56 protein-coding genes and 5 tRNA genes (1 of these 61 cut by a window edge) are annotated in these 56,599 nt (G+C 40.8%); 35 read left to right on the forward strand and 26 right to left on the reverse strand.

Features of this window, described 5'->3' with window-relative positions; genetic code table 11:
• The 3 genes from PF327_RS07575 to rsmA form a co-directional block, all read right to left on the reverse strand.
• Positions 1-539 carry the 5' portion of a KpsF/GutQ family sugar-phosphate isomerase gene (locus tag PF327_RS07575; RefSeq protein WP_289401993.1) on the reverse strand. Its footprint begins 430 nt before the window's first position, so 539 of the gene's 969 nt are visible here — the first part of the coding sequence; its start codon is at positions 537-539; its stop codon lies off the left edge, out of view.
• Between the two features lie 128 nt (positions 540-667).
• A complete protein-coding gene (locus PF327_RS07580; protein ID WP_289401994.1) occupies positions 668-2,818 on the reverse strand; it encodes a ribonuclease J in 2,151 nt (716 codons plus the stop codon).
• Positions 2,754-3,611 (reverse strand): 16S rRNA (adenine(1518)-N(6)/adenine(1519)-N(6))-dimethyltransferase RsmA, encoded by an 858-nt coding sequence (rsmA, locus tag PF327_RS07585; RefSeq protein ID WP_289401995.1) that lies wholly within the window; start codon positions 3,609-3,611, stop codon positions 2,754-2,756. The genes PF327_RS07580 and rsmA overlap by 65 nt, the downstream gene beginning before the upstream one ends.
• A 94-nt stretch (positions 3,612-3,705) precedes the next feature.
• On the opposite strand from rsmA, the gene hisF reads away from it, so the two are divergent.
• From hisF to rlmN, 3 genes are read left to right on the forward strand one after another with little or no spacing between them, the layout of a single operon-like run.
• Positions 3,706-4,470 (forward strand): imidazole glycerol phosphate synthase subunit HisF, encoded by a 765-nt coding sequence (hisF, locus tag PF327_RS07590; RefSeq protein WP_008245008.1) that lies wholly within the window; start codon positions 3,706-3,708, stop codon positions 4,468-4,470.
• A 1-nt stretch (position 4,471) separates the two neighbouring features.
• Positions 4,472-4,996, forward strand: coding sequence for a phosphorylase family protein (locus PF327_RS07595; protein ID WP_289401997.1), 525 nt, complete (start codon positions 4,472-4,474; stop codon positions 4,994-4,996).
• Positions 4,997-6,067, forward strand: a complete 1,071-nt coding sequence (gene rlmN, locus PF327_RS07600; RefSeq protein ID WP_289401998.1) for a dual-specificity RNA methyltransferase RlmN — start codon at positions 4,997-4,999, stop codon at positions 6,065-6,067. It abuts the gene before it with no gap.
• Between the two features lie 109 nt (positions 6,068-6,176).
• Here rlmN and PF327_RS07605 read toward each other — a convergent pair whose 3' ends face one another.
• Positions 6,177-7,166 carry an RluA family pseudouridine synthase gene (locus PF327_RS07605; protein WP_289402000.1) on the reverse strand — a complete coding sequence of 330 codons (990 nt, stop codon included), beginning with the start codon at positions 7,164-7,166 and terminating at the stop codon, positions 6,177-6,179.
• A 260-nt stretch (positions 7,167-7,426) separates the two neighbouring features.
• On the opposite strand from PF327_RS07605, the gene purB reads away from it, so the two are divergent.
• From purB to PF327_RS07635, 6 genes are all read left to right on the forward strand, one after another.
• Positions 7,427-8,755, forward strand: a complete 1,329-nt coding sequence (gene purB / locus PF327_RS07610) for an adenylosuccinate lyase (RefSeq protein WP_289402001.1) — start codon at positions 7,427-7,429, stop codon at positions 8,753-8,755.
• A gap of 265 nt (positions 8,756-9,020) precedes the next feature.
• A complete protein-coding gene (locus PF327_RS07615; protein ID WP_289402049.1) occupies positions 9,021-11,390 on the forward strand; it encodes a ribonucleoside-diphosphate reductase subunit alpha in 2,370 nt (789 codons plus the stop codon).
• Between the two features lie 1,205 nt (positions 11,391-12,595).
• Positions 12,596-12,856 (forward strand): hypothetical protein, encoded by a 261-nt coding sequence (locus tag PF327_RS07620; protein WP_289402002.1) that lies wholly within the window; start codon positions 12,596-12,598, stop codon positions 12,854-12,856.
• Positions 12,857-13,085: 229 nt separating this feature from the next.
• Positions 13,086-14,105, forward strand: coding sequence for a ribonucleotide-diphosphate reductase subunit beta (locus PF327_RS07625; protein WP_289402003.1), 1,020 nt, complete (start codon positions 13,086-13,088; stop codon positions 14,103-14,105).
• An 8-nt stretch (positions 14,106-14,113) separates the two neighbouring features.
• Positions 14,114-14,845 (forward strand): carbon-nitrogen hydrolase family protein, encoded by a 732-nt coding sequence (locus PF327_RS07630; protein WP_289402004.1) that lies wholly within the window; start codon positions 14,114-14,116, stop codon positions 14,843-14,845.
• A 90-nt stretch (positions 14,846-14,935) separates the two neighbouring features.
• The gene (locus PF327_RS07635; protein ID WP_289402050.1) at positions 14,936-15,571 is read left to right on the forward strand and encodes a protein-L-isoaspartate(D-aspartate) O-methyltransferase; all 636 of its coding nucleotides are present in this window, start codon (positions 14,936-14,938) and stop codon (positions 15,569-15,571) included.
• Between the two features lie 341 nt (positions 15,572-15,912).
• On the opposite strand, the gene PF327_RS07640 is transcribed toward PF327_RS07635, so the two are convergent.
• The 6 genes from PF327_RS07640 to PF327_RS07665 all read right to left on the reverse strand — a co-directional run bounded on the left by PF327_RS07640 (position 15,913) and on the right by PF327_RS07665 (position 19,060).
• Positions 15,913-16,056, reverse strand: a complete 144-nt coding sequence (locus PF327_RS07640) for a hypothetical protein (protein WP_155993855.1) — start codon at positions 16,054-16,056, stop codon at positions 15,913-15,915.
• A gap of 188 nt (positions 16,057-16,244) precedes the next feature.
• Complete coding sequence (locus PF327_RS07645; protein WP_289402005.1) at positions 16,245-16,943, reverse strand: methyltransferase family protein; 699 nt, start codon at positions 16,941-16,943, stop codon at positions 16,245-16,247.
• A gap of 1 nt (position 16,944) precedes the next feature.
• On the reverse strand, positions 16,945-17,733 hold the full coding sequence (locus PF327_RS07650; RefSeq protein WP_289402006.1) for an MBL fold metallo-hydrolase: 789 nt from the start codon (positions 17,731-17,733) through the stop codon (positions 16,945-16,947).
• An 80-nt stretch (positions 17,734-17,813) separates the two neighbouring features.
• Positions 17,814-18,092, reverse strand: a complete 279-nt coding sequence (locus PF327_RS07655) for a 2TM domain-containing protein (RefSeq protein ID WP_289402007.1) — start codon at positions 18,090-18,092, stop codon at positions 17,814-17,816.
• A 25-nt stretch (positions 18,093-18,117) separates the two neighbouring features.
• Entirely contained in the window at positions 18,118-18,672 is a 555-nt protein-coding gene (locus PF327_RS07660; RefSeq protein ID WP_289402008.1) for a hypothetical protein, read from the reverse strand.
• A gap of 28 nt (positions 18,673-18,700) precedes the next feature.
• Positions 18,701-19,060 (reverse strand): GerW family sporulation protein, encoded by a 360-nt coding sequence (locus tag PF327_RS07665; protein ID WP_289402009.1) that lies wholly within the window; start codon positions 19,058-19,060, stop codon positions 18,701-18,703.
• Positions 19,061-19,291: 231 nt separating this feature from the next.
• Between PF327_RS07665 and PF327_RS07670 the strand changes: the two genes are divergently transcribed.
• On the forward strand, positions 19,292-19,948 hold the full coding sequence (locus PF327_RS07670; RefSeq protein WP_289402010.1) for a DUF3972 domain-containing protein: 657 nt from the start codon (positions 19,292-19,294) through the stop codon (positions 19,946-19,948).
• Positions 19,948-21,042, forward strand: coding sequence for a calcium:cation antiporter (locus PF327_RS07675; protein WP_289402012.1), 1,095 nt, complete (start codon positions 19,948-19,950; stop codon positions 21,040-21,042). The genes PF327_RS07670 and PF327_RS07675 overlap by 1 nt, the downstream gene beginning before the upstream one ends.
• A gap of 16 nt (positions 21,043-21,058) precedes the next feature.
• On the opposite strand, the gene PF327_RS07680 is transcribed toward PF327_RS07675, so the two are convergent.
• Genes PF327_RS07680 through PF327_RS07700 form a run of 5 tightly spaced genes read right to left on the reverse strand, consistent with a single transcriptional unit; the run spans position 21,059 to position 26,396 of the window.
• Positions 21,059-21,886: a DUF58 domain-containing protein gene (locus tag PF327_RS07680; protein ID WP_289402013.1), complete on the reverse strand. Its 828-nt coding sequence runs from the start codon at positions 21,884-21,886 to the stop codon at positions 21,059-21,061.
• Positions 21,886-22,833: an AAA family ATPase gene (locus PF327_RS07685; protein ID WP_289402014.1), complete on the reverse strand. Its 948-nt coding sequence runs from the start codon at positions 22,831-22,833 to the stop codon at positions 21,886-21,888. Before PF327_RS07685 ends, PF327_RS07680 begins: the two co-directional genes overlap by 1 nt.
• Complete coding sequence (locus tag PF327_RS07690) at positions 22,830-23,975, reverse strand: hypothetical protein (RefSeq protein ID WP_289402016.1); 1,146 nt, start codon at positions 23,973-23,975, stop codon at positions 22,830-22,832. Before PF327_RS07690 ends, PF327_RS07685 begins: the two co-directional genes overlap by 4 nt.
• Entirely contained in the window at positions 23,956-25,491 is a 1,536-nt protein-coding gene (locus tag PF327_RS07695) for a VWA domain-containing protein (protein ID WP_289402017.1), read from the reverse strand. Before PF327_RS07695 ends, PF327_RS07690 begins: the two co-directional genes overlap by 20 nt.
• Entirely contained in the window at positions 25,488-26,396 is a 909-nt protein-coding gene (locus PF327_RS07700; RefSeq protein ID WP_051002503.1) for a vWA domain-containing protein, read from the reverse strand. Before PF327_RS07700 ends, PF327_RS07695 begins: the two co-directional genes overlap by 4 nt.
• Positions 26,397-26,440: 44 nt before the next feature.
• Between PF327_RS07700 and PF327_RS07705 the strand changes: the two genes are divergently transcribed.
• The 12 genes from PF327_RS07705 to infC all read left to right on the forward strand — a co-directional run bounded on the left by PF327_RS07705 (position 26,441) and on the right by infC (position 39,527).
• Entirely contained in the window at positions 26,441-28,939 is a 2,499-nt protein-coding gene (locus PF327_RS07705; protein ID WP_289402019.1) for a hypothetical protein, read from the forward strand.
• Between the two features lie 138 nt (positions 28,940-29,077).
• The gene (feoB, locus tag PF327_RS07710; protein ID WP_289402020.1) at positions 29,078-31,201 is read left to right on the forward strand and encodes a ferrous iron transport protein B; all 2,124 of its coding nucleotides are present in this window, start codon (positions 29,078-29,080) and stop codon (positions 31,199-31,201) included.
• A 1-nt stretch (position 31,202) separates the two neighbouring features.
• The gene (locus tag PF327_RS07715; RefSeq protein ID WP_008244956.1) at positions 31,203-31,433 is read left to right on the forward strand and encodes a FeoA family protein; all 231 of its coding nucleotides are present in this window, start codon (positions 31,203-31,205) and stop codon (positions 31,431-31,433) included.
• A gap of 57 nt (positions 31,434-31,490) precedes the next feature.
• A complete protein-coding gene (locus PF327_RS07720; RefSeq protein WP_289402021.1) occupies positions 31,491-32,582 on the forward strand; it encodes an OprD family outer membrane porin in 1,092 nt (363 codons plus the stop codon).
• A gap of 82 nt (positions 32,583-32,664) precedes the next feature.
• Positions 32,665-34,338: a L,D-transpeptidase family protein gene (locus PF327_RS07725; protein WP_289402023.1), complete on the forward strand. Its 1,674-nt coding sequence runs from the start codon at positions 32,665-32,667 to the stop codon at positions 34,336-34,338.
• Positions 34,338-34,931, forward strand: a complete 594-nt coding sequence (coaE, locus tag PF327_RS07730) for a dephospho-CoA kinase (RefSeq protein ID WP_289402024.1) — start codon at positions 34,338-34,340, stop codon at positions 34,929-34,931. The genes PF327_RS07725 and coaE overlap by 1 nt, the downstream gene beginning before the upstream one ends.
• The gene (dapF, locus tag PF327_RS07735) at positions 34,918-35,664 is read left to right on the forward strand and encodes a diaminopimelate epimerase (protein WP_289402025.1); all 747 of its coding nucleotides are present in this window, start codon (positions 34,918-34,920) and stop codon (positions 35,662-35,664) included. The genes coaE and dapF overlap by 14 nt, the downstream gene beginning before the upstream one ends.
• 27 nt (positions 35,665-35,691) lie before the next feature.
• On the forward strand, positions 35,692-36,327 hold the full coding sequence (locus tag PF327_RS07740) for a tetratricopeptide repeat protein (RefSeq protein WP_289402026.1): 636 nt from the start codon (positions 35,692-35,694) through the stop codon (positions 36,325-36,327).
• Positions 36,328-36,394: 67 nt separating this feature from the next.
• A tRNA-Val gene (locus tag PF327_RS07745) sits at positions 36,395-36,470 on the forward strand.
• A gap of 147 nt (positions 36,471-36,617) precedes the next feature.
• Entirely contained in the window at positions 36,618-37,046 is a 429-nt protein-coding gene (locus PF327_RS07750) for a hypothetical protein (protein ID WP_289402027.1), read from the forward strand.
• A 121-nt stretch (positions 37,047-37,167) separates the two neighbouring features.
• The gene (thrS, locus tag PF327_RS07755; protein WP_289402028.1) at positions 37,168-38,982 is read left to right on the forward strand and encodes a threonine--tRNA ligase; all 1,815 of its coding nucleotides are present in this window, start codon (positions 37,168-37,170) and stop codon (positions 38,980-38,982) included.
• Positions 38,979-39,527: a translation initiation factor IF-3 gene (infC, locus tag PF327_RS07760; protein ID WP_289402029.1), complete on the forward strand. Its 549-nt coding sequence runs from the start codon at positions 38,979-38,981 to the stop codon at positions 39,525-39,527. Before thrS ends, infC begins: the two co-directional genes overlap by 4 nt.
• Positions 39,528-39,633: 106 nt before the next feature.
• Here infC and PF327_RS07765 read toward each other — a convergent pair whose 3' ends face one another.
• Complete coding sequence (locus PF327_RS07765; RefSeq protein ID WP_289402030.1) at positions 39,634-42,564, reverse strand: MutS-related protein; 2,931 nt, start codon at positions 42,562-42,564, stop codon at positions 39,634-39,636.
• 162 nt (positions 42,565-42,726) lie between these two features.
• Between PF327_RS07765 and rpmI the strand changes: the two genes are divergently transcribed.
• Both rpmI and rplT read left to right on the forward strand, forming a co-directional pair.
• Positions 42,727-42,918 carry a 50S ribosomal protein L35 gene (gene rpmI / locus PF327_RS07770; protein WP_008244941.1) on the forward strand — a complete coding sequence of 64 codons (192 nt, stop codon included), beginning with the start codon at positions 42,727-42,729 and terminating at the stop codon, positions 42,916-42,918.
• 120 nt (positions 42,919-43,038) lie between these two features.
• Positions 43,039-43,395 (forward strand): 50S ribosomal protein L20, encoded by a 357-nt coding sequence (gene rplT, locus PF327_RS07775; protein WP_008244940.1) that lies wholly within the window; start codon positions 43,039-43,041, stop codon positions 43,393-43,395.
• A 256-nt stretch (positions 43,396-43,651) separates the two neighbouring features.
• On the opposite strand, the gene PF327_RS07780 is transcribed toward rplT, so the two are convergent.
• From PF327_RS07780 to PF327_RS07800, 5 genes are all read right to left on the reverse strand, one after another.
• Positions 43,652-44,392 carry a ferredoxin-thioredoxin reductase catalytic domain-containing protein gene (locus PF327_RS07780; RefSeq protein WP_289402031.1) on the reverse strand — a complete coding sequence of 247 codons (741 nt, stop codon included), beginning with the start codon at positions 44,390-44,392 and terminating at the stop codon, positions 43,652-43,654.
• Positions 44,392-44,886: a hypothetical protein gene (locus PF327_RS07785; protein WP_289402032.1), complete on the reverse strand. Its 495-nt coding sequence runs from the start codon at positions 44,884-44,886 to the stop codon at positions 44,392-44,394. The genes PF327_RS07780 and PF327_RS07785 overlap by 1 nt, the downstream gene beginning before the upstream one ends.
• 464 nt (positions 44,887-45,350) lie before the next feature.
• Positions 45,351-45,788, reverse strand: coding sequence for an HvfX family Cu-binding RiPP maturation protein (locus PF327_RS07790; protein WP_289402033.1), 438 nt, complete (start codon positions 45,786-45,788; stop codon positions 45,351-45,353).
• A 134-nt stretch (positions 45,789-45,922) separates the two neighbouring features.
• A complete protein-coding gene (locus PF327_RS07795; RefSeq protein ID WP_289402034.1) occupies positions 45,923-46,111 on the reverse strand; it encodes a hypothetical protein in 189 nt (62 codons plus the stop codon).
• A 109-nt stretch (positions 46,112-46,220) separates the two neighbouring features.
• Entirely contained in the window at positions 46,221-46,412 is a 192-nt protein-coding gene (locus PF327_RS07800) for a hypothetical protein (RefSeq protein ID WP_289402035.1), read from the reverse strand.
• A 129-nt stretch (positions 46,413-46,541) separates the two neighbouring features.
• Between PF327_RS07800 and PF327_RS07805 the strand changes: the two genes are divergently transcribed.
• The 4 genes from PF327_RS07805 to PF327_RS07820 all read left to right on the forward strand — a co-directional run bounded on the left by PF327_RS07805 (position 46,542) and on the right by PF327_RS07820 (position 50,205).
• Positions 46,542-47,042, forward strand: a complete 501-nt coding sequence (locus tag PF327_RS07805; RefSeq protein WP_289402036.1) for a gluconate 2-dehydrogenase subunit 3 family protein — start codon at positions 46,542-46,544, stop codon at positions 47,040-47,042.
• The gene (locus PF327_RS07810) at positions 47,039-48,733 is read left to right on the forward strand and encodes a GMC family oxidoreductase (protein ID WP_289402037.1); all 1,695 of its coding nucleotides are present in this window, start codon (positions 47,039-47,041) and stop codon (positions 48,731-48,733) included. The genes PF327_RS07805 and PF327_RS07810 overlap by 4 nt, the downstream gene beginning before the upstream one ends.
• Positions 48,734-48,888: 155 nt before the next feature.
• Entirely contained in the window at positions 48,889-49,842 is a 954-nt protein-coding gene (locus PF327_RS07815) for a C40 family peptidase (RefSeq protein WP_289402038.1), read from the forward strand.
• Positions 49,843-49,992: 150 nt separating this feature from the next.
• Entirely contained in the window at positions 49,993-50,205 is a 213-nt protein-coding gene (locus tag PF327_RS07820; RefSeq protein ID WP_289402039.1) for a hypothetical protein, read from the forward strand.
• Positions 50,206-50,291: 86 nt separating this feature from the next.
• Here PF327_RS07820 and ilvD read toward each other — a convergent pair whose 3' ends face one another.
• A complete protein-coding gene (gene ilvD / locus PF327_RS07825; protein WP_289402040.1) occupies positions 50,292-51,980 on the reverse strand; it encodes a dihydroxy-acid dehydratase in 1,689 nt (562 codons plus the stop codon).
• Positions 51,981-52,151: 171 nt separating this feature from the next.
• Between ilvD and PF327_RS07830 the strand changes: the two genes are divergently transcribed.
• From PF327_RS07830 to PF327_RS07855, 6 genes are all read left to right on the forward strand, one after another.
• Positions 52,152-52,226, forward strand: a tRNA-Gly gene (locus PF327_RS07830).
• 38 nt (positions 52,227-52,264) lie between these two features.
• A tRNA-Leu gene (locus PF327_RS07835) sits at positions 52,265-52,351 on the forward strand.
• A 13-nt stretch (positions 52,352-52,364) separates the two neighbouring features.
• Positions 52,365-52,440 (forward strand) — tRNA-Cys (locus PF327_RS07840).
• 53 nt (positions 52,441-52,493) lie between these two features.
• Positions 52,494-52,581, forward strand: a tRNA-Ser gene (locus PF327_RS07845).
• 173 nt (positions 52,582-52,754) lie between these two features.
• The gene (locus PF327_RS07850) at positions 52,755-53,138 is read left to right on the forward strand and encodes a DoxX family protein (RefSeq protein WP_289402042.1); all 384 of its coding nucleotides are present in this window, start codon (positions 52,755-52,757) and stop codon (positions 53,136-53,138) included.
• A gap of 55 nt (positions 53,139-53,193) precedes the next feature.
• Positions 53,194-54,120 (forward strand): bifunctional methionine sulfoxide reductase B/A protein, encoded by a 927-nt coding sequence (locus PF327_RS07855; RefSeq protein WP_289402043.1) that lies wholly within the window; start codon positions 53,194-53,196, stop codon positions 54,118-54,120.
• On the opposite strand, the gene PF327_RS07860 is transcribed toward PF327_RS07855, so the two are convergent.
• The 4 genes from PF327_RS07860 to PF327_RS07875 form a co-directional block, all read right to left on the reverse strand.
• Complete coding sequence (locus tag PF327_RS07860; RefSeq protein ID WP_289402044.1) at positions 54,117-54,581, reverse strand: globin domain-containing protein; 465 nt, start codon at positions 54,579-54,581, stop codon at positions 54,117-54,119. The genes PF327_RS07855 and PF327_RS07860 overlap by 4 nt on opposite strands.
• An 82-nt stretch (positions 54,582-54,663) precedes the next feature.
• Positions 54,664-54,897, reverse strand: coding sequence for a hypothetical protein (locus PF327_RS07865; protein WP_289402045.1), 234 nt, complete (start codon positions 54,895-54,897; stop codon positions 54,664-54,666).
• Between the two features lie 52 nt (positions 54,898-54,949).
• Positions 54,950-55,621 (reverse strand): M48 family metallopeptidase, encoded by a 672-nt coding sequence (locus PF327_RS07870; RefSeq protein WP_289402046.1) that lies wholly within the window; start codon positions 55,619-55,621, stop codon positions 54,950-54,952.
• Positions 55,622-55,630: 9 nt separating this feature from the next.
• Positions 55,631-55,996 carry a toxin-antitoxin system YwqK family antitoxin gene (locus PF327_RS07875; protein ID WP_289402047.1) on the reverse strand — a complete coding sequence of 122 codons (366 nt, stop codon included), beginning with the start codon at positions 55,994-55,996 and terminating at the stop codon, positions 55,631-55,633.
• Between the last annotated feature and the right edge of the window lie 603 nt (positions 55,997-56,599).

The raw sequence follows: 56,599 nt of genomic DNA on the forward strand, positions 1-56,599 counted from the left end.
AAATCCTCTTGTTTGAACCCTCTTTGTTCCATCAGTGCGACAGCCAAGGCATCGCCCAATGCCATGGTCAGCGTGGTAGATGTCGTAGGGGCAGCACCCAGGGGACATGCTTCTTTCTCTACAGAAATGTCAAGAAAAACATCCGCATAAGAGCCAAGTGATGATTCTTTATTCCCTGTCAGCCCGATAAGCGGGATATCAAAACGTTTGATATGGGGAAGGATCTTCGTAAGCTCTTCACTCTCTCCACTGCTGCTGATAGCGAGCAGGGTATCGTTTTTACTTATCATCCCCAAGTCCCCATGCAGTGCCTCTGTAGGATGTAAAAAGAAACTGGATGTTCCCGTACTGGCAAACGTCGCAGCCATTTTGGCACCTACAAGACCGGATTTCCCTACACCGGTAATAATGAGCTTTCCCTTGGTTCCCAATATCAGTGAAATAGCATCCAGAAAGTTTTGGTCCAAACGTTCGGCAGCTTTGTATAGTGCATCTGCTTCAATGTGAAAAGTTTCTTGTGCAATTTTAATGAGATCCATGGTTTCAGTCTTTATATATTTTTAAAGGATTATAGCATAATTAGCAGGGGGAGAGGAGATGTTTATATTACTTCAGATCAAATCGATAAGGTAAATGAGATTCTCTCCTGCCTTAAGGCAGAAGTAGATTAGATGATGAAGATCGTAGGAATGATAAGAGGATATCTCTTTTTCGTACGGATCACATGCTTTCTTACGACATTTCGAATTTCATTTTCGACATCTCTATGGTTCTTTAATGCTTCAGATTTCATGTTAAGCATCATAGTCTCAAGCAGTACTTCGATCTCTTTTGCAAACTTTTTATCTTCTTTGGCAGCTACAAGTCCATGACTTGTCACTACCGGTTTACCCACGACTTTCTGGTTGCTTTGGCTGATTTGTGCAACAACATTGACGATACCGTCCTCCGCCAGTTTTTGTCTGTCAAGTACGACGTCATTTTCAATCGTCTTATTGTTTTGATTATCGATGTATGTTTTACCACTCTTGACTGTTTTGACCTTTTTAAGATATTTAGGTGTGATCTCTACTTGATCTCCATCGCTCATCAGCAAGATATTTCTCTCATCCACACCACAAGCAACCGCCGTTTTCGCATGTTGTGCAATGTGATTATACTCACCGTGAACAGGTAAGAAGAATTTAGGCTGGATCAGTCTCAAGATAAGCTTCTGCTCCTCTTGTGCTGCGTGACCAGAGACATGGATATCCCCAAACTCTTTGTATCTTACTGTGACACCTGCTTTCATCAGTTTATTCATCAGACTGGAGACAGAAGCCTCATTCCCTGGAATTGCTGAAGCGGAGATGATAACAGTATCAGTAGGTTTAAGTTTGATATGTCTATGTTCATCCGTTGCCATACGGTTCAGTGCAGCCATGGTTTCACCCTGTGAACCCGTCGTGACGACGAGGATTTCATGGTCAGCATACTTAGGAACTTCATGCACTTCGATAAAGTGTTTCTCTTCGATATCTACAAAACCTAAAGCTCTGTTTGTCTCAACATTACGTTCCATAGAACGGCCGATCACACAGATCTTTCTTCCATGCTTCACACCTCTTTGCATCGCTTGGAAGATTCTGTGCACATTCGATGAGAAGGTTGACATGATCACCCTTCCTTTTGCAAGTTCGAACAGTGAATCAAACGTTTTCCCAACCACTTTTTCACTCTTTGTGAATCCAGGGTTATGGGAGTTCGTAGAATCAGAGAAAAGGCAAAGTACACCTTTTTCTCCATAATAGGCATAACGACGTAAGTCCATCGTATAGTCATCTACAGGGGTATGGTCTATTTTAAAGTCAGCCGTATGCATGATGATCCCTGCAGGTGTCTCGATTGCAAGAGAACAGGCATCAATGATAGAGTGGGTATTATGCAGCCACTCTATCTTCATATCTCCGATCTGATACTGTTGTCTCAGTGTCACAAAGTTGAAATGTTTGGTGTGTGCGCTCAATCCATGTTCATTGAACTTGTTTTCTATCATAGCGAGTGCAAGTGGTGTTGCATAGATCGGAAATTCTAGTTCTTTAAACAGATATGGCATGGCACCAATATGGTCTTCATGTCCATGTGTGATAATGATATAGACGTCTTTTTGACCCTTGAGTGTGTGCAGATAAGAAAAGTCAGGTACTAAGATATCGACACCGTGCATTGTTTCATCAGGGAAACTCATACCCACATCGATGACGATAGCTGTAGTCTCAGTTTCAAGTACGGCCATATTCCCGCCGATCTCACCAAGACCTCCAAGTGGTGTAAATCTGACCTTCCCTTTGCTCGCTATGTCAATTTTTTTCCATGGATTCATGGTCGCGTCTTTTACGCGTGCATTCTCTTCAAGAGAGGCTCGCATGGTATCATTCACAGTGGTAACATTTTTTCTTTTCCCTCTGCCTTTACCGCCTCCGACACGGTTTTGCTGCGGTTTTTTGCCAGGATGTTGTTTTTTGGTTGGATTTTGTCTATTATCTTGACCTTCAGCATTTTGTGTTCTGTTAGGGTTCGGCTTTCTGTGAGGATGTGGTTTTCTGTTAGGGTTCGGCTTTCTGTTCCCATCCGGAGCCTCTCTGTCTTGCACATTCCCATTGACTTCTCTTTGTGGGTTTGGCTTTCTATTCGGGTTCGGCTTTCTGTTCGCATTAGGGTTAGGTCGGTTGGTATTTTGCCCTTGTGTATTTTGTCTATGTGGGTTTGGTTTTCTATCTCTGGGTGTTCTTTGCCCTTGATTTTGAGATTTTTCGTTGTTCTGACTGTTGTTTTCCATCTAAATTATCCTTTAGTTCATTATATATGTGATGATAAATAGATGTCTCAGCTTCATGAGGCCGTAGGTTGGGGTCTATACCCAACTTTTCGAAGGTTTGATGTACCATATCTTTAGAAAAAACAGCCGTAAGGTTTTTAGAGAGTTTTTTACGCGGTTGCGCAAATGCGATCTTTAAGAACGCTTCAAACCTCTCATCATCCAGTGACCGGTTTTTCTCTATTAAAAGCACCGCGGAAGTCACTTTCGGAGGGGGGACAAATGCTTCGGGTTCAACTTCGAAACAGAGTGTCGCTTTCCCTACCGTTTGAGCAAGTACAGAAAGAGCAGAAAACTCTTTTTGTGTGACACTTGCTGCAAACTTAACAGCCACTTCTTTTTGAACCATGACCAGAATGGACCGGCAGTGTTCATCTTTCAATGCTTTTAAAATGATATTGGTTGCGATATAGTAGGGCAGGTTGGCTACCAGATGATAAGGCTCATCCAACAGGCTTCCTGACTCCCAACGCTCAAGCACATCTCCGCACCGTAATTCAAAGTGCCCTTTGTGGATAGGTTCTTTGAATTCGGTTGTAAGATGCTCACATAATCTTTTATCAACCTCAAATGCTGTGACATTTCGAACTTTTACAAGTTCTTTGGTTAAATCACCTAAGCCAGGTCCAATCTCTGCGACTTTTAGATCGTCATTGGGCATCGCTTGGATGATTTTATGAAGATAGATATCATTCTTTAAAAAGTTTTGACCAAATTTTTTACTGGCAAATTCGGCTAAATTTTCAATAATCATACTATAATCTACCTTTATAATTGATACTAATCCCACGTTTGGGATAATTTTTGTATAATCTTATCATAATTTTGAGAGGAAAACGGCGTATTAGATGGATTATTTTGCAAAACGTATCATACCTTGTCTCGATGTAGATAACGGACGGGTCGTGAAAGGTGTTAATTTTGTCGGGTTACGTGATGCAGGAGATCCTGTAGAAGTAGCCAGACGTTATAATGAAGAGGGTGCAGACGAGATCACTTTTCTTGATATCGGTGCGAGTCATGAAGGACGTGACACGATCGTTGATGTCGTGAAAAAAGTAGCACAGGAAGTTTTCATACCTCTTACGGTAGGTGGAGGGATCAGAGAACTTTCTGATATCTATAACCTTCTCAATGTAGGTTGCGATAAAGTCAGTGTGAACTCTGCAGCCATCAAGAACCCGGGTTTCATCGGAGAGGGTGCAAAACGTTTTGGATCGCAATGTATCGTAGTGGCGATAGATGCCAAAAGAGTGGCTGAAGACAAATGGCATGTCTTTACCCATGGGGGACGTAACGATACAGGTCTCGATGCACTGGAGTGGGCAAAGGAAGCGTATGAAAGGGGTGCAGGTGAATTGCTTGTCACCTCTATGGATGCAGATGGAACCAAAGCAGGATTTGACAATGCCTTGAACAGAAAGATCAGTGATCTTGTGAATATCCCTGTCATTGCATCTGGCGGTGCCGGAACGATGCAGCATATGGAAGAAGCATTCACGATCGGTCATGCGGATGCTGCTTTGGCAGCTTCGATTTTCCACTTCAAAGAGATTGACATCATGGAATTAAAACGCTATCTTAGAGGGAAGAACATCCCGGTGAGAATGTAGTATGATCATTTGTGCAGGAGAGAGCGAGCAGTTTGATTTTGCTTTGCCCGTTGGCATTGGTCTGACAGACGTCGCGATCAATTTGACACGTTTATGTTTGTCACAAAAACCAAAATTTCTATTATTCGTCGGTACGGCAGGTTCGTATGGTGAAAAGAAAGTGTTTGACATTATCGAATCAAAGACTGCCGCGAACATTGAGAACAGTTTTTTCACAGGTGGCTCTTATACCCCTATAGACAATATGGTCTCCACCGCAGAAGATGTTTCACGTGAAACAATTGTGAACAGTTCCAATTATATTACGACGGATAAAAGTATAGGGAAGGCGTACCTTTCTAAAAATATCCATTTGGAAAATATGGAATATTATGCGGTATTGAAAGTAGCAAAATCTTTTGATATCCCTGCGGCAGGTATTTTTATCGTAACCAATTATTGTGATGAAAATGCCCATAGAGATTTTATGAACAATCACAAAGAAGCAATGCTTAGATTGACCAAGTATATGAAAGAAAGTAAATAGATGAAAAAAATAATACAAGATCTGACAAAAGAAGAGTTAAGTGAAGTGATCAAACCTTCTTTCCGTGCGAAACAGATCTACAACTGGATCTACCATAAATATGCTATGTCATTTGAGGAGATGAAAAACCTCCCCAAAGAGATGAGAGAAAAACTCGATGAAGCGTATACACTTACCCCTCTTAAAACGGTTATGGTACAGAATTCTAAAGACGGAAGCCGTAAATATCTTTTCGAGCTCCATGATAAACATACAGTGGAATCTGTTCTGCTTTTAATGAGGGAGAAGGAGTATCATGAAGACGGCTCTGTAAAGCACCAGGAGCGTTATACAGTCTGTATCTCATCCCAGGTAGGGTGTAAGGTAGGGTGTGCCTTTTGTTTGACAGCAAAGGGCGGTTTTATGCGTAATTTGACAGCGGGTGAAATCGTTGAACAGGTACGGATGATCAAAAAGGATAATGGGATTGATGCCAACCGGCGTGTCAATATTGTTTTCATGGGGATGGGTGAACCACTTGACAACCTGACAGAGGTAGCAAAAGCTGTCAAGATATTTGCGGACCCTGAGGGTATGGCGATAGCGACACATAGACAAACCATCTCTACTTCCGGACTCAGTACGAAGATAGAAAGACTTGGAAAGATGGAACTGGGTGTGAACCTGGCGATCTCATTGCACGCGGTTGACGATGAATTGAGACAACAGTTGATGCCTATTAACAAAGCATACAATATTGAGTCTATCATCACTGCGGTGAAAAACTTTCCTGTCAATGACAGAAAAAGAGTCATGTTTGAATACCTTGTCATTAAAGATGTCAATGATGATATCTCTGCAGCCAAGAAACTTCTTTCGCTTCTTGATGGTATTAAAGCCAAGGTCAATTTGATCTATTTTAATCCGTATGGAGGTACGGAGTTCAAACGCCCAAGCGAAAAAGATATGAAAGAGTTCCAGGAGTATCTGACCAAAAGAGGTTTGCATTGTACGATACGTGAGTCTAAAGGGTTGGATATATCAGCAGCCTGCGGTCAGCTGAGAGAACAGGAATTGGAAGGAGAAGTGTAATGTCAACTTTGGAACTTTTTATGTTAGGTTTTATTATCGTTGTTGCAGCGATTGGAGTAGGTTGGTTTATCTATGACTCCAGGAGTGATGAGGAGAAATAGTTTTCTCCCTATTTTGTATTAAATACCCTTCTTTCTTTCTTGCAGATCAGATCTTTCATCTGAGCAAAATCACTTTTACTCTCTATATGAAATTTAGCACCCATATTAAAGGTCAAACTGTGGGCATGAAGCATCAGTCTGCTTGCTCCCGTTTCTTTCATACGATCTTCCGGACTGAGTATTTCTTCGAGGTAATCATTGGCAGTTTTGAAGGTGGTTCCGTAAAGTGGATCACCCAAAATAGGATGTTTCACGTGAAACAAATGGACCCTTATTTGATGGGTTCTTCCCGTATGAGGATAACAGGCTACAAGTGTAGCATCAAGTGTTTCATCATACTCTAGAGGGATAAAGTCTGTGTGAGATGCTTTCCCTTCTTCAGAGATAAAGACTTTGTGTTTGCTTTGGCTGTAGTCATTGTTGACCTTGATACGTTCTTTCGAAGAGAAGGGTTCTGTGAGTTTTCCATCGACCCATGCAAGGTAGGATTTTTGAATATTTCTAGCTTCAAAGGCACTTTTTAGGAAGGACTCGGAGTGCTTATGCTTGCTTGCCAAAAGCAATCCGGATGTTTCCATATCTATACGGTGTACAGCATTGGCATCATCACCGGCAATAGTTCGGATTTCATCGAGTAAAGAGTAGGGGGTAGCCATGGTATTGGGGTGGACCAATACACCGGAGTACTTTTCAAAGACCATAAAGTCTTTGGTATGAAAGAGAGGAAGGTTCCCTTGTGATGTAGGTTTAAAATAGACCACTTCCACTTCACCCTCTATATGCTCTCCGGAACGGAAAAAAGAGTTTTTTCCGATCAGTAATCTTCCTTTGGAGATGACACGTTGGGCTTGTCCTTGTGACATATTAAAGGTACGCATGATAAATACAAATGCAGGCATTTTCTCTGCTACTGTAAATTTCTCTTTGACAAATGGCATCTCTGCTTCACCTTTTTTATTAATAGAACGCTTTTTGAACAAAGTCCAAAAAATGTCCATTTCTACAACTTTGACATCTAGTCAGTCTTTTAAAAATGGATTGTTGACACTGGGTCGCACGACTCAGCATTTAGTGCATCGCTTGTACTGCATTTTAATGCTTGACTTCAACAGTCAGCTTATACGACTAGTCGTATTATTAACTGCTATTTTGGTAGAATTCTAGCATAAAAAATTTGTTTCTATATTGTATTGAAATATCTATTCCCACAGAGATCACGGGAACGAAGGTTGCAATGTAAAACACCAAGGAAAAGAAAATGGTTGAAAGATATTCAAGAGAAGAGATGGCACAACATTGGACACAACATGCAAGATATGCAGCGTGGCTTGAGGTTGAAAAAGCCGCTGTGAAAGCATGGAATAAATTGGGACTTATTCCTGATGATGATTGCGAAAAGATCGTGAAGAATGCTACCTTCTCAGTAGAGAGAATCGAAGAGATAGAAGCGATTACCAAACATGACCTGATCGCTTTTAATACCAGTGTCAGCGAAAGTCTTGGAGAGGAGTCTAGATGGTTTCACTATGGTATGACATCTTCAGATGCAGTAGATACAGGTGTTGCACTTCAAATGAAAGCTTCTCTGGAGATCATTATTGCTGACGTGAAGATGCTGATGGAGTCTATCAAGAAACGTGCCGAAGAACATAAAATGACTCTGATGGTAGGAAGAAGTCACGGTATCCATGGTGAGCCTATTACTTTTGGATTGACTTTGGCAGTATGGTATGATGAGATGGCTAGACATCTTAAGAACCTTGAAGAGACGATGGAAGTGATCGCTGTAGGTCAGATCTCTGGTGCTATGGGTAACTTTGCACATGCACCACTTGAACTTGAGGAGTTGGCCATGGCTGAATTAGGTTTGAAACCTGAGCCTTGTTCAAACCAAGTCGTGCATAGAGACAGATATGCAAGATTGGCAACTGCTTTGGCACTGATGGCTTCTTCTGTAGAAAAATTCGCAGTACAGGTCAGACACTTGCAAAGAACAGAAGTGTATGAAGCTGAAGAGTATTTTGCAAAAGGGCAAAAAGGATCTTCTGCGATGCCACATAAAAGAAACCCGATCCTGACGGAAAATATCACGGGTCTTGCAAGAATGATCAGAGCCTATGCTGCTCCGGCTATGGAGAACGTAGCACTTTGGCATGAAAGAGATATCTCTCACTCTTCTACTGAGAGATTTTGGCTTCCAGATGCGTTTATCACTTCAGACTTTATGCTGCACAGAATGAACAGTGTCATTGCAAATCTCACAGTCATGCCTGAGAACATGATGAAGAACCTTAATCTTACGGGTGGATTGGTTTTCTCTCAAAGAGTATTGCTAGAGCTTCCTAAAGCGGGTGTAAGTAGAGAAGATGCCTATAAGATCGTTCAAAGAAATGCAATGAAAGTATGGGAAGAGATCCAGCAAGGCAAACCAACGACCAATGATGAAGGTGAATCTTTATACCTGGGACACTTGCTTGCAGATGAAGAGTTAAGATCTAAACTTTCAGAAGCGCAGATCAGAGAGTGTTTTAATTATGATTACTACACTAAAAATGTAGATGCTATTTTTAAAAGAGTCTTTAAATAAATAGCTTGTATCGTGGGCACTTTGTCCACGGTAAATAGAGATAGATACTATCACTTTTTCCACCTTTCCCCTCCTATAAATGCTCCTTATACTTTTTGCAAACTCCCTGCCAGAGAGCCTTTCAAATGCTATCACCAAATCTTATAAAAAAGATGCCTAAAAATGATACAACTTTTCAAAAATACACAAGGTAAATTTGAGTAAAATCGGATTAATCAATGTCATAGAAAACGATGACAAAGCAACACAAAAGGACAGGGAAAAGATGATCAGAGTTGTTAAACGAAATGGTAGAGTAGAGACCTTAGATGTAGGGAAAATTCAGAAGTATACAGCCGCAGCAGTAGAGGGACTTGTGCGGGTAAGTCAAAGTGAACTTGAGGTAGACGCCAAGCTACAATTTCGTGATATGATCTCTTCTCAAGAGATACAGCAAACACTGATTAAAACGGCGGTTGACAAGATAGATATTGACAGACCGGACTGGACGTTTGTTGCCGCTAGACTTTTTCTTTACGATCTCTACCATAGAGTAACGGGTTTTACAGGGTATAACCATCTGCGTGAACATTTTGAACGTGGAGAGAAAGAGGGACGTATCGTTCTTGGATTGAAAGACAAATATGACCTTGACGATCTTAACGATTACATTAAGCCTGAACGTGATCTTCAGTTCAACTATCTGGGTATTCGTACCCTCTATGATAGATATCTTTTAAAAGACCGTAACGGGACGCCTATTGAGTTGCCACAGCAACTTTTTATGGGTGTGGCTATGTTCCTGGCACAAAATGAGTTTGACTGTCAAACATGGGCAAAAAAGTTTTATGACATCTTGAGTAAATTTGAAGTGATGGCAGCGACACCTACTTTGTCAAATGCAAGAACACCGAGACACCAATTGAGCTCATGTTACATCGGTTCAACACCGGATAATATTGAAGGTATCTTTGACGGATACAAAGAGATGGCATTGCTTTCTAAATTCGGTGGTGGGATCGGTTGGGACTGGTCACTGGTCCGTGGTATGGGTTCATATATCGATGGTCATAAGCATGCTGCAGGAGGTATCGTACCTTTCCTCAAGATAGCCAATGATGTTGCCATTGCGGTTGACCAGCTTGGTACACGTAAAGGGGCCATAGCTGTTTACATAGAGCCGTGGCATGTTGACGTACGTGACTTCCTTGATTTGAAAAAGAACTCTGGTGAAGAGCGACGTAGAGCACATGACCTCTTCCCTGCGATCTGGCTCAATGACCTCTTTATGAAAAGGGTAGAAGCGGATGAGATGTGGACACTCTTTGATCCATTTGAAGTGACAGAGTTGACAACACTTTACGGTGAAGCGTTCGAGGCACGCTATATAGAGCTTGAAAATTCGGATGATAAAATCACTAGGGAGAGAATTTCTGCGAAAAGCCTTTGGAAAGAGATGCTGAGATCTTACTTTGAAACAGGAAACCCATTCCTTACGTTCAAAGATACAGCCAACAGAGCAAACCCTAACAAGCATGCAGGTATTATCAGAAGTACAAACCTCTGTACAGAGATTTTCCAGAACACTGCACCGAATACCTATAAAACACGTTTCACATTCGAGGATGGAACGACTGCAGCCTATGATGAAGATGAGATGATCACTGTAGACAACGGAACAACTAAACCGGCTAAAAAGGTGACAGCACTTGACAGCCTTAACGGTAAGCAGATATGGATTGTTGACAAAGAAAAAACGGATGGTGATACAGCGGTATGTAACCTTGCCTCTGTCAACCTTGCCAAAGTCAATACCAAAGAAGATATGGAGCGTGTTGTTCCTACGGCGATCCGTATGCTTGACAATGTGATCGACCTGAACTTCTACCCTTTGGCAAAAGTAAAGAAGACCAATGAAAAGTCAAGATCTATCGGTCTAGGTGTGATGGGTGAGTCACAGATGCTTGCAGAACATCAGATAGAATGGGGAAGTCATGACCACTTTACCAAGATAGATGAAGTGATGGAATCATTCTCTTATTATGCCATTGAATCATCGAGTAATTTGGCATTAGAGAAAGGATGTTATCCGAACTTTGAGGGTTCAGACTGGTCGAAAGGTGTTTTCCCTATTGATAAAGCCAATGAGAATGCATGTAAACTTGTTGACAGAGGGGGTCTCTTTGGATATACCCATGACTGGCAGGGGCTCAAAGAAAAGGTGAAATCAGACGGTATGAGAAACGGTTACCTGATGGCCATTGCACCGACAAGTTCTATCTCTATTTTGACAGGAACAACACAAGCGATCGAACCGGTCTATAAAAGAAAGTGGTTTGAAGAGAACCTTTCGGGACTTATCCCGGTCGTTGCACCGAATCTTACGGCAGACACTTGGCAGTACTATACGCCTAGTTATGATCTTGATCAGAACCTTCTTGTCAAAGCAGGAGCGATCAGACAAAAATGGTTAGACCAGGGACAGAGTCTGAACATCTTTATCACACTGGATAAAGCAAGCGGTAAATACCTCAATGAGATCTATATGAATGCCTGGAAGTTTGGATTGAAGTCTACCTACTATCTAAGATCTCAGTCTCCTGAATCTTCCAATGATGTTGAAGATAGATCTATGGAATGTGTCGGTTGTCAGTAATGACAAGGATGAATATACTAGATGCATCCATACTATTTTCGAGAGCCGAGAATGTAAGAACACAGTTAGATTACATTTCCGGACATAGCGTTATGTCGGAAAAGGATCGAAAGTGGGTTGATTATTTAATCAGAACACTTGATAAAATATATATGTCTGCCAATACTCGAGAGCATAGACAACATTTGCAAGATTTTCTATTAATGAATAGTGATAATATTTATAAAAAATATGTGGAGCTCTCTAACGTAGTTTTGACGAATAATGACTATTATGAACTAAAATAGGACCTATGATTTTATTTTAGTTCAGAAGTTACCTTTGTTAATAGGTTTTATGCTCTTTCTTTAAAATCCAAACTACTTTACATTTCTCAACTTATTTACAATAGAAATTTCTAAATTTCTATTTCAAGTACCAGAATGATAAATGGAAAAGTACATGAAACCTTTAAAATACTCATAATCCTATCTAATTCAAAGAATAATCCACTTTAAACCATTTTTTAACCTTAGGTATGGAAAAAATAAAAAAGACGCTTATTTTAGGCAGAAAAAATTGGGCAAATTGGCGATGAAATAATTATTTTTTGATCATCTATAAATTTCACATTCATTACACACAAGAAGAGTATCATAGCAGCATGAAAACCACTGAGGTTCCTCCTCCCTCCCTTTTATAAGCCTCGATGGTTTTCTGATAGACTGTGGATACCTCCTTTAAGTGAGTTCGAAACATACTAAAGCTATCTTGTCTCAAAATCTCAGTCAAACAAAAATAGCAGTGTCGATATAAAAATAATTCTCTAGGGATTGATAGAGACTTCATACTTACTTCATACAATGAAGTTATACTCACGCCATGAAAGTCATGAAGGATTCTTATCCCTTTTTTCCCTTTTTGATACTTCAGGCTTTCTAGGTAGCTTTTCACTTTGTATGCATCATTGCTTTCCCTTGATAGATGCATCTCCTTTTTTCAAATATACTTCCCAATGAAAAGTTACCTTTTTAGATACGCTTATATATATTCACATAAATGGGATCATTTATAATAAAAATGCCAGCATTATTTTTTTATAAAAATTAAGATTTTTTTTAGCTTAAAATCTCAAATTTTGACATATAATTCCAATATGGATAGAAAGATAAAACTTCCAGAGAAGCTGTTTATATGGCAGTGATTTAAAACGAGGAGAGGGTAGGATGACCTTCCAAGAGATTGAGTTTGCTTTGAAAGTAAACGGGGTTGGAAAAGAGGATATGCAAACGCTTATGGATTATTGTAGAACGAAAGGCACAGATTATCCAAAACTTGACGAGATGCTTGTCGGGATGGGATATGACAAGGTCTTTACGGATGAATTTTTCGGATGGGCGGATGCAGATGACGAATACTATGATGATGACGATTATGATCATGAGTATTTGGAACGAACCCCACATAAACATAAATGGGATGACTAAACCCTCCTGTGTAAATGTTTATGTGTCTTAGGGCATTTCTTCAGACCTTTGGTACCTCACCGTCACCGATGTAGACAGTAGATGTTGAGGGTCTGACCAGTGCAAGCTCAAACACTCATTTGAGTTTGTTTTTTTATCAATCATTCATCGACTTATTCTTACTAAATCATCAGCCAAAATGTGTATAATGTTTTAAAATAATAGATGAATAAATTATCAAGGTGGACAGATGGAACGAAAAAGAATATACAATCCTGATTCAGAAGAAAAAACAGGTGAACGTAAGATATTTGGTGGTGATCCTACAGGGATATTTGAACTCAACGACATCAAATACCAATGGGCCTATAATCTATGGGAGATGATGCTGAACAACACGTGGTTCCCTAAAGAAGTGGATATGACCCGTGATGTCAATGACTATAAAAATCTTACAGATGCAGAGAAATCAGCGTATGATAAAGTACTGGCACAGCTTATTTTTATGGACTCACTTCAGACCAACAATATTATGGATAATATCAACCCATTCATTACGTCTCCGGAAGTCAATCTTATCTTGGTAAGACAGGCATTTGAAGAAGCATTACACTCTCAAAGTTATGCTGTGATGGTAGACAGTATATCGACAAATTCAAAAGAGATCTATGAGCTCTGGAGAAGAGATATGATGCTCAAATCTAAAAATGATGCCATAGCAAAGGTGTATGAAGAACTTACAGCCAATCCTACAGATACAAATATTGTAAAAGCGATGTTCGCCAATCAGATTCTTGAGGGTATCTATTTCTATAGTGGATTTGCCTACCTCTATACGCTTGCTCGTTCAGATAAAATGCTTGGAACAGCCCAGATGATACGTTTTATCCAAAGAGATGAGGTAACACACCTTCTTCTGTTCCAGAACATGATCAACTCTACAAGAAAAGAGAGACCGGAACTTTTTACCAGAGAGCTGATTGATGAAGTGTATGAAATGTTCAGATCCGCAGTAAAACTTGAGTGTGAATGGGGAGCCTATATCACTCAAGGACAAATCCTGGGGCTTACAGATGATATCATCACACAGTATATTCAATATCTTGCTGACAAAAGACTACATGCCGTAGGTCTTGAAAAAATCTATAATGTGGAACATCCTATCAAATGGGTAGATAACTTTTCACAGTTTAATGATCAAAAGACGAACTTCTTTGAAGGGAATGTAACAAACTACTCCAAAGGAAGTCTCGACCTGGATGACTTTTAGGTCTTCAGATGTTGATTCTGCCTAAAACCATGGAAGTTGTGACGTTACAGCTTCCTTCTTATAAGCGGTATCAGGAAAACCTGGATACACTGCTTTACCATCTAAAAGAACATCAAGATAAGAATATTGTCGTGGCACCGGAAGTCTTTTTGACCGGATTTGATTATGAACATATGGCCACAGCTGCAAAATTTTCTGCCAATGCATTAAAAACACTGAAAAAAGAGGTGAATGAACAGATCGTAGTCTTTACACTTATACTTGAAGAGGGTGAGCATTTTATCAATCAGGCAGTGGTGATCCATAAGCATAAGATCGTACATCGACAGGAGAAGGTGAAACTCTTTAAATTGGGAGATGAGGATCTCTATTTCCTCGAAGGGAAAAAGAAGAAGATCAAACCTTTTGAGATTGATGGGGTGAAGTATGCGATACTGATATGTTTTGAGTTACGGTTTAAAGAGTTATGGGCACAGGTAGAAGGAGCAGATGTGGTGTTTGTCCCCTCTAGATGGGGAAAACAGCGTAAAACACACCTGGAAGTGCTCTCACGTGCTTTGGCGGTGATGAACCAATGTTATGTGGTCGTCTCAAACTCTTGTGATGAAGATATGGCAAGTTCATCATCCATTATCTCACCTACTGGGGAGGTTACAATGAATGATGGGGTGGAAGCAGTAGAGGGACGCATAGACTTCAGAGAGATCAAAAAAATGCGTCGCTATATAGTAATGGATTAGAAAACCCGGTCTCCGGAATAAGCGAAAAAGCCTTTTTAACTAGATTTTAGGTAGAATTTCTGCATTATTTGGGATGAGGGACTTGAATTGATGATAAAAGAGAGACAGCGACAAAATCTTGTTGCAGAGATAGAGAAACACTTTGCATTGGATACGCATGTCAGAGAAGCATTTTTAGCTGTTGACAGAGAGACTTTTGTCCCTTCACAATTTAAACACCTTGCTTACCAGCTTGAAGCCCTCCCTTTAGCGGCAAGCCAGTGGATATCCTCACCTCTAACCGTTGCTAAAATGACACAACACTTGGAGCTCGAAGGTGTTGACTCCGTGCTTGAGATCGGCTGTGGAAGTGGGTATCAAGCAGCGATACTCAGTAAGATCTGTCGTCGTGTCTTCACCATAGAGCGTATCGATGAGCTTCTTAAAGAGGCAAAAAACCGTTTTTCTACACTGGAAATGCACAATATCATTACACGTTTTGATGACGGGCAAAGAGGATGGAAGCAGTATGCTCCTTTTGAGCGTATACTCTTTTCTGCGACGGCAAAAGAGATACCTGCGGTACTGTTTGAACAATTGGCTGAAGGCGGTATATTGGTGGCCCCGGTGGAAGAGGCAGAAAATTATCATATTATCACACGATACTATAAGAAAAACGGCCGTATCACTTCTGAAACGATCGAACAGTGTCTCTTTGTCCCCGTACTCGACGGGACACAAAAGTAAATTAACTGTTTTTACTGTATTTATAAACCTCTAACAATATACAAATCTCTTAACAAATACATATAAACTCAAAAAATCATATTCCTTATAAAATATGTTAGATTATAAGGTTTTCATTTTTTACATATAATCTATTAATGTGGTACCTTTACACTTTAGCACCAAGGAAAGCAAGAATGATATAACCTATACTGGAAGCCCATTAAACAATAACGGTTAGCAGGTAAGTGTGAAGTTATATTTATGTAGACTAAGAGAAAATAAAAAAGGCATACCTTAGCTTTAGGATACGCCTTGCTTTTTCTTATCCAAAATATATTAATATAATGAACTAGTCTATGTTACATTCCACCAAGCAGTGCATCCCAGTGTCCAGAATTATCTGGTATTCCTGTGCCTGCTTGATCTACTGGTGCAGGGTGATGTGCCATAGCGCTTGAAGCTAAACCGATTGTTAGAAGTAAGATTGCTGTTAATTTTTTCATTATAAATCCTTTTAATTTTTTTGTAATGCTTATCTGATATTCAAATCAGAAACGCTTTATCCAAATTCAGATGAAGTATAAAATAGAAGTGTGAAACTAGTGTGAAGAGAAAACCTTATAAAATATATAAATTCATAAGGTTTTCATTTCAGTAAATAATGTCAGTTCTTACAAATTCTTCCTGATACTCACCAGATCCCTGGAATTAGTCGGTAAACTGTTTGTTTAGCATACTTTGAATAGCCTTCTAGTTCAGTGTGTAATGTATGATCTTCGAGGTAAGTTCGAACAATCAACAACATCGTCAAAAATAATGAAAGAATTAATGTCAACTGAGACCCAAGTGCTAAGGGAACAGCGAACAGTAAAATGATTGTTACAGTATACATGGGGTGACGGACATAAGCGTAAGGGCCGGTACTGATCACTTTATGGACACGATCCTTATCAATTTTTACTACCTGTGATAGATAAGTGTTCTCACGCATTATCCAAATTAGAAGTACAAAGCAGGGTACATGTACAAACATTGCAGTAATTCTTATCCATAACGGTAAAGGTTCACTCCACGCATAACGCATAACATCAAAACCGGGAAGTAGATAAAGACCAATACCTACAATAAAAAAAAGAAGCATTAAGACCTTATCCCAAACCTTTTGATCCTTATGAAGAGGTACGAGCTTCAATCGTTCTACAAGTAAAGCAGGTTCATTGCGTAATAAGTAAGTCGTTGTGGCAACTCCATAGATAGACCAGAGTCCAACCAATACCCAGGCTTCCCACCATATAAAGGTACCAGCTGGCCACATCAAACCAACGGCAAATAAAATCATCCGGACAACAAAACTCAACCAGATCATGATAGGATTTTGTTTATTTATCATTTTACAACTCGACTGAGTCACCCATTCTGAGAATTACACACTCAGTGCCCAGTTTCTCCACTTCCCTTTTAAAAAGTTGGTCATCTGTCACAGCCATTTTTTTGATCCACAAAAAAGGGACATTATAGTGACATGGGATAACGATCTTTGGAGCTATCAACTTGACTGCTTCAATAGCATCATGTATATCCATCGTCCATATATTATTGCCCAGACCTCCGATGGGTAGCATAAGGACATCAGGTTTTAATCCTTCCCATTCTTTTAAAAGTAGTGTATCTCCGAGATTCACAATACTCTTATTACCAATGGTGATTTTAAACCCCATAGATCCAATACCTGTTCTCTCACCGAGACCTGGTTGTTTTTTTATCTTAAATCCTAAAATGGGAATTGATATCTGGCCATGCACGGTTTTGATAGCTTCTATCTTGACATCATTTAAAGTAACTGATTCTCCAACATCCAAAGGATAAAGGTTTTCATATGTAATCCAAGATGTTAATTCTCTGCCTCGTGGGTCTATCACAAGAGTTTTTCCATTTTCGATTTTAGTGAGTCCCTTACCACAGATAACGGGAGCACCGGAGACTTTTGCTACTCTATCGGACTGCCAGTGATGATCGGGGTCTCCATGGGTGATCAGGATATGCGTGATATCGTGCCACTCTGACTGTGGAATCAGACTTTGGAGTTTAAATATCCAGAGGTTTTGTCCGGGATCGATAGCGATTTTTGTACTGCCATCCTCTATTAAAAATGCGTTATAGAGATAGTGCGTGATCTTCATTGATTAACCTTTTTATATCTAATCTAAATACTCTATTGATAATATTTCGTTTTAATTTGACTATCAGATTGATTTTGTATTTATTTCTTCTTTAAGGCTTCTCTCTTCATCTCTTTTTCAATCATTTTCTCTGTGAGAGATGGTCTTCCAGAAAAAACAAAGACTCTCAAAGCATGAAAAAATACACCGATGCCCCATCCCATGAGCGGCCACTTGAACCATAGGTATTGAGTGTATGAACTTAGGTTTATAACAATAAGTAAAATTGATACAGCTATGTAAACCGATAAATGAATGTAAAATCCAAATTTTGCTTTTGCTCTTTTTTTAGCTCTTTGATAAGCTTTTTGATGTTCCATTGTATCTCCTTTGTGATGACTGTGACTACTTGATCAGAGCATTTTTTATAACACGTATTGTTGCCCCTGAAAAAATAAAAGCTAGAATATAACCTAATATCCGAATCGGAAAAATACGAACCTCTGCTTTACAATAGCCTTCAAGGACGGCTTCTTGAAAATCTGCACTGAGTGTTGCATTTTCCCAGGGAAGTAGCATAGGCTGCAGTAAGCCTAAAAGCATTCCGGTATCTGCTGGATCACCCAGTCCAAAGTGCCAATGCATGCGTAAATCTTTGATCTGTAAATCGTGAAAAAGATCCCTGACAAGTCTCATCAGTCGCTTTATAAATCTTTTGCTTTCTCTCAATGACACCAGATGCAGATTTTTTTCTTTTTTTTTCTTTTTTGGCAATGTGCTTTTTCTTGTTTTCTGATTCTGCTTGGCCATATCGATAGTAACAAGACCAAACAGTAGACACAGTTCTGCCCGGTACTCCAATACTTCATCTTTTTTCAAATAGAAACCCAGATCAACAGGGATAGAAAGCAAAATCAGAACAAAGAGCAAAAAGCCGATCAAAACTGCAATGATCTCCATCCTTTCTCCAATCACATATTAGTATATGCTATTTGTCTTTTTCCTGCTTCTTTTGCATCGCTTTACCGACAGCTTCGCCTATATGTTCGAATGCCGAAGCCATACCGCTTTTGATAGACTCAACTCTTACGTCACCGTCTTTGTTGATGATCACGAGGGCAACCGGCCTAATACCGCCGCCACCTCCAGTACCGGCTCCAATTCCCTCTTCGTCACTTTTTTTGCACTTTCCGGTACCTCCTCCGGCACCAAAACCAAATCCGATACTGATCAGTGGAATAAGTGTATTGCCTTCTATGACAATCGGCTCTCCTACGACTGTTTTAGTATCCAGTACTCTTTCCAGTTCCTCCAACGAGGTTTTTAATACATCTTTCACATGTTCCATCATAGTATCCTTTGTGTTGTATCATGTACTTTGTCTGATATGATTTCAGACTCCTTTTTGTTTCATGGACCTTTATAAAGTATAGTGAACATCGCTTAACAGATAATAAACAAATTATAACTGTAATCGTTATTTCGCGGGAGAAGTTTGGCACCTCATATCTTTTATCCTCCCTGTAAACCTTTCATAAAACTTATGCTATCATTTACAAAACTGTAAATAGGGGAGAATATGGAAAAGTTGATGAAGCCTGCTGAGTATGCACAGGAGTTAGGTATCTCACGGCAAGCAGTCTATGCCAAGATCAAGCGGGGGATATTGACAGCGAAAAATGTAGAGGGGAAGCTTTACATTGTGGTTGACAATGAGTCAACAGGAGAGACACCCTCTCATGAGAAAGAGACAACTGTCATCACAAAAAAACCCGTTCTAACGCACACCAACACGTCTGTAGCTCCTTCTGCAGATGTCAAAGACTATAAAGCATTACTTAAAGCCAAAGATGAAACGATATCGGTACTTAAAGGCACCGTCAAAGACCTCAAGAAGTCCAATAAACAGATCTCAACAACACTCAAAGGGGAGATAGATTTGCTCAAAGAGGCATTTTATGAGATGCGTACACTCTATGTCCATCAGTTAGAGCAGAAAAAATCCCAAGAAGCGATAGAAGTGATCTCTGAAGCAGAGAGTATGGATGCTGAAGAAGAGCGCTGGATAGGGCTCAAAAAATTCTTCAAGCAGCACAAGATCACGAATGAGAAAGAACAGGTCAAGATCACAAAACGTTTGAAAAAAGCCTATAGAGCAGGGGATGAGCGCATCATGGGTGTAGAGGACAAACTGAAGTTCAATGCCAATAAAAGCTATAAGGATATCTTAAAATAATGCAACTTCTTAAAGATTTTTCAAAAGAGTATAGTCTCTTTGCTGCGATCATTGCTTATTTTGGTATCACTTTTTTTGAACATACGCTAGTAGCGTCCACGGTTGGGAACCTTATAGGTTTTGCTGTGTTGTTTGTCGTGATCATCTATGCAGCGATGTCCGTAGCACACCATGCAGAGATGCTGGCAGAAAAATTCGGTGAGCCTTACGGTACATTGATCCTGACCATCTCTGCCGTGGTAGTAGAGATCGTTATCATTGCCATTATGATGGTACATGAGCATAATCCTGTACTGGCACGTGATACCATCTATGCGGCTATTATGTTGGATATCAATGCCTTACTGGGACTCGCAGCGATCATAGGGGGGATCAAGTATGGTGAACAGCCCTACAATGTGGATTCTTCAAACTCTTATCTCTCGATGCTGCTTGTTGCTATAGGTATCGCGATGGTGGTACCGCACTTTATGGATGCAGCCCATATCGAAAATTATATGATGTTCAATGTGGTGATGTTCATCCTGCTCTATATCACCTTTACACGTATTCAGGTAGCCTCACATAAATACTTTTTTGAGTATGAACATGAAGCAGAGGAAGTATGTGACGAGGAGGGACACTGTATACCTAACCCGCATAAGATCAACGGATGGTACCACAGTGTGAACTTGGTCGTGGCCATCATTATGATCGGGGTGCTTTCGGAAGTTTTGGCCGTATTTATGGGAAATACGATGAAAACGTTCGGACTGCCTCTCTCTATCGCTGCAGTAGGCGTAGCTATTATCTCCGCTGCTCCGGAGCTTATTACTGCGGTGCGTGCGGCATTGGATAACCGTATGCAGACTGTTGTCAATATCGCTTTGGGGGCTTCGCTGGCAACCATACTTTTAACGGTACCTGCGGTGATACTTGTGACACGTTACATGGGCATGGACCTTAACCTTGCTATCACACCGGTGCAAGGGGTGATGCTGGGATTAACCCTGCTTGTGAGTATCGTGAACTTTAATGACGGGGAAACCAATATGCTTGAAGGTTTTCTGCATGTGATCTTGTTTGTGGTGTTTGTCTACTTATTGTTTATCTGAAGCTAAAATATATAGGCTATACAAACAGCCCCACCAGTTTGCTTACGGCTTCGTCATCTGTGAATATCTTGACAGAACGGATGTCATAGTGGGCAAAATGCTCACCCAGTCTCTCATCATTCTCTTTGAGTTTCGTAAGATACCGCTCTATACTTCTTTGGCCAAAATAGGTATCCATCTTTTTGCCATCTTGTGGATGGGAGAGTGTAACTTCACCCAGTTTTTTAGGCACTTCTTCTTCTCTGTCCCGGAGTATCACTGCAATCACTTCGTGTTTTTGCGATAGTAAAGAGAGGTCCATCTCTTCTAAAAAGTCACTCAAAATAAACAGAAGTGAAGGTTTGTGCAGTCTTTTGAAAAGGTCTTGGATCGCAGCATTATGGTCCAGGGTAGTATTGAGTACAGACGCACTGTAGAGGGTTTGTGAGAACTGTTCTATGTGATAGAGCTGCTTGGTCGGCGGAGTCGCATGGGATTGCTTCTGCGTATAGTGTACCCCTGTAAAGAGGTCATTGTTCTGTTGTGCAGCATAGCCCAGGATAGTGGCTACTTCTGTAAGCTTCTTCTGTTTGGCATTTCCCGAGCCAAAATAGAGGCTGGCATCCATAAAGGCAGCCACTACGACGGAGAGTTCCCGGTTGGCATGCAGCTCTTTGATATACGGACGACCCAACTTTGCCGAGATGGTCCAGTTGATCTTACGGATGTCATCCCCCACCTGATACTCTCTGAGTTCAGAAAAATCATACCCCTCTCCATGAAGCTTAGAGAGGTTGTGCCCGCTAAGCAGGGTGTATACCTGGTGTCTGGCTTTGAGTTGGAGTGCTTTAAGGGCTGTATGCATTAAGGAATCGGCAATGTCTCAATGATAGCAGTGATGATCTCATCTGCATGTATACCTTTGGCTCTGGCCTCATAGGAGAGTACAATACGGTGACGAAGGACATTGTGTATCACATACCCGATGTCTGCAGGAGTGACAAAGTCATTACCACGCAGAAAGGCTTTGGCTTTGGCTGCTTTGTAAAGGTCTATAGAGGCTCTTGGGCTTGCTCCGAACATAATGTTTTCAGCGATCTCATCTAATCCGAATCTGAGAGGTTCTCTTGTCGCAGTGATGATCTGCACCATATAGCGTTCCAGCTCTTCATCGATGTGGATCTTCCCTATCTCTTCTTGAAGGACGAAGAGATCTTCTACACTCAACACAGTCTCTACTGCCCCAAAACTTTTACTGGCTGCTTTTCTCATGATCTCCAGCTCTTGGGCTTCACTGTTGTGTTGTACGACGATCTTCATCATAAAACGGTCCAGCTGTGCTTCTGGAAGAGCGTAGACCCCTTCTTGTTCTATGGGGTTCTGTGTTGCCATGACCAGAAACGGCCGTTCAAGTTTAAAGGTCTCTTCTGCGATGGTGACCTGTCTCTCCTGCATGACCTCAAGCAGGGCAGATTGCACTTTGGCAGGAGCACGGTTGATCTCGTCCGCTAAGAGGAGGTGTGTAAAGAGCGGACCCTTTTTGATACTGAAGCTATGGTCTTGGGGATTATAGATCTGTGCTCCGATGATATCCGAAGGCAAAAGGTCAGGCGTGAACTGGATACGTTTGGACTCTAATCCCAGGGCATGTGAGAGCGCATTGATCGTTGTGGTCTTTGCAAGTCCAGGTACACCTTCAACAAGGATATGCCCATCACAAAGCAATCCTATGAGTAATCCCTCAACCATCGCTTCCTGACCTATCACAGCTTTGCTTATCTCTTTTTTGAGTGTGCTTATCTTTTCATTCATATCTGTTCTTCTGCCTCTTGTTTAACTTTATTCAAATTGATTTTACCATTTCCATATAAAGAATCTTCCAGTTTCTCTATACTGGAGCTAAAATGCCTGTTGTCTGCTGCGATAAGTACCTGCAGCAATGCTTTTTCATCTTTACAATTCCGTATTTTCTCTACCAAAGGGTGGTGCCCTTTTTGTCTCTTTTTCTTAGTCCATCTCCAGCTAAGCGCACTGATATACCCTGCAATAAATGCTACGATGTAACCCAGAAGTGTACTTAACCAGGACCACTCTTCCTTTGCAGCCTCCGGTGCATCGACCGTATCAACCAAATCATGGGACTCCACTGGTTCAATGTCAAAATGTTGTGAAGGGATATCAAGTATGTAACCTTTATCTGTTTTAGGATCAAAGGCTTTGAGCACGATAGGTGGGAGGATAAAGCTTTGATCATGCGAAAGTGCCATCGGGTAGGTCACTGTACTTTGTGTTCCTCCTTTGGTCGCTACAGATTTCACAATAGGCTTTTCTGTAAAGCGTGTAAAGTTCCCCTCTTTTGGAAGCAGTGTCTCTACTAGCGGGGGATAACCCTTTCCTTTGATACTCACCTGGAAAGGCAGAGGTTCATAGGCTTTGGCTTGATTTTTTTTGATCTCATAGGTCAAGGCAAAGTTTCCTACAAGCACTGTCCCCTCGGGAAGCGGCTTGACCTGTAGTTGTAAAGGTGGTAGGTCGAAAGGTGTGTCCTTGGTCACCAATTTCTTCACATTGTCTCTGTCTCCGGAGAAACTGTAGGCTAGACTCTCATCAGTTGTTACTTTCTTGATGAGGTCGAATGTAATGTTGATATCTCCAGATCTTAAAGGGTAGATGAGATAGACATAATGTATTTTGGCATCATGATAATGCTCGGTTTTACGGATGTCAAGTCTTTGGAATGTGTAATCTTCACTTTTTTTAATGTCAAAGTTAAAGAGCATAACGACATCATGGTTGGTTTGGTTGAGATCAAGAGTAAGCATAACGGGCTCTTTGACATAAGGCGTCGGTTGATCTACATTAAATGTATAGGTAAAATCTTCTGCCTGAAGTGTAAGAAAGCTCAGAAGAAGAAAGAAAAGATGTAATGAGCTTTTACCAAGGTTGTGTTTCACGTATATATCCTTTATTGATAAGTTCATAGACTTTAGAGCCCAGGGGGTGCTGCTCTTGCTTTCCTGCATCTAAAAGCTTGTTCTTCTCCTGCTCTTTTTTTGTTTGGCTCTCTCCGCCTCCACCGCTTCCTGAACTGGGTTCATCTTCACTGTTTGACTCTTTATCATCATCTTCTTGTAATTCACTTTTACTTGAAGAGGAGTCTTGTGATTTAGGGTGGGCGATACCAAGGTCTGCACTCTTTTGGTCACTAAGGAGTGCTACCAGACGTAGATTATGTGCGGCATCTGGATCTTCACCTAACTGTAAGACTTTAGTATAGTACACTTTGGCTTTATCATATGCTTCTTGCATCGCATAGGCATTGCCAATGTTGTAATAGAGCTGTTGCTTTATCTTTGGAGAAGTAGAACGGATAGATTTGTAGGTTTGGATCGCTTTTTTAAAAGCACCCTGTTTGTAGTAGACATTTGCCAGTAGCATTTGACTCTGCAAAGAACGGAGCTTTATCTGCTGTATCTGTTTTTTTGTCTCATTAAGATCAGAGGCTTTGTAGTTTTTGTAAGCACGGTTAAGATGGTAGTTGTCAAGCATAGAAGCTTCAGCCTGTACCCCTAGAAGGGTAAAGAGTATGAGCAAGTATTTGACAGCACGTGTATGTACCATAAGGAACAAGAGAAGAGCCAGTCCCAAAGGCAGTTGATAGAGCTCGAGGTAATGGCGTTGCATCTTTTCTATACGTTGTGCTTCATTCTCGCTCTCCGTTAATGCATCATTGATCTTCTCTGCGGTTGCTTTGGGTGTATTTGAGGCAGTCAAGTAAGTACCTGAGACAGAGGAAGAGAGTGATTCCAAAAGAGGGTTGACACGTGAAATGACAAGGTTGTCATCTTTGTCTTTGAGCAGGCTCCCGTCCTTGTTTTGGATGGTGGTTCCCTGTGTGGTTCCCAATGCTAAAATCGTTAAAGAGATATCCGAAGTTTGCAGTATTGTTGTCAGGGTTTCAAGATCCTCTTCTTCTCCCCCATCGGTGATAAGTATAAGGTTTTTATGACCCATTTTCATGGCAGCAAGTTTCTTAAAGAGTTTTTCAAGAGAGGTTCCCTTGGTAAGGATGAACTCTGGATTGAGATTTTTAAGAGCAATGTTGATCAGTGCATGATCCGTGGTAGGAGGAGAGAGCAGTAAAGGGTTCGTTGTAAAGGCAATGAGCATGATATTGTCACTCGGATTTTCCTCCAGAAGGGAAGCAATGGTCTCTTTGGCAAAGTCATAACGTGTTGGAATGATGTCCGTAGCTTTCATGGAGTATGAGACATCCAGGGCAATGATAATGTCCTTGGCTTCTATACTTGCTTCCTGGAGGGCCTCTTCTTGGACAGGGCGTGCAAGTGAGAGCACGATAAGCATAAGGATGATGAGATGTACCATCTGTACCAGCTTGCGTGAACCGCTCCATAAGAGTATAGTCAAGGGGATCAGAAACCATAAAAAGCTTGGATAAAGCAGTGTCATTTCTCACTCCTTCTAGTGCCAAGTACCCAGAGTAAAAGCAGAATGAACACCAGTACCAGAGGGTAGAGTATGAGCACTCTTTGGTTGAGGTAGTTTTCACTTCTTATCGCACTTGGTTCCAGGGCATTGATCTCGTCGTAGACCTTGGAAAGGGCTTCTGCAGAAGAGGCGGCATAACTCTTAGCTCCACTTTGTTTAGCGATGGTTTCAAGCAAAGAGACATCATAATCAGATTTTTTCCCTATTCCTATGGTATAGATCTTGATGCCTAACTCTTTGGCTTTACTTACGGCTTCTTTAGGCGAGCTTTGACCTGCATTGTGATATCCGTCTGTAAGCAGGATGATCACTTTGTTTTGTGCCTCACCATAAGAAAGGGTACGGATGGACTGCATGATAGCATCACCCAGGGCCGTACTCTCTCCCGCAAGTCCGACATTGGTCATCTCAAGCAGATACGAGAGTGATTCAAGGTCGTAGGTCAGAGGAGAAGCGGTATAAGCGAAGGTACCAAAGACAACCACCCCCATATTGTCATCAAAGCGTTTTGCTATGAAGTCTTTGGAGAGTTCGGTGGTGATTTCATATTTGGTTTTAAATCGGTCTTTCACATGGAATCCGCTCTGTGCCATAGAACCGCTTGCATCAATAGCCAGGACGAGGTCCCGTCCTTTTTTGTGCTGATCCGAGCTCGCATCATAGACAAAAGGTTTTGCAAGGGCAAAGACCATCAGTGTGAACAGGGCCATTTTCAGCCATGGCTCCCAGCTCAAAAGAGGACTCTGTCGCGTCACCCATGCCAACTTGGGGAAATAGTAGGGTTTACTATACTGTTTACACCAAAGGAAACAGGGTAAGAGTAACAGTAGCGCCAATAGATAAGGTGAACCGAATGTAAAATGCATGGAGGTATTCTAGCACTTCTATGTTTATTTTAGTATAATAGGGCATGAATAAAATACTTAAAATCACACTTTCGATAGTACTGTTTCTATTGCTCACTGTAACGGGCCTCTCTTTTTTCATTTTCAGTCAAAAAGGGAATGAGTTGTTAAAGCCCTATGTCAAAGAGACGTTAGAAGAGAATATAGGGTTACCTGTTGAGGTCAACAGATTCAAGCTGGATTCGGGGAGATCCACTCTGGAGTTTGTCATTAACAAACAGGCTTTTGTCAATGTAGCAACACAGCATAAGCTGTGGAGCCAGTCGTTTGAAGGGACCTATCAGATCAAAACAGACAGCTTTTCGTATGAGGAGATCAAGTTAAAAGAGGTAGATATTAAAGGAAACTTTAAAGGGGTTTCCGAAGATATCTATGTAGAGGGGAAAGGAAGGGCCCTTGGTGCAGCATTAGACTACCGCTTCAATCTCATCGATGAGATTGCACAGAAGATCATTGCCAACATGAAAGGGGCACACTTTTCAGAAGTCTTGCAGCTTGTAGGGTATCCTGCTTTGGCAGAAGGAAAGATAGATGTTGAGATCAATATGCCTAAGATCGGTGAAGAGGCAGCAAGCGGGTATGGGCATATTGTCCTGAACAGAGCCATATTCAATCGGGCATTGGTGAAAGAGCTCTATCACTATACCCTTCCTAAGAAAAGTTACGTAGAAGGAACAGTGGATGCCACACTGGAAGGCAAAAGTGCCCAATTGGTGGGTGATATACAAAGTAACCTCTTTGCCTTAGAGATCAAAGATGCCGTGATGGATATGGCTTCGGATGAAGCAAAAGCAGTCTACCGCCTGGATGTGAAAGATATGCGTATCTTGACAAAGAATCAACTGGCAGGCCCTTTCAAAGTAGAAGGGAAGTTAGAAAAGAAAGAGGAAGCCACGCTTGTGACTGGAACTAGCCGCTCTTTGGGAGGGGTGCTCGATTTTGCGTTGGGGGAAACCGCTCAGGTCACTTTAGAGAAACTTTCCCTGGAGAAGCTTCTTGCTTTTCTTAAACAGCCTGACTATGCAAAAGGTGAACTCAGCGGAAACCTGGTGTTCGATGAGTTGGAAGAGATGTCCGGGGCCTATAAGCTACAGGTCGATAAAGGGGTATTCAATCCTAAGGTTGTAGAAAAAATGGCAGGATACAAGATCCCCGAAGAGAATACATTTACTTTTGAATCCAAAGGGGAGATAGACAATGCACTGCTTAGCGGAAATGCAAGAGTCGAATCAACACTGACCAATATCACACTTCCTTCATTCGAATATGACCTGAAGCAAAATACTCTGGTCTCCGAGTACGATATCCTGGTCCATGATATCAATACATTGATCCCCAAGGCAAAGAATGGGAAAGCTACACCTGTCAGTGCCAAAGGCTCACTCAATCTTACGGATACACTGAGCATCTCCGGTGTAACGGAAGGATTGGGTAAAAAAGTCGCGTTTGCGTATGACAGCAAAACAGCCAAAGTAGAGATATCAGAGCTTTCTGTCGAGAAGGTACTTGCCTTGAGCGGATTACCTGTATACGTGAAAGGAACCATAGACAGTGATATAGACTTTACGAGCCTTGACCCTGAAGAAGGTACTTTCACTCTCAAAAGCAGCAAACTGGTAACCCAGCCCGATGCAATGAAAAAATTGACAGGCGAAGCATTCACTATGAATGCGGTCGTAGAGTCTTCAGGAACATTCAAAGAGGGCAAAGGAACGATCCATACAAAAGTGGAAAGTTCCGTGGGAGATATCACGTTTGACAATATGGTCTATGACGCGGAAAATCAAACCTTGAAAAGTGCGTATACTATCGACATTCCAAGTCTAAAGGAAGTGCAACCTCTGATTGGTAAAAAGTTCTATGGACCGCTTCTCTTGCAAGGGGAATTGTTTAAAGACAAAATCGTAAAAGTCACGGGTGCAACGACCTCTTTGGGAGGCAAGATCAACTATACCCTTAAAGGGGATGATCTCACCAGTACGATCAGCAGTGTACCTTTGGAAAATATTTTGGGAACGCTTGGACATAAGAGGAACTTTTTAGGATCCGCTTCAGGGAACGCAAACTATAACCTTAAGAAGAAATCAGGTGTAGTAGATCTGGATATCGCCTCATTCCAGATCAAACCAAATGATCTGACCAAGATGATAAGCTTGGCGATAGGAAAAGATCCTGCACGTGTGATCTTCTCGTCGACAAAGTTTCATGCAGATATAAACAAAAATATCATTGATTATACATTACATGCGATAGGGACAAGAAGCAGTATTGATATTACGCAGGGAAGAATGAATACGACCAATAATACCAATTCAGCCAGATTCTCATTCGTCTATGAAGAACACACGGTAAGAGGAAAGATCAAAGGGTCGGTCAATAGTCCAAAAATTACGATAGATACCTCTGCATTGATCAAGGATAAAATAGACGAAAAGGTACAGGAAAAACTTGATAAGGCATTGGGTGGTCAGGCCGCAGAATTTTTAAAAAGTCTGCCATTTTAATATGGTGGGATGCTTAAATTGATAATTACTCTCAATTTAATACTTTTTTAAGAGAAGGTAGACTATACTTCATCAAAATTTAGATAAGTGATAATTATTATCATTTATATAGGTTATAACACTCCATAAGGAAAATAGGTGGAAAAAATAACCATAGCATTGGCAGGACAGCCAAACGTAGGGAAAAGCTCACTCATTAATGCCATATCCAATGCCACACTGAAAGTAGGTAACTTTTCAGGTGTCACCGTAGATAAAACAGAAGTAGAATTTACATTTTGTGATGAGGTCAGCTGCAAGGACTATGAGATACATATCATTGACCTCCCGGGTGCATACTCCTTAACGGAATATACGATAGAAGAGAAAGTCACCAAGAGCTTTTTACAAAGTGATGAGTATGATATCATCGTTAATGTCGTGGACTCTACGAACCTTCAGAGAAATTTACTCTTTACCACACAACTGCTTGAAACGGGTAAGAAAGTGATCGTTGCCCTCAATATGGATGACGAGGCACGCAAAGAAGGCATTAGAATAGATGAAAAACAACTCTCTGCCATACTTGGGGTACCATGTATTAAAACCTCTGCTTCGCAAAAAGTAGGTATTGACGCGCTGAAAGCAGCTATTATTGAAGTGTATGAGAGAGAAGAGACAGGCTCAAAGGTTGTCTATAGTGACCCTATAGAAGAAGAGATAGAATCTATTGTTACCTTTTTAAAAGAGAAAAATTATAAAAGTACACTTCCTTATCGCCATCTGGCCGTAAGGTTACTGCAAGAAGATGCAGATGTGTATAAGAAAATGCACGATGAACCTATCTGGATAGAGATGCTGCCTATCGTAAGAGAAGCTTTGAACCATCTCTATCTGCACAATAACACCAAAGACTTGGATGAGATCTTCGCGGATGAACATTTTGCTTTTGCCAAAGGGGCAAAGATGGAAGTGATGTCTGTGGAAGGGATGAAAGCAAAAAATCTTACCCAGAAGATAGACAATCTTCTCATCAACAAGATCCTCGGTATACCGCTTTTCTTGTTTTTTATGTGGGGATTGTTTCAGCTTACGTTTGAGCTAGGCTCTGTACCTATGGATTATATTGATGCAGCTTTTGGTTGGCTTGGAGATCAGGCTAAATCGGTCTTGGGAGAGGGTGAATTAAGTTCCTTGATTGCAGATGGGATGATAGCCGGTGTAGGGGCAGTCATCATGTTCCTGCCTAATATTCTTATTCTCTTTGTGGGTATCGCATTACTTGAGACCACAGGCTATATGAGTCGGGTAGCCTTTTTGCTGGATGGATTTTTCCATAAGTTCGGGTTGCATGGTAAAAGTTTCATCCCTCTGGTCACAGGATTCGGATGTTCAGTACCTGCTTATATGGCAGCACGTACCCTTAAAAACGAGAAGGACAGGCTGATTACGCTCTTTATTATAGGTTTTATGAGTTGTGGTGCACGACTTCCTATTTATGTCTTGTTCGCAGGCGCATTTTTTGCACAAGAACAGGCAGGGAATATCTTGTTTGTTATCTATATTTCCGGTGCGATTCTGGGCTTAGTGGCAGCGAAAGTACTTAAAGTATTTGTCTTTAAAGGTGAAGATGAACCTTTTGTTATGGAGATGCCAAAGTATCGTATGCCCTCATTCAAACTCATTTGGCATACGGTGTATGGCCAGGCAAAATCTTATCTAAAAAAAGCGGGAACTTTCATCTTGGCAGCATCTGTACTGATCTGGTTCGCAAGTAACTATCCTAAAAATGAGATGCTTGAAACAGAGTATCAAACAAAGATAGCACAAGCAGCTCATGAGGATACAAGAAATCAACTCAGCAATGAGCTCTCCATGCTCCACTTGGAACAAAGCTACCTGGGAAAGATAGGACATGCTTCCGAACCATTCTTTGCGCCACTAGGATTTGACTGGCGTATGGCCGTAGCTTTGGAGACAGGATTGGCAGCCAAGGAAGTGGTTGTCTCTACACTGGGGGTATTGTATGCGCTTGGGGATGAGGTAGATGAAGGAAATGAAGGACTGATAGAGCAGATCAAGGCCAACATACCGTTTGCTGCGGCAATAGCATTTATCGTATTTGTGATGCTCTATCTGCCTTGTCTGGCTGCTTCTATGGTCTTTGCCAAAGAGGCAGGAGGGTGGAAGTATCTTGTCTATCTGTTCTTCATGACCACCGCTACAGCATGGATACTAAGTTTTATAGCGTACCGTGTGACGCTGATGATTACAGGAGTGTAAGATGGTATTGAGTGAATTACATAAAGGTGACAAAGCTGAGATCATAAAGGTCCATGCAGACAAGGCACTAAAAGACAGGCTGACCTCATTTGGAGTGATGCGTGGTGAAACACTTTTTGTCAAAGGGTGTTCTATTGCCAAGCAGACGATGGAGATAGAAGTAGGTTCAACACTTATCGCATTGCGTGCAGATGAAGCAGGCAAAATAGAAGTAGAACAAATAGAGAACTAACACTTAAGCTAAAAGATGAAAAAGAAAATAACCGGTTTTTTACTTTTAATTATGATAATGAGTATTAATATATATGCAGATACATTAAGTGATGTACTATCCAATGCCAAGTCTGACGGTATGGTTAGACTGGGGTATCAAAGCCATGAAACAGACAATGACACAGACACGGAATTTGCACTGGGAGTTAAACTGCACTTTGAAACAGCGCCCTATTACGTCCTACAGGCAGGTGCAACGCTTTTTACATCTCATGGTAATGGGAAAGAGGGTTTTGAAGGTATTGCTTTCTTTGATAAAAACAATGAAGATTATGCCATCCTGGGTGAAGTCTATCTGAAAGGTAAATTTTCAGACACTACACTTTTTTTTGGACGACAGAGTTTTGATACCCCTTTTTCGGATAGTGATGATATAGGAATGGTCCCCAATACATTTGAGGCTTTGACACTGCTCAATACCTCGCTCAAAGATACAACCATCTTTCTTTCACATGTACAAAAATGGTCAGGTGTTGACAGTGAAACACCTGGCACATTTAGCGATATCAATGACAATGCGGGCATGCAAATACTGGGTATAACCTATGAAGGTGTGAGTAAAATGATACTCTCCGGATGGTTCTATCATTTGAAAGATAGAGTGAAGATAAGCTATCTGGAAGCCAATTATGAAGATGAAACCGATAGGTTTACCTATGGTGCTGCACTCCAGTATAGTTTTCAGGACTATGATCACACAGAGAGCTCGACTGTTTACGGAGTCGCAGCATCTTTTGGTGTGAAGAAGGTAGGAGTTACAACGACCATCGCTTATAATAAAGTCCATGGTAGTGCGGCAGACAACTTTTTTGGCGGTGGACCGTTCTTCACCAATGCAGAGCATAATACTTTGAGAGAAGAAGGACCGGATGGAGAGACTATACTTTATGCCATCACGTGGGATGCATCTACCATAGGAGCAGAAGGATTAAACTTTATAGCCAATATAGATGCACATGCAGGAGAACAAAACCATGCGACGGAATATGACATTGGGATGAGATATGCATATAGTGATAGACTCAATTTTTCAGCCATTTACTCCGATGTCGAAAATGGAGATCTTGCTTTCCAAAATCTTAGGATGTTTGTAAATTACTATTTTTAGATCACACCTCTTTGGGATGAAAACTATTTTGGTATAATTTTTTGATATACTCATATCTGATCAAGATAGAATGGGAAGGTCAATGAAAAAAATTAAACAGAGAATAAGAGATCTATCTATACGCTTTGGACTTATGGCTGTTTTAATGTTTACCCAGGGTGCGAGTGCAAATACCCATTTGGAATTTCATGAAGCGGCATCAACAGTCATGATCAATTCACTGGAGACAGAACCTTCAAATAGTTTTTTAAAACAGCTCTATACACGGCTTTTCTTTGTACCTGTCTGGATAGATGAGAATTCTCTCTCTACCTTCAGTCAGGAACTTTTTAGGCAAATAAAGCAAGATAAAACCCTCGATATAACCTCCAGACTCTATCGGGATACCGTTGATCTGGAGAGAGAAGCCCAAGATATTTATGGCTTGAATGGGACATTGTCTCAAAAAGTAGACCTCGAATTTAAAATGTCACAACTCTATAAAGGGTATGCTGATTATACGCTATATGGCAGTATCAACTGGGGTGCATTTCAAGATAGGCTTTACAATCTGAAAGCAGAGGGAATCCATGCAGGATGGGTGACCTACAGACCCGGGTTTAGTCCACTTTCTCTGCTTGAAACGGCAGCAATGAGCGGTAGTTTATCGGAGTTGTTTGCCCAGTCAGTACCCAAAGAGTACCACTATAAAGCGCTTCAGGCATCACTCATCAAGTACCTGGAGATACAAAAAAATGGGGGATGGCCTATCATAGCGTTCAAAGGTGTGCTTAAGCCGGGTGAATCCCATGAGATTGTTCCCCTTTTAAGAAAAAGAGTACGTATCACAGGAGATTATGGCAGCTGTAACAGTAAGGAGGGGGATCTGTATGATAGCTGTTTAAAAGAGGCTGTTGTGCATTTTCAAAAGCGTCATGGTCTGGAAGCTGAAGGCATCATTGGTGCTAAGACCATGGCAGCACTGAATGTGCCGATCGAAAAGCGTATTGAACAGATACGTTTAAACCTTGACCGTATCAAATGGCTTCATGAACGCAATGCAAAACGGCACATTATTATCAATATCCCTGCATTTACACTCTTCTTTGAAGAAGATAAGGCCTTACGTCTGCAGATGAAAGTGATCACAGGAACAAGAAAAAATCCTACACCGGTCTTCTCCAATACGGTACGGACCATTGTGCTTAACCCGCATTGGAACGTACCTAAGAGCATTATCCAAAAAGAGATGATCCCTAAGATATTTAGAGATCCCAATGCCATGAAAAAAGAGAAGATAGAGATCTATACAGGCTGGGGAGAAGATGCGCAAAAAGTGGATGCAAGCTCTGTAAACTGGGGGCAATACCGTTACAGCAAAAACGTTCCCTATCGCTTTGCGCAGACACCGGGATATCATAATGCTCTGGGAAAAGTGAAATTTCTTTTTCCAAACCAGTTCTCTGTCTATATGCATGATACCCCGACAAAAAACCTTTTTAATCGCAATGTCAGAGCATTCAGTCACGGCTGCATCCGTCTTTCTAAACCCATAGAACTTTTGGAGACATTCTCTACGTTTAATGACACGATAGATTTTGAGAAGGCACAGGAGAGACTCAAGGGCAAAAGAAAAGAGTTTTTGGCTTTAACGCAGAGGGTTCCTGTGGATGTGGTGTATCTGACTGCCTATGTAGATTATGATGGCGTGCTGCAGTTTAGAGATGATATCTACGGTTATGACAAAATGCAACTTCAGTCTTATAGAAAATGGTAATGGCTTTTAAGTATGCTATCGCCCTTACAGGGAGTATCGCTACGGGAAAAAGTTCTACCGTAAAACTTCTTGAAGCTTCCGGGTTTCATATCATAGATGCCGACAAGATCGCCCATAAGATACTGGATGAACAGCATGAAGCGATAGCGGAGAGGTTTGGTGAAGCGTTGGTACATGAGGGGAAGGTAGACAGAAAGGCGTTGGGAGCCATTGTCTTTTCCGATAACACTCAACGTAAAGTACTTGAAGCTTTGCTCCATCCGCTGATCTATGATGAGATCGAGCGTCTTTCTATCGAACAGGACAAGCTAGGAAAGCCCTACTTTATAGATATTCCCCTCTTTTTTGAAAATGAACGATACCCTATAAAAAAATCGTTAGTGGTCTATACGACAGAAGAACAACAGCTTGAACGCCTTATGCAGAGGGAAGGGTATACGAAAGAAGAAGCACTCAATCGTATAAAGGCACAAATACCTGTAGAAGAAAAACGTAAACTTGCTACCTATGTTATAGATAATAGTGGTACACTTACACAATTAGAAAAAGAATGTGAACGGGTAAAAGAGGAGATATTGAATGACAGTGACTAAATATTCAGCCAGCGGTAACGATTTTGTAATGTTCGTGGCACAAAAAAAGGCCGATAGGTCAGAACTTGCCAAAAAACTCTGCCATAGGCAAAATGGTGTAGGGGCAGATGGTCTTGTAGTGGTATTGCCACATCCTGAGTATGACTTTGAATGGGAATTTTACAATGCAGATGGAAGTGTGGCAGATATGTGTGGTAATGCGAGCAGGGCGGTAGCGCACTTTGCGCTGGAAAAAGGTATTGCCAAAGACAATAAGGCTGAGTTCCTCACCGGTGCAGGTGTGATACGTGCCACCATTAATGGACTCTATGTGGTGAGTGATATGGTCCCGCCTGATATCATAAGTCAAGAGATAGAAGAGTATGGTGAAAATTGGTGGCTGATCAATTCGGGGGTGCCTCATCTTGTAGCCGTAAGAGACAATATAGATAAGTTCAATATCGAAGAGGCACGTGTTTTACGTCATAAATATAATGCAAATATAGATATCTGTACAGTGAAAGATGATGCCCTATATGTCCGTACCTATGAGCGTGGGGTGGAAGATGAAACCTTGGCCTGTGGGACTGGGATGGTCGCATGTTTTATACGTTGTCATAAAGAGGGTAAAGTTTCTGATAAGATGAAGGTGTATCCTACAAGCGGAGAGGAACTGTATGTAAGTTATGAAGAGGGTGTGTATAGATTTGGCGGCAAGGTAACTAAGACGTTTGTTGCTGAGACCCTGATATAATCAATCTGTTAGTTTAAAGAGGAAGTTATGAAATTTTTATCTATGTTTATCATCGCTACAGTCACTCTTTTTGCCAATGATTTCAATCAGGCGGTAGAAGACTATAACAATGGCGGTTACATCAAAGCTCTGAATACCTTTTATGCCTTGGCTAAAAAAGATGATGCAAAAGCACAGTACAATGTCGGGATTATCTATGCGAATGGAAAAGGTGTCCAGAAAGACCTTGACAAAGCTAAAAAATGGTATGAAAAAGCGGCAAAACAGGGCAATGGACCTGCACAGTACAATTTGGCACAACTCTATCATAGTGCCGGAGAGACAGATGCTCATGGATATGAAAAAGCACGATACTGGTATGAGAAAGCCGTAGAATCAGGTATTGTACAGGCCTATAACAATCTTGCTGCCTTGTATATGGAAGGCAAAGGGGTGAAGCAGGATCAGCAAAAGGCGTTTGAACTGTTTCAAAAAGCAGCGAGTATGGGTGACAATGCTGCACAGGTCAATGTAGCTGTACTCTATGCATGGGGAGAGGGTATCACGCATGATAAAATGAAAGCCTATGACAACTTTAAAAAAGCGTTGATTGCAGGGAAAAGCGAAGCAAGTGAGTATCTAGATAGACTCTGTTCGGAGAGCGCCTGGGTCTGTGAGGACTAAGTCGCCTCATTTTTAAGTATCTGTTGGCTATACTTTCAACCTGCAAAACATCTCTGTTTTGTTCAATGATCGCGTAACTCAGTTGGTAGAGTACTTCCTTGACATGGAAGAAGTCGTTGGTTCAAGTCCAATCGTGATCACCACTTACTTTTTTTATACCATTGATTATCCTCCAAAACTTTTCTTAACTTCACATCTTGATATTTATTTTGTATTACACAATATTATTTGATATAATGTGACGTTTTTATGCTATAGTTTCTATATCAAATTGATTTACAGGGGTTATTTTGGGACTATTTGACTTTCTCAAAACGAAAGATACAGTACCTTATGAAAAAATATATGAAGAGTTAAGTGCCTTTACTGAGGCCTCTCTTGCTATGCCCAAGATGAATAATCCCTTTTTGCTTGATGACAAGAACAAACATGCAATGATCTTTGGCTACTTTATGGGAGTGATGGATTATATCGCACAAACTTATCAACTCAACGAAAAAGATATACTCAAAATACGTACACACTATCTATTAAAAAACTTTACAGACAATGACATGGAGCAAGCACAAGAATTATTGAAATACTGTGATGACATAAGAGACACAGATGATGGCAGTAATTATGCGTTACGGGGAAAACTTGCAATGAAAAAATGGGTAGCAGGCGGTCCTATGGCTGCCTATGCACCAATGGGGCTGATAAAAATATTGAATGATTAAGGATGTGCCTGTGCGAAAAATCCGCCTCTTTCTTCCATTAATTTCTTTCTATCCAACTTTTGGCTATAATAGCCACATTTTTAACGCTGCATAGTAGGCGGCGATAACACAAAGGGTTAATTTGAGTGAAAATCTTATCGGTTATATAGATGACCAAGGCAATATTATTGATACACAGAGTGCAGGAGAAAACTGTACAGCAACACCTATAGAGTATGACAATTCCGAAGCTTCTTTAGAGATAGTACGTCACTCTACAGCGCACCTTATGGCCCAGGCTATCACAGAACTTTATCCTAACTCACAGTTCTTTGTCGGTCCTGTGGTAGATGAAGGTTTCTACTATGACTTCAGAGTCGATCAGCAGATAGGTGAGAATGATCTTAAAGCGATCGAAAAGAAGATGAAAGAGCTCATCAAGAAGAAGTACAAGATCGAAAAGTACGAAATGAGCAAAGCCGAAGCGATGGAAAAGTTTGCTGATGATGATCTGAAACAAAAGGTCATGTCTCGTATCGAAGATGATACGCTCTCTATCTATAAGCAGGGTGATTTTGAAGACCTCTGTCGTGGACCTCACGTACCGGCACTCCGTTTCTTGCATAACTTCAAACTGACACGTGTGGCAGGGGCATACCTTGGCGGTGATGAAAATGCAGAGATGCTGACACGTATCTACGGTGTGGCTTTTGCAGACAAAGAGACACTGAAAGCACACCTGGAGATGCTTGAAGAGGCTAAAAAGCGTGACCATAGAAAGATAGGTCATGAGATGGAACTCTTTATGTTCAATGACGCAGCAGGTCCAGGGCTTCCGTTCTGGATGCCAAAAGGTGCAAAACTCCGTTATAAGTTAGAGAGTATCCTGCACAAAGCACACCTTACACGCGGTTATGAACCTGTAAGAGGACCAGAGATCCTTAAGGCGGATATGTGGAGAATTTCCGGGCATTATGCATGTTACGGTGAAAATATGTACCTTACGACGATCGATGAACAGGAGTATGGGATCAAGCCGATGAACTGTTTAGGGCATATCCAAGTCTTTAAACAGACACCAAAAAGTTATCGTGATCTTCCGTTACGTTATTATGAGTATGGTGTAGTGCATCGTCATGAAAAGTCGGGTGTTCTACACGGGCTTCTACGTGTACGTGAATTTACGCAGGATGATGCACATATCTTCTGTGAACCAAACCAGATCGCTGCTGAGGTCCTTGACGTCGTAGAGTTTGTGGATTCAGTGATGAAACTCTTTGGATTTGAGTATACGATGGAAGTCGCAACCAAGCCGGAAAAAGCGATCGGTGATGATGATGTATGGGAATTGGCAACACAGGGTCTCAAAGATGCACTGAATGGCAATAATCTACCATTTACCATCGATGAAGGTGGGGGTGCATTTTATGGCCCTAAGATAGACATTAAGATCACGGATGCGATTGGACGTAAATGGCAGTGTGGTACGATACAGGTAGATTTCAATCTCCCTGAACGTTTTGAGGTTGAGTACGTTGGAGATGACAACACCCGTAAGAAACCGGTGATGATACACAGAGCGATCTTGGGATCATTTGAACGTTTCATTGGTATCCTTACGGAGCACTATGCCGGGGAGTTCCCTTTCTTCCTGGCTCCGGTACAGGTCATTTTTGTTCCTATCGCTGATACACATGCAGATTATGCCTATGCACTTAAGAAAAGATTGGTGCAAGAGGGAATGGATGCTGAAGTCTATGACAAAAATGATTCTCTTAACAAACGTGTACGTAACGCAGAAAAGCAGCGTGTGCCGTACGTAGTGATCATTGGTGATGAAGAAGTGGCAAATAAAACGGTCGCAATTCGTGACAGAAGAGCCAAAGAACAGTATAATCTTACGCAAGAAGAATTTATGGTAAAATTAACACAACAACTTCAAGAAGGTAAAATTTGAGTAAACAACACGATAGAAACAGAGGTAGAAAAAAAGCTGATGATGTCATCATGAATGATGCTATTAGGGTCAATGAACTTAGAGTACTAAGTGATGATGGCGAACAACTTGGTATCATTTCTAAGTCTGAAGCACTGCAAATAGCAGAAGAGAAAGGTTTAGATCTTGTTCTTATGTCTCCTGATGCTAAACCTCCTGTTGCTAAAATTATGGATTACGGCAAACATAAATACGAACTTGAGAAAAAGAAAAAAGAAGCAAAAAAGAAGCAAAAGACGATAGATGTCAAAGAGGTCAAGTTCTCTTGTAAAATCGCTGAAAATGACATCGCCTATAAAGTGAAACATGCCAGAGAGTTCCTGGAAAAAGGAAAGCATGTAAAACTTCGTGTGTTCCTTAGAGGACGTGAGATGGCAAACCCTGAATGGGGGGTAGATGTTCTTAACCGTGTCTGGCCTATGCTTGAAGATATCGGAAACCTGGAGAGTAAACCTACACAAGAGGGACGTTATATCAATATGTATGTAACCCCACTTAAAAAGTAACAATAGATTTATTACAATCTCTCAAAACCTAAAATACGCTAAACCTATTTTGGTTTGCGTTAATCTTTGTACGATTCGGAATTTAATTCCTCACATGCACTGAGCTTTAGCTCTTGATTTCATAATGCAGTTTTAACCCTTCACTTGTCATGATAAATCCAGAGATATTGATCTTCCCTTCATGTACCAGATTATGATGATATTTACATAGAGGGATGAGATTGTATTTGTGGTTTTTATGGAAGTGGTCTATCTGTCCTTCTTCATTTGCATGCTTCTGTTCAGCGATATGATGGACATCTTCTACACTCTCTTCACATAAGGCACACTTACTGAGGTAAAGGTCTTTATTGTATTTACTGCTTTTTTGTTTACGCAGTTTTTTAATGTCGCTTCCACTATTGTTCAGGTTTTCTCGTATGGTCTGTGCCATGTTGAGAAATTCACTGTCCATATGGAGCGATTTGGCAAATTCCAGTCCGTAAAGACTATCCCCCATACCTAACTGCAGTACACGGTTATAGATAAGGGTATCATTACTCTCATCATACTTGATCCCCAAATGCAGGAAGATAAGCTGTTTCATATTTTGAAGCTGAGGTATATTTCCTAACTGATGCAAGTGTGTAGCAAAGATAAAGGTCGATCTCAATGAAATAAGTTTGAGTATAGCACTTGAAACGATCGCAAGCGCAGATTCTGTTTCCGTCCCTTGGCTTATCTCATCCCCCAAGATCAAAGAGCGCTCATTCGCACGGTTAAAGATGTTTTTGAGCTCCATCATCTCCACGGCAAAGGTTGACAACCCTTTGTAAAGATTGTCTTGTGAAACGATGCGTGTAAAGAGTTTGTCATAGAGACCAAAACGAAGTTCCACCGCAGGTACAAAAAAACCGGCCTGTGCCAGTACCACTGAGATCCCTATACTTTTCATCAATGAGGATTTTCCTGAAGAGTTAATACCATACAGAAGCGTGCCTAGTACATCCTCTCCGTTACTGGCATTGAGGGTAATGTGATTGTGTGTGGTACCATTGTTTTGGCCTAAAAACACATCATTGGGCACATAGATCCCTCTTTCATCATTGGACTCGATAATAGGATGGCGCAGTGCTGTGGCCTCATAGAAATTACCCTCTTCTATGATCGGACGGGAGAGGTTCATCGTTTTGCTGCATTTTGCATTGGAGATCGCAACATCGATGTCAGCGATGAAGACTATCAGCTTGTCAAGCAGTAAAGAGAACCTGTTTTCAAGTAGATCAAGACTCTCTATATAGCGCTGTTTGACAAGGGACACAAGTTTGACCTGAGAGGCTTCATAGTTTCTTGTGATCTCTTCAAAAAGCGGTGCTTGTACTTTGACGGCATTTTTTAAATATTTATAGTGAAAGTCTTTAAAAAAGTGATGCTCGTTGTCAATGGTCACAAAGGACTCTTTGAGAGACTTTTCTATCAGGGTAAAACGGTTTTTTGTAAGGTTGAGAAAATACCCTTCGCTTTCAAGATAATTGACCGTTGTATATTTGGCAGTACCTGAGAATAGTTTGTCTTGGTCAAAGAGTGATTCAACATGTGCGGCTACATCTTCCATTTTGTTGACTTCTTTTTGTTGACTTTTGACAATGCTGTCAATCGCAGGATACACACCATCTTTAAACAGGTTGTCATTGATCTGTTCTATACGGAAGCGTGCACAGATATCCAGTTCAAACGTGTCATTTAATACTTTCCGCATCTCTTGTGTCTCATCATAGAGGTTACCCTCTATCTCAAGCCCATTGTTTTGAGCATCATCAAGCAGTTTCAGGATGGCGTCCAAGGACATAGCAATGTAGGTGAGTTCTACGGGATGCAATTTACGCAGTTTAATTCGCCGTGTAATACGCTCAAGGTCATAGATCTGCTTTAAGTGTGTCTCAAAACGATTGATGCTCGGCAGTAGCAGTTCTGTAAGATCATAGCGTTTTTCAAGTAATTCTTTATCGCAGATAGGGTTGAGCAATCGCTCTTTGAGAAGTCGTTTACCAAAAGCGGTGGACGTTTTGTCGATCAGGTCAAGCAACGTGATGTCAGAAGGATCACGAGAGATCACTGAAAGCTGTTCCATGGCATTGTTGCCTATATACATATAACGATTATTCCCCAGGAACTGGGGCTTATTCATCTTCTCTATGATACTCTCATCATGTTCGATGATAAAGTCGATCAGTACTGCCAAAGACTCCGTGGTATATGGGTGCCTTTCAAGGTCTAGATATTCAATGCTCGAAAGGAAAGAGTTGATGTTGAAGACTCGGGTAAAGAGTTCATTTTGAAATTGTATTTTAAAACGTTTTGTATTGAGAGAGTAGTGCAGAGACTCGAGCTCCAAATAGTGAATGATCCACTCTTTGTCTATCTCTTTGCTGTCCAGTGTAATGATCACCTCTGAAGTTGTATAGGTTTGCAAAAGGTTGAACGCTTCATCCAAAGCATAGGTTTTGTCATCTCGGGTGGAGTGTATCTCGTTACAGATGGTTTTACCCGTACTCACATCTATAGCAGCATAGCCTACAGAGAAGATACCGCTGTTTTCATCGATGAGCAGAGAGACGATGTTGTTCTCAGAGGGTTCACTCAGGTACTCAAAGTTTGTACCCGGAGAGATGATGTTGGAGACATAGCGTTTGATATTCGGCATCTCGCCTTTCTGTTTGACGACGATGATGGTATATTTTTTGGTAGAGATGAGTCGGGAGAGATAACGGTCCAATGAGACAGCAGGGACACCCGCAAGAAGAGGGTTTGAAACTGAGTTTTCCAACACAGCTTTGCTTTTGCGTGTGAGCTGTATGTTGAGGAGTTCGGCGATCTCTTTGGCCTTACCTACTTTCATCTCATCATTGTTGACTTCATAGACTTCGAAAAAAGTACCTATCTCCATTAGGACAAGGGCATCTTTCCCGTATTTTTCTTCAAAATGCAGTTGCAGATCAAAATAAACTTCTGTTAAAAGTTTCTTTTTTTGAGAAAGTATTTCGGTCACTCTATCCACTACGCCTGCCCTCATTTTTAATAGATAGATTCTATCACAAATAGGGTTAGAGATATCGGTAGTGAACGGATTTATAAATATTTTAGATAGTTTGGGTATAATACCGTCCCATTTTCTACTAAATGTACGTTTGGTCGAAAAAATCCATACGGGAGTAAGCATATGCCAAAAATGAAAAGTGTTAAAGGCGCTGTAAAGCGTTTTAAAGTGAAAAAAAGCGGCAAGATCAAAAGAGGTACGGCGTACAGAAGTCACATCCTTTCTAAAGTTGATGGTAAACATCACAGAAGTATGAGAAGTCCTAAGCACGTTGACCCTGCTGATGCAAAAAACATTAAAGAGATGATTAACTAATCATTCTTTGACAGAGACATTCCCCCGATTAGGGGCAAGTTCAAACAGAGAGAATGTTTGACACCTACTAAAACTGGCTTTTAAAAAGTTACAGTACAAGTCTAAGGTAAAGGAAAAACCATGAGAGTAAAAACTGGTGTTGTAAGACACAGACGTCATAAAAGACTATTAAAACAAGCTAGAGGGTTCTACAGCGGTAGAAGAAAACACTTCAGAAAAGCAAAAGAACAACTCGAGCGTTCATTAGTATATGCTTACAGAGATAGAAGACAAAAAAAGAGAGATTTCAGAAGACTCTGGATCGTTCGTATCAATGCAGCTACAAGATTAAATGGAATGAACTATTCAACATTCATGCATGGTCTTAAACTTGCAAATATCGAACTTGACAGAAAAATTCTTGCTGATATGGCAATGAATGCTCCTGAAAGTTTTACAAAAGTAGCGGAAGCTTCTAAAGCTGCGCTTGCTAAATAAGTCTTACTTGACTATTTCTTGAGGGGCTTTGGCCCCTCATCCCCTTTTTTAATATTTCCCTAAATTATCATCATTTTGTATTTCTTTATATTCCTTGTTTTATTTGTTGATGCAACAAATAGAAAAACGAACCAAAAAAAATGCAAAGGACTGTCGTTGGCTAAATGATAGTGTTATGGTTATGATTTTTTTGAGGAGTAAGGGCTTCCTCTTTTCAGAAGAGGGAGGAAATAATTCCTCTGGAAAAGCTTTTGGGCTAACCTCTTTGTGTTTTTCCTGAGAATCCGATGATCCCTGGACGTAGATTACATACATGTTCGAAACCCAGGCCTTTCATAGCGTGTTGTACCTGATAGCTTCTGCTTCCTGAGTGGCAGTAAACGATGATAGGTTCTTTTTTGAGGCCTGCGAGTTCTTCTTCTACTTTGGCATAGAATTGTGAGGTGGGTACAAGTTTGTCCGTTCCTACGATATGTTCCATTTGGTACTCCATGTATTCTCTTGTATCCACAAGGGTAAAATCGATCATACCCAGGTTTTTTGCTTCTATAAGTGCTTCAAGTTCATCTCCGTCAAGTTGTTCTTCTTTCAGAAGCGTTTCTGCTTGCTCTTTTGTTAAGCCACCTGAGTGTTGATGTACGACCTCTTCTATGGCATCGTGTTGTGCTTGTGCTTGAGCGTATTCCGGGGTACAGAATATCCCACAGTGACAGGTACCATCTTCAGGGATCTCTTTTTCCAGAGCAGGAGTACATGGGCAGATACGGTTGTCTGCTGATTTTTGTTCCTCTTTGGTCTCTCCTATCACCATAAAGCAAGGACAAAACCGCTTACCATAGATGAGTTTATTGCGTGCAAGCCCCATTGCCACACCTTCGTTGACCTCTTCATTGGGGTTTTGAACAAAACCGAACTGGTTGTTTACCTTCTCTACAAAGGTCCATGTCTTCTCCAATTCAGCTTGAAATTCATCTGAGTTCATATCTATCGGTTGCATTATATTCCTTTCATTGTCGTATTGGTATTGTTTGTCTCTAATGTTTTTGCCATTTCATCAAACTCTTCTACAAAAACCTGTATCTGTTTGCCCCAGTTTATCAGCATATCATGTGTTTTATTGAGGTCAATATGGATGTGTTGTTCATTGATCTCAATGCCGGCTTCTTTTGTTTCAACCATGCCTTTTTTCATATCATCAGAGAGTTTTTTCATTTGTTCACCCATTTTTTGATTCAATGCCCGAAAAAAATCTTTAGTCTTATTGGTATCTATGGTGATGGTTCCCTCTTCCATATGGATACCCATTTTATGAAGTTTGGATGCATTATTATCGGAGAAGTCTTTTTTTGCCTGTAGTTCTGCAAGCAGTTCTGCTCTAGCTTGTTGTGCTATTTTTGCATCACGTGCGGCTTGCTCTCTAGCTTGCTGTTCTTTGTCTTCACAGCCAGAAAAGAAGAGTAGTAGTATGAGACTGATAAGCAGATGTCGCATTAGTATCCTTCTTGAATTGATAGATACATTATACAAAGATTTATACAAGAAAGGTAAATCCCCTATACCCTGAGGTAGAGGAGACTTGAAAAAGAGGTATTATGTGTAGATTATTCCCCACATTTACCTTTGCCGCATTTACCTTTGACTGGTGCTTTTTTATCATTTTCACACTTGTCCCCGGATTTTTTGCCGCTATCACATTTTCCACTGTCACATTTTGTTTCAGTTTTTTTGCCGCTATCACATTTTCCACTGTCACATTTTGTTTCAGTTTTTTTACTGCTGTCACATTTACCACATTTCCCCTCTGCAGTTGCCAGTGTAAGTGTGAGTGCCATTGCTCCAAGTAGTATCANACTGCTGTCACATTTACCACATTTCCCCTCTGCAGTTGCCAGTGTAAGTGTGAGTGCCATTGCTCCAAGTAGTATCAGTAATTTTTTCATCGTTTTTCCTTTGTGTTATTGCTCTTCACCAAACAGAAGATGGTCTAAGCTAAATTTTCCGGCTCCAAATGAAGCGAATATGGCCAAAAACAGCATGTAATATAAAGGAATTTCAAATCCATTGTCTCCTGCAGAAAAGCCATGGCCTAAATGTACAGTAAGAATGGCAACAACCATCACTACAATAAGAGGAAGTGAGATAAGTCTTGTAAAAAGCCCCAATGTTAATAACACAACACCCAACAGTTCTGTACTGGCCGCCAGATAGGCATTCAACGTAGGGAAGGGTATACCCAGGGTACCAAACCAACTGGCAACACTAGACATGTCTGACCACTTTTGCATCGCTGGATTGTAAAAACCATAGGCTATAGTAAGTCTGGCCAAAAGTAAGGCAATGTCTTTTCCCTTACTTAATATATTTATGGTGAGAGGATAGATACCTTTTAGCATGTGTAACTCCTTTATATACAATTATGTTTGTTGTTACAGTTACAAGTATAGTATGAAAGATGTGTAAGGTGTGTGTATTATTCTGTTAAAGAAAAAGAAGCCTGTCCTCTTTTCCAGAGAACAGGAAGAAGAGATTAGTGGTCACCATCTTTCGTATCTGCATTAAACTTTTGTGCAGGTACTTCCGATTTTTGCATAGCACTATCACATTTCCCGGCTTCACACTTTGTCATAGATGCAGTGTTTGTCTCTTCTTTCTTTTCACATCCTGTAAAAAAGAGCAGGGACAAGCTTATGAGTGTCCCAAAGAGTAATTTTATCATCGTCCTATCCTTTACAATAATGGTGTCATGGAGTGAAACATAAGTGTATTCTGTAATGTATCTCTAACTCTTAGAATCACTCAATCCAAACAGAGAGTGGTCATTTTTATTAACCACATTTCTTACTGGCATCACATTTTGTTGTCACAGCTTTTGATTTGTCACCAGAACATTTTGTTGCTCCTTCACATTTAGTACTTGCTGAACATTTAGCCTCTGCTTCCGCACTGTCATTCTTTGTACAGCCGGTAAAAGCAAGCATTGACAAACCTATGAATGCACTAACAATGAAATTTTTCATCGGTATCTCCTTATATTTTTTTGACAGTTGCAGTATAATATAGAACTTGTGTAAGGTATGTGTAGTCTGTTGCACCCGAAGTGCACAAATGGGTGGCTATAATAAAAAAATCAATGTAAAGACAGCGTAATGAAAAGAAGAAAATTTCTCATATTTGGCTCCGTTCTGGGACTCTCTCCCTATATACAGGCAAAAGGGGTCAGTGAGTTTGAGAAAACATTTAAAAAGGTAGCACCGACTCTCTTGGCAGTACAGGATCATCTATTCCCTGAAGGAAGCAAGCTCCCCTCGGCAAAATCCATGAATACCATACAATTCTTGTTTGAAACCATGATGCATGAGAGTTTTGATAGAGATATCAAAGCATTTGTCATTGAGGGAGCAAAAGAACTGGAGAAACGCGAAAAAGGAAGCTTCCTGTCTATGACAGCTCAGGAGAAAGAAAGGGCCCTGCGTGCGTATGAGGAGACGCGCTATGGACGTAATTGGCTGTCCCATATCATGACACTGACCATGGAGGGACTCTTTAGCGATCCTATCTATGGCTCGAACATTAAAGAAGCAGGGTGGGAAGCGATCTCCTCGTATAGTGGTCTCCCTAGACCTACATCAAGGTATATAGCGTTATGAGTATGTATGATGTTGTCATCGTAGGCTCAGGAGCCAGTGGGGGTGCTGTGGCCTATACTTTATGTCAAGCAGGATACAAAGTAGCCGTGCTAGAGAAAGGCCGGCTCATCAAACGTGAAGAGTTCTCTAAAGATGAGTTGGCTTACTGTAGAAGAGATCTGGTCACGCCCAATCTGTTTGATGAGTATCATACCATAGAAGAAAAAGTAGATGGTGAATGGGTAACGACACCTACGTATGAATCGGGTTGGAGTTTTTGGAACGGGAACATTGTGGGAGGATCTTCCAATCTGATGTCCGGTATGCTGCACCGTATGCATCCTGATGATTTTAGACTGAAGAGTAAATATGGAGAGATAGAAGGGGCCAATGTGGTGGATTGGCCCATCTCCTATGAAGAGTTGGAACCCTATTATACGCTCACAGAAGAGTTGGTAGGCATTTCCGGTAAAGTCGAGAAACATCCCTTTGAGCCACCCCGGAGTACAGCAGATTTTACACAGCCTCCGACCAAAGAAAATGCAGTCGTAAAACTCTTTGACAAAAGTTGTCAAGCACTTGACATTACACCGCTTGTCACACCAAGAGCGGTACTCTCAAAAGATAAACCCGGACGTGATGCCTGTTATTACTCAAACCGCTGCGGAAGCTATGGGTGCAGCTCCGGTGCTAAGGGAAGTTCAAGAGAGGCACTCTTAAAACCCGCTTTAGCCACGGGGAACCTGACCTTGATGAGCAATACTTATGTGAAGTATCTGCATACAGATACAAAAGATGAGGTAGATCATGCGGTAGTCGTTGACACGGTTACAGGTAAAGAGAAAAAGATTCAAGGAAAGATCTTTGTTGTGGCTGCACAGGCACATGAGAGTGCAAGACTTTTGCTCAATTCAGCCAATGCACATCATCCTAAGGGATTGGGAAACAGTAGTGGAGAAGTAGGAAAGAATCTCATTTTCTCCGGAGGAGGTTCCGGTCAGGGAGAACTCCATAAGGATTCTTTGAAAGAGATAAAATTTGAAGATTTGATGACAACAGGGCTTTTTGTTAATCGCTCTATCCTGGATTGGTATTTTATAGACCATTGGTGGGACGGTAAATTTAAAGGAGGGTCTGTTGAGTTTATGTTTGAACATCAAAACATCATCAGCCGTGCTCGGAAAGATAACTATAAAGACGGTAAGCTTGTGTGGGGTAAAGAGTTGGGTGAACGTGTAGTTTCCCGCTTTACAGAGCAAAAAAGTATACGTTTTGAAGTCTTTAATGACTGGCTTCCGAACGACAACTGTTTTGTCTCATTAGATCCTGTACATAAAGACAAGTTTGGTATGCCTGTAGGTAAATTGCGTATGGAAGGACATCCGCAAGATTTGAAGGTGGGAAATTATATTGCAAAGAAGTGTGAAAAGATACTTGAAGAGATGGGCGCCAAGAATATATACTCTGCTATCTCATCGACACCCCCGCAGAACCTGGTTGCCGGAGGGTGCCGTTTTGGCAATGATCCCAAGACATCCGTACTGAACAAATATTGCCGATCTCATGATGTGAAGAACCTTTATGTAGCCGATGCCAGTTTTATGCCCACAGGGGGTTCTGTAGCGTATACTTGGACCATTTATGCCAATGCATTCAGGGTAGCCGATCACATTGTGGACGTATTGAAAAAGCGAGCATCATATCAAGTATAGATCTCTTTTCTGAGTACGAAAGGGATAACAGGTTAAGCTTGATTTAAAAGCACGTTTATTTTTTATTAATCATATATAGCTACAATCTATCAAATATTTCATAAGTATCAATTTTTATCATTTTTACTTATAATTTTATGATGTAGGAGAATCCATTGTACAGACTTTATGCGTTACTATTTGCCTTATCTCTCACCACGATGACAGCTACAGCCTCTACCCACACAGCGAAACAAATGGTTAAATATACTATTAAAAAAGGGGATACCCTCTCTTCTATCGCACATAAACATCATACAACCATCGCAAAAGTAAGAAAGACAAATGGACTTAAAAAGGGTGCTGTCCTGAGGATAGGCAAGGTCTTGAATGTACCAACAAATGGTAAAGTCCTTTATACAAAAACATCTGAAAAACCGGTGAAATATGTGACAAAAAAAGGAGATACTCTCTCTTCCATAGCCCTTAAACATCATACCTCTGTGACAAAAATAAGAAAAGCCAATGCACTTAGAAAAAGTCAAATACTTAAAATTGGAAAGGTTCTGCATATCCCCCAAACTCAAAAGACGTATAAAGTGGTGAAAGTAAAGCAACCAACTTCAGATAAAAAGTTGGTGGCATCACTTTCTCGCCTCGATACGATCAGTTTAGAGAAAGAAAAGAAAGAAACCCCGAAAACATTTTCCTTCACTGATATTTTTACAAACAAGAAAGACAAAGACGATGATAAATGTCAGAGAATCACGTCCCTGGCAAAAACAAAGTTGGGAAAAAAATATGTATGGGGAGCAAGCGGTAATAAAAATACCTATGACTGTTCGAGTTTTACAAAGTTTGTTTATAAAAATATCGGTATTGATATCCCGCGTACTTCGATCAGGCAGTCAAAGTTTGGGAAATTCGTGAAAAGAAGTGAGTTGCAAAAAGGAGACCTGATCTTCTTTGATACGTCTAAAAAACGTAGAGGGTATGTGAATCATGTAGGAATTTATCTTGGAGATAATAAGTTCATTCATGCTTCATCTGCGAAGAAAAAAGTTGTGATCACAAGTCTTGATAAAAAGTTTTATAGCAACAGATACAAAGGTGCAAGACGACCATCTTAATAGTTCGTCCTCTTCTTGATGAGGGGTATGTACTCCTCATAACCCTTCGAGTGAATAAAATCTATCTATAAAAATAGGAACCTGGTGGATCAGTATAAGATACATGTGCTGGGTACTGTTGTCTGAATAAAAAAGTGTAAAGGAAGCATCATGGATGCATGTAGAAAATGCAACAATACCAATGTTTCGTGGAATGGTCTATGGAAACAATGCGCAAGCTGTGGTGAAGTGCTTGAAAAGGATGCTAGTGTCATGCCAAACCATACTATAGTAAAGAAGAATAGTCTAAATGATATTGTAGTATTGCCTTTAAAGTCGACACTGATGGGAAAACTGATATCAAGACTTCACTTGATACATTAAACAGTGTATAGGATGCTTTTTTGTGAATTGAGGAAGAGGCCTGTCAAAGAAAATCCTTGACAGGATATAAAGGTGAGGATGCGGTACTATTCAGCTTCTAACACGGCTCCGGAACTGGCATTGGTTACCAGGGCTCTATATTGTCTTAACCATTTACTTTTCAATGGCTTGACCAAAGGTTTGAAATTATCTCTTCTTTCTGCGATCTCTTCGAATGTAAGCTTTGCTTCCAAGATGTAATTGTCCACATCGATATGGATCTCATCACCATCTTCAAGTAACCCTATAAGACCACCTTCTGCCGCTTCAGGACTGACGTGACCTATACTTGCACCTCTGGTTGCTCCAGAGAATCTACCATCCGTGATCAATGCAACTTTGTCTCCTAGACCCATACCCATGATAAGGCTTGTAGGACTGAGCATCTCTTGCATACCAGGACCACCGCGAGGACCTTCATATCTGATAACCACAACATTACCGGCTTTTACTTTACCACCGAGAATACCCTCGATCGCTTCATCCTGTGAGTTAAAGCATACGGCAGTACCGGTGAAGACTCTGTCTCCAGTGATACCCGCGGTTTTGATGACGGCACCCTGTTCTGCAAGGTTACCGTAAAGGATAGCCAGTCCACCCACTTCAGAATAGGGGTTGTCAATCGTGTGGATAATATTTGTATCCAATATCTCTGCATCTTTCACTTTTTCATACAGTGTTTCCCCTGTGATTGATAGATTGTCTATGAGGATGTTATCACCACGTTTCATCATTTCATGCATGACGGCATTAACCCCACCTGCTTTGTTAATGTCTTCCATGTGTACTGTCGAGAGTGATGGAGAGATCTTCGCAATGTGAGAAACACGTTTAGAGATGGCATTGATATCTTCAAGATTGAAGTCTATTTCCGCTTCTTTTGCGATAGCCAGCATATGGAGTACCGTATTTGAACTTCCACCCATGGCCATATCTACAGCAAAAGCATTACGTACAGCATTTTCATTTAAAATATTTCTCATACGGTATTTTTCACGTTCGTTTTCTTCAGCTTTTGCTATCTCACAGATACGTCTGGCAGCTTTTCTGTAAAGCTCTGTTCTCTCAGGCGTAAGCGCAAGTATGGTTCCGTTACCTGGAAGAGCGATACCCATGGCTTCCATCAGCGTATTCATAGAGTTTGCAGTAAACATTCCTGAACAAGACCCACCGCTTGGACAAGCATTACACTCGATATCGTGAAGCTCTTCATCTGTGATCTCACCTGTTTCATGTTTACCCACCGCTTCAAATGCTGTTGCAAGGTCAATAGGCGTACCATCTTTGGTGTATCCTTTTTCCATAGGACCCCCGGAGACAAATACAGTAGGAACATTCACACGTAAAGCACCCATGATCATCCCCGGAACGATCTTGTCACAGTTAGGAATAGCGATCATTGCATCAAGTTTATGTGCATTCATCACCGTCTCTACAGAGTTTGCGATGATCTCACGGCTTGGAAGAGAGTAAAGCATACCATCATGCCCCATAGCAATACCGTCATCAACACCGATGGTATTGAATTCAAAAGGGACACAGCCGTTGGCACGAATCTCTTCTTTGATCACTTCAGCGACTTTATTCAGGAAAAAGTGCCCAGGAATGATCTCTATAAATGAATTTGCCACACCGATGAACGGTTTTTTAAAATCTTCATCTTTTACACCGGTTGCACGCAGTAGACTTCTATGTGGAGCTCTACTAAACCCCTCTTTTATTTCATCACTTCTCATGAGAAAGCCTTTTATATGTATTTTAACGGATTATAGCAGATGATTCTCAAAAAAAAAGAGGGCAAATAGACTTTTTATCGCATAAGTAATGTTTTTCTCTTTACATTAAAAACTTTTTTGGCTATAATCGCACTCCAATTTTAAGTAAATGCTTAGAAGCGGTATGGAGATGCGGGCGTAGCTCAGTGGTAGAGCAAAACCTTGCCAAGGTTGGGGTCGACGGCTCGAACCCGTTCGCCCGCTCCATGAAAAACAATTTTCAATATATGAATGGTACCAATGATGCCCGGGTGGTGGAATGGTAGACACAGGGGACTTAAAATCCCCCGGTCATTGTGACCGTGCCGGTTCAAGTCCGGCTCCGGGTACCACCCATATATTGATGGAACCATCGCCAAGTTGGTAAGGCCGCAGCCTGCAAAGCTGCTATTCGCCGGTTCGAGTCCGGCTGGTTCCTCCACATATCAACTAGAATTTATCTATCTTTAGGTAATATTCTTTGCTTCAAATTGTCGGGAGATGTCAGAGTGGTCGAATGTGCCGGTCTTGAAAACCGGTGAGGGTAACACCTCCGGGGGTTCGAATCCCCCTCTCCCGGCCATCCACTTTTTATAATCACTAGTCAATATCAATTCAAAATACTTTTTAGAAATATTCCTATTAGTAAATCTCTAGAGTAATTTCTCTCTGATCACATCATTCACTTTGGTAAAATCAATAAAATCTTCAAATACCTGCTATAATCATATACTTTTTATGCACAAGGATCTTAGTATGTCAGAGAATATAGGAAAACTCATATTACGTTTAATGGTAGGAGGGTTGATGCTTTTTCACGGTATTGATAAAGCATTACATGGTATCACGTTTATAAAGGGTGTAGTGAAGTCCCAGGGGTTGCCTGAAATGTTAGCGTATGGTGTCTATGTGGGAGAGATACTTGCCCCGCTTTTTTTGATTCTGGGATGGAAAAGCAGGATTTGGGCAGGGGTGATCGTATTCAATATGGCAGCAGCTGTCTATTTGACGAAAATGGATGTGTTTTTCAAACTCGGATCTCATGGATCCTGGGCATTGGAGTTACCGATGTTCTATCTATGTAGTGCATTGGCTATCGTCCTTTTAGGCTCTGGAAAATATGCGGTGATGAGAGACTAGTACATTCAAATTACACACTGTTTTTCTATAGTACCAAAAACGCAAAAGGCAGAGTATGCAAAAAACAGTGTTGATCTTATATGTGCTGGTAACATGGCTGGTTGCAGAAGAGTTAAAGCCATGGAGCACCAAACTAAATACGTTAACCCCCTTTGAAAAACATGTGATCATCGATAAAGGTACGGAACGTGCTTTTTCCGGACAATATGTTTATACCAAAGAGGATGGCACCTATACCTGTAAAGTATGCGGGGTACCGCTCTACAGGTCCGATGACAAATTTGATTCCCACTGCGGATGGCCAAGTTTTGATGATGCGATACCCGGTGCGATAAAGGAAGTCCCCGATGCAGACGGTCGACGTATAGAGATCGTTTGTGCCAATTGCGGCGCACATTTGGGACATGTATTTAAAGGTGAGGGCTTTACGGACAAAAATGTGCGTCACTGTGTCAATTCTGTTTCTCTCAATTTCCAAAAAAAGAAAGCACAGACCCCTGCATTTAAAAAAGCTTATTTTGCCGGCGGATGCTTTTGGGGTGTGGAGTATTATCTTGAAAAAATCGATGGAGTAAAAGAGGTGACCTCTGGTTTCATGGGAGGGCATATGAAAGACCCGGGCTACTATGATGTCGTACGTAAAGATACAGGTCACCTAGAAACCGTTGAGGTGGTCTATGAACCTTCCAAAGTTTCCTATGAAACCCTGGCAAAAACTTTTTTTGAGATCCATGACCCTACACAGGTGGATGGGCAGGGGCCTGACATTGGAAGTCAGTATCTTTCGGCTGTCTTTGTTAGTAACACAGAAGAACGTAAAACAATCGAGAGGTTGATCGGTATTTTGGAGGGGAAAGGGTTAAAAATAGCTACAAAGGTACTGCCTAAAGCACCTTTTTACCGTGCTGAGGCATACCATCAGGATTACTATCAACGCAAAGGTTCAAAACCTTATTGTCATAGAAGAGTTAAGCGGTTTTAGTCTCGCGTATTGATCATCCATTGTGAAAAAACGTTGATGTAATTCCAGAAGCTTTGTATATTCTCTTCAGAACTTAGTTTTTGCTCTATGATGGGTTTCAGTGCCTCTTCAAAAGTAACAAGCCAATGCAGTCTTGCTGTAGGGGTGATAGGGAAAGGCGCATGTCTCCCTCTCATTTGTGGTGCGCCACGGTTTTGATTAAAGTAAGCGGGTCCTCCACAGATCTGTATGAAAAAGTCTGCCGAGTGCTGTGCGGCTTTTTTCATCTCTTCTCTGTCGCTTGGGAAGATATCTTTGATCGGGCTTTCAAATAGACCCATATAAAATCTATCGAGCAAGGCACGCATACCTTCTTCTCCTATGTCTGTTAAAAATCCTGGATTAGGTTTGGTGACCGGTGGATTCACGCCCTCTTGGTAAGGGAGTATAGAGAAATCTAAAGAGGAGCTACTAAAATTCATAAAATGCCTTTGTACTATCTGAAATGAGTGTTTTTGTACGGTGTTATAACATGAAAAGACTTAGGTGTCAAGCATGTGAAGATCAATGACACCCTCCTGTGCCGCAACTATCACTGTTCTCTACGGCAAAGCTGTTGGTATATCCACACTCCAAACATTCAAATGAGAGTAGTTTTGGTCCTGAACATCCACCTGATCTTTGGTCGGTAAGTTCAATGCTTTTATGATGACATTTTGGACAAAAACCACGTTTGATGGCATCCAGCTGTTCTTTTTTTTCTTTAAGATAAAAGATATAAACAAATACGGACCCCAAAAGGATGATCAGCATAAAAGCAAGAAGATAAAATAAATCGATAATAGACTCCTTATGTCATATAGTTTTTGAGTTCAGTGACCTGTGCTCTATAATCAGGCACATAGTGTTCTACCAGTTGCCAAAAAGTTTTTTGATGATGTTTGTGCTTGATATGTGCCAGTTCATGCACGATGATGTATTGTATCACATCATGTGGAAGTTTCATCATCATCGTGTTAAAACTTAAGATGTTTTTCCCGCTGCAGCTTCCCCATTGCCGTTTGGTTTTTCGAAATCGTATATCTGCGGGGGAAAGGCACATTTTTTTCGCCCAGAATTCTACATGAGGAATAATATGTTTCTGTGCCTCTGTTTTGTAAAATCTATCGAGGTGTGTTTGGAAAAGTTTTTCATCATAGGTATGGTAGAAAAGTCTGAATGCTTCGCCATCAAAATCAAGATGTGCTCTTTTCTTGTTATATCGTACCAGTGTCAGAGGATAGACTTCCCCCATGAAATAAACCTCTAAGTCACTGGAAAAGTCTAAGGGTTTCCCTTTCTTCTGCTGTATCTTCTCTCTAGCATTGTTGATCCAGGAGGATTTTTTGAGCAGGAGTTGTTCTATTTTTTGTTGTGTGACTTTAGGCGATTTGATCACGAGGTTCCCCTCGTTATCAAAGCTAAGATAAATATGTTTCAGTTTAGGGTTAATGATATGTGTATATTGCGGTAAAAGACTCATATTATAAGATCAATTAACGATTTTATCTTGACGATAGATTACCCTTCTATTTATAGAACCGTCTTTATTATACGTTTGGGCCGGCCCCTCTTTTACACCATTCACATAGGTGTACGATACCATTACGTCACCATTTGGATAGTAGGCTTCATACAAACCGTCTTTTTTCCCATTGATATAGTTGACTTTCGAAAGTACACGACCTTTTGTATCATACCCTGTTGCAAGGCCATGTGGTACACCACTACGTATATGTACAACGGCAAGTACATTACCATCATATCCATACTCTTTACGGATACCATTTTGACCCGTGTCATCATCCATAATAAATTCAGAGCGTATCTGACCACCCGTATAGTATTCTTTTTTCACTTTTCCCCCTGAAAGGCTAGGTCCCTGACAGCCATTTAAGAGAAGAAGTGAAAAAATAGTAAGAAAGAAAGATAACTTTTTCATGGAAAACCTTGATATATAAAATGTAGTGCTATGAGTATACTATAAATTGCCTTTTTTTGCTTTTTAGCCAAAGAGTATTTTGTGTGAGGGAAAGGGTTTCTGAAGATTATTTGTACTTTTTTATTTTCAAAGTCGTATTTTAGGGGTTTAAATGGGTTATGGCAGAGAGGAAGGGAAATTACAAATAAAATAACAAAAAACTACAAATAACCACGTACTTGGGCTTTCACAACTTTATCAAAATTCAAAATTCTTCAAAATTAGTTATTTTTGGGCACATTTTAGGCACAGTAGCCAATAAAACTTCTCTTAATAAAATTAAGTAAAATGAATGATTGATTTAGCATTCACGAGAGCAAGATTGTTTGTTAAAAATACAATGCACTGACAAAAAAAGTAACACCATAAAATTTAACAGTAAATATTATATTATTTATTTTATATTTATAATAAAAACTTAAGTAGTATTAAACTGTTTATATTGTTAAAATACTACACCTGTTGTGAGGCAGGGTCAGA

It is taken from the genome of Sulfurovum xiamenensis, assembly GCF_030347995.1.
GTDB lineage: Bacteria > Campylobacterota > Campylobacteria > Campylobacterales > Sulfurovaceae > Sulfurovum > Sulfurovum xiamenensis.

What these genes read in the sequence shown, in the direction of transcription:
- ilvD (WP_289402040.1), bottom strand. Translation starts at nt 51,980, where the DNA reads ATGAGAAGTGATGAAATAAAAGAGGGGTTTAGTAGAGCTCCACATAGA.
- PF327_RS07810 (WP_289402037.1), top strand. Translation starts at nt 47,039, where the DNA reads ATGAGTATGTATGATGTTGTCATCGTAGGCTCAGGAGCCAGTGGGGGT.
- PF327_RS07800 (WP_289402035.1), bottom strand. Translation starts at nt 46,412, where the DNA reads ATGAAAAATTTCATTGTTAGTGCATTCATAGGTTTGTCAATGCTTGCT.
- PF327_RS07790 (WP_289402033.1), bottom strand. Translation starts at nt 45,788, where the DNA reads ATGCTAAAAGGTATCTATCCTCTCACCATAAATATATTAAGTAAGGGA.
- PF327_RS07655 (WP_289402007.1), bottom strand. Translation starts at nt 18,092, where the DNA reads ATGGAACATCAAAAAGCTTATCAAAGAGCTAAAAAAAGAGCAAAAGCA.
- PF327_RS07805 (WP_289402036.1), top strand. Translation starts at nt 46,542, where the DNA reads ATGAAAAGAAGAAAATTTCTCATATTTGGCTCCGTTCTGGGACTCTCT.
- PF327_RS07860 (WP_289402044.1), bottom strand. Translation starts at nt 54,581, where the DNA reads ATGAATTTTAGTAGCTCCTCTTTAGATTTCTCTATACTCCCTTACCAA.
- PF327_RS07850 (WP_289402042.1), top strand. Translation starts at nt 52,755, where the DNA reads ATGTCAGAGAATATAGGAAAACTCATATTACGTTTAATGGTAGGAGGG.
- PF327_RS07720 (WP_289402021.1), top strand. Translation starts at nt 31,491, where the DNA reads ATGAGTATTAATATATATGCAGATACATTAAGTGATGTACTATCCAAT.
- PF327_RS07580 (WP_289401994.1), bottom strand. Translation starts at nt 2,818, where the DNA reads ATGGAAAACAACAGTCAGAACAACGAAAAATCTCAAAATCAAGGGCAA.
- PF327_RS07635 (WP_289402050.1), top strand. Translation starts at nt 14,936, where the DNA reads ATGATAAAAGAGAGACAGCGACAAAATCTTGTTGCAGAGATAGAGAAA.
- rplT (WP_008244940.1), top strand. Translation starts at nt 43,039, where the DNA reads ATGAGAGTAAAAACTGGTGTTGTAAGACACAGACGTCATAAAAGACTA.
- PF327_RS07780 (WP_289402031.1), bottom strand. Translation starts at nt 44,392, where the DNA reads ATGCAACCGATAGATATGAACTCAGATGAATTTCAAGCTGAATTGGAG.
- PF327_RS07680 (WP_289402013.1), bottom strand. Translation starts at nt 21,886, where the DNA reads ATGCATACAGCCCTTAAAGCACTCCAACTCAAAGCCAGACACCAGGTA.
- PF327_RS07820 (WP_289402039.1), top strand. Translation starts at nt 49,993, where the DNA reads ATGGATGCATGTAGAAAATGCAACAATACCAATGTTTCGTGGAATGGT.
- purB (WP_289402001.1), top strand. Translation starts at nt 7,427, where the DNA reads ATGGTTGAAAGATATTCAAGAGAAGAGATGGCACAACATTGGACACAA.
- PF327_RS07695 (WP_289402017.1), bottom strand. Translation starts at nt 25,491, where the DNA reads ATGACACTGCTTTATCCAAGCTTTTTATGGTTTCTGATCCCCTTGACT.
- PF327_RS07855 (WP_289402043.1), top strand. Translation starts at nt 53,194, where the DNA reads ATGCAAAAAACAGTGTTGATCTTATATGTGCTGGTAACATGGCTGGTT.
- PF327_RS07870 (WP_289402046.1), bottom strand. Translation starts at nt 55,621, where the DNA reads ATGAGTCTTTTACCGCAATATACACATATCATTAACCCTAAACTGAAA.
- PF327_RS07670 (WP_289402010.1), top strand. Translation starts at nt 19,292, where the DNA reads ATGGAAAAGTTGATGAAGCCTGCTGAGTATGCACAGGAGTTAGGTATC.
- rlmN (WP_289401998.1), top strand. Translation starts at nt 4,997, where the DNA reads ATGAAAAAAATAATACAAGATCTGACAAAAGAAGAGTTAAGTGAAGTG.
- PF327_RS07740 (WP_289402026.1), top strand. Translation starts at nt 35,692, where the DNA reads ATGAAATTTTTATCTATGTTTATCATCGCTACAGTCACTCTTTTTGCC.
- PF327_RS07640 (WP_155993855.1), bottom strand. Translation starts at nt 16,056, where the DNA reads ATGAAAAAATTAACAGCAATCTTACTTCTAACAATCGGTTTAGCTTCA.
- PF327_RS07725 (WP_289402023.1), top strand. Translation starts at nt 32,665, where the DNA reads ATGAAAAAAATTAAACAGAGAATAAGAGATCTATCTATACGCTTTGGA.
- PF327_RS07785 (WP_289402032.1), bottom strand. Translation starts at nt 44,886, where the DNA reads ATGCGACATCTGCTTATCAGTCTCATACTACTACTCTTCTTTTCTGGC.
- coaE (WP_289402024.1), top strand. Translation starts at nt 34,338, where the DNA reads ATGGCTTTTAAGTATGCTATCGCCCTTACAGGGAGTATCGCTACGGGA.
- PF327_RS07715 (WP_008244956.1), top strand. Translation starts at nt 31,203, where the DNA reads ATGGTATTGAGTGAATTACATAAAGGTGACAAAGCTGAGATCATAAAG.
- PF327_RS07645 (WP_289402005.1), bottom strand. Translation starts at nt 16,943, where the DNA reads ATGATAAATAAACAAAATCCTATCATGATCTGGTTGAGTTTTGTTGTC.
- PF327_RS07630 (WP_289402004.1), top strand. Translation starts at nt 14,114, where the DNA reads ATGTTGATTCTGCCTAAAACCATGGAAGTTGTGACGTTACAGCTTCCT.
- PF327_RS07605 (WP_289402000.1), bottom strand. Translation starts at nt 7,166, where the DNA reads ATGGACATTTTTTGGACTTTGTTCAAAAAGCGTTCTATTAATAAAAAA.
- rsmA (WP_289401995.1), bottom strand. Translation starts at nt 3,611, where the DNA reads ATGATTATTGAAAATTTAGCCGAATTTGCCAGTAAAAAATTTGGTCAA.
- PF327_RS07650 (WP_289402006.1), bottom strand. Translation starts at nt 17,733, where the DNA reads ATGAAGATCACGCACTATCTCTATAACGCATTTTTAATAGAGGATGGC.
- rpmI (WP_008244941.1), top strand. Translation starts at nt 42,727, where the DNA reads ATGCCAAAAATGAAAAGTGTTAAAGGCGCTGTAAAGCGTTTTAAAGTG.
- PF327_RS07665 (WP_289402009.1), bottom strand. Translation starts at nt 19,060, where the DNA reads ATGGAACATGTGAAAGATGTATTAAAAACCTCGTTGGAGGAACTGGAA.
- PF327_RS07795 (WP_289402034.1), bottom strand. Translation starts at nt 46,111, where the DNA reads ATGATAAAATTACTCTTTGGGACACTCATAAGCTTGTCCCTGCTCTTT.
- PF327_RS07625 (WP_289402003.1), top strand. Translation starts at nt 13,086, where the DNA reads ATGGAACGAAAAAGAATATACAATCCTGATTCAGAAGAAAAAACAGGT.
- PF327_RS07620 (WP_289402002.1), top strand. Translation starts at nt 12,596, where the DNA reads ATGACCTTCCAAGAGATTGAGTTTGCTTTGAAAGTAAACGGGGTTGGA.
- PF327_RS07705 (WP_289402019.1), top strand. Translation starts at nt 26,441, where the DNA reads ATGAATAAAATACTTAAAATCACACTTTCGATAGTACTGTTTCTATTG.
- dapF (WP_289402025.1), top strand. Translation starts at nt 34,918, where the DNA reads ATGACAGTGACTAAATATTCAGCCAGCGGTAACGATTTTGTAATGTTC.
- PF327_RS07685 (WP_289402014.1), bottom strand. Translation starts at nt 22,833, where the DNA reads ATGAATGAAAAGATAAGCACACTCAAAAAAGAGATAAGCAAAGCTGTG.
- hisF (WP_008245008.1), top strand. Translation starts at nt 3,706, where the DNA reads ATGGATTATTTTGCAAAACGTATCATACCTTGTCTCGATGTAGATAAC.
- PF327_RS07700 (WP_051002503.1), bottom strand. Translation starts at nt 26,396, where the DNA reads ATGCATTTTACATTCGGTTCACCTTATCTATTGGCGCTACTGTTACTC.
- PF327_RS07615 (WP_289402049.1), top strand. Translation starts at nt 9,021, where the DNA reads ATGATCAGAGTTGTTAAACGAAATGGTAGAGTAGAGACCTTAGATGTA.
- PF327_RS07675 (WP_289402012.1), top strand. Translation starts at nt 19,948, where the DNA reads ATGCAACTTCTTAAAGATTTTTCAAAAGAGTATAGTCTCTTTGCTGCG.
- PF327_RS07595 (WP_289401997.1), top strand. Translation starts at nt 4,472, where the DNA reads ATGATCATTTGTGCAGGAGAGAGCGAGCAGTTTGATTTTGCTTTGCCC.
- PF327_RS07660 (WP_289402008.1), bottom strand. Translation starts at nt 18,672, where the DNA reads ATGGAGATCATTGCAGTTTTGATCGGCTTTTTGCTCTTTGTTCTGATT.